At 60.5% G+C, this 55768-nt stretch carries 55 protein-coding genes, 1 tRNA gene, 1 pseudogene and 1 riboswitch (1 of these 58 cut by a window edge); of the genes and pseudogenes, 24 read left to right on the top strand and 33 right to left on the bottom strand.

Features of this window, described 5'->3' with window-relative positions:
* Positions 1-190, bottom strand: partial view of a methyl-accepting chemotaxis protein gene (locus M0814_RS26420; protein WP_103486160.1) — the start only. The gene continues 1868 nt to the left of window position 1, outside the view; 190 of the gene's 2058 nt are visible here — the first part of the coding sequence; the start codon lies at positions 188-190; its stop codon lies off the left edge, out of view.
* Between the two features lie 445 nt (positions 191-635).
* On the opposite strand from M0814_RS26420, the gene M0814_RS26415 reads away from it, so the two are divergent.
* Complete coding sequence (locus tag M0814_RS26415) at positions 636-1853, top strand: MFS transporter (protein ID WP_103486161.1); 1218 nt, start codon at positions 636-638, stop codon at positions 1851-1853.
* Positions 1854-2038: 185 nt separating this feature from the next.
* On the opposite strand, the gene ychF is transcribed toward M0814_RS26415, so the two are convergent.
* The 8 genes from ychF to M0814_RS26375 all read right to left on the bottom strand — a co-directional run bounded on the left by ychF (position 2039) and on the right by M0814_RS26375 (position 8960).
* A complete protein-coding gene (ychF, locus tag M0814_RS26410) occupies positions 2039-3139 on the bottom strand; it encodes a redox-regulated ATPase YchF (protein ID WP_003228166.1) in 1101 nt (366 codons plus the stop codon).
* A 22-nt stretch (positions 3140-3161) separates the two neighbouring features.
* Positions 3162-3746: an aminoacyl-tRNA hydrolase gene (gene pth / locus M0814_RS26405; protein WP_003228164.1), complete on the bottom strand. Its 585-nt coding sequence runs from the start codon at positions 3744-3746 to the stop codon at positions 3162-3164.
* 170 nt (positions 3747-3916) lie between these two features.
* Entirely contained in the window at positions 3917-4519 is a 603-nt protein-coding gene (locus M0814_RS26400; protein WP_003228162.1) for a 50S ribosomal protein L25/general stress protein Ctc, read from the bottom strand.
* 141 nt (positions 4520-4660) lie between these two features.
* Positions 4661-5602 (bottom strand): ribose-phosphate pyrophosphokinase, encoded by a 942-nt coding sequence (locus M0814_RS26395; RefSeq protein ID WP_003171603.1) that lies wholly within the window; start codon positions 5600-5602, stop codon positions 4661-4663.
* Positions 5603-5647: 45 nt separating this feature from the next.
* Positions 5648-5722, bottom strand: a tRNA-Gln gene (locus M0814_RS26390).
* A gap of 37 nt (positions 5723-5759) precedes the next feature.
* On the bottom strand, positions 5760-6611 hold the full coding sequence (gene ispE, locus M0814_RS26385; RefSeq protein WP_103485744.1) for a 4-(cytidine 5'-diphospho)-2-C-methyl-D-erythritol kinase: 852 nt from the start codon (positions 6609-6611) through the stop codon (positions 5760-5762).
* Positions 6612-6614: 3 nt separating this feature from the next.
* Positions 6615-7232 (bottom strand): lipoprotein insertase outer membrane protein LolB, encoded by a 618-nt coding sequence (gene lolB, locus M0814_RS26380; RefSeq protein WP_003228156.1) that lies wholly within the window; start codon positions 7230-7232, stop codon positions 6615-6617.
* Between the two features lie 3 nt (positions 7233-7235).
* Positions 7236-8960 (bottom strand): tetratricopeptide repeat protein, encoded by a 1725-nt coding sequence (locus M0814_RS26375; RefSeq protein ID WP_103485745.1) that lies wholly within the window; start codon positions 8958-8960, stop codon positions 7236-7238.
* A 182-nt stretch (positions 8961-9142) separates the two neighbouring features.
* Here M0814_RS26375 and hemA point away from each other — a divergent pair, with 182 nt between their 5' ends.
* From hemA to M0814_RS26345, 6 genes are all read left to right on the top strand, one after another.
* Complete coding sequence (gene hemA, locus M0814_RS26370; RefSeq protein ID WP_003228154.1) at positions 9143-10429, top strand: glutamyl-tRNA reductase; 1287 nt, start codon at positions 9143-9145, stop codon at positions 10427-10429.
* Positions 10426-11508, top strand: coding sequence for a peptide chain release factor 1 (prfA, locus tag M0814_RS26365; protein WP_003228153.1), 1083 nt, complete (start codon positions 10426-10428; stop codon positions 11506-11508). Before hemA ends, prfA begins: the two co-directional genes overlap by 4 nt.
* Positions 11509-12339, top strand: coding sequence for a peptide chain release factor N(5)-glutamine methyltransferase (gene prmC / locus M0814_RS26360; RefSeq protein ID WP_103485746.1), 831 nt, complete (start codon positions 11509-11511; stop codon positions 12337-12339).
* Positions 12333-13088 (top strand): molybdopterin-synthase adenylyltransferase MoeB, encoded by a 756-nt coding sequence (locus M0814_RS26355; RefSeq protein ID WP_003228150.1) that lies wholly within the window; start codon positions 12333-12335, stop codon positions 13086-13088. The genes prmC and M0814_RS26355 overlap by 7 nt, the downstream gene beginning before the upstream one ends.
* On the top strand, positions 13081-13872 hold the full coding sequence (gene murI, locus M0814_RS26350) for a glutamate racemase (protein ID WP_103485747.1): 792 nt from the start codon (positions 13081-13083) through the stop codon (positions 13870-13872). Before M0814_RS26355 ends, murI begins: the two co-directional genes overlap by 8 nt.
* A 114-nt stretch (positions 13873-13986) precedes the next feature.
* Positions 13987-14505, top strand: coding sequence for an acyloxyacyl hydrolase (locus M0814_RS26345; RefSeq protein WP_045122633.1), 519 nt, complete (start codon positions 13987-13989; stop codon positions 14503-14505).
* Positions 14506-14638: 133 nt separating this feature from the next.
* On the opposite strand, the gene M0814_RS26340 is transcribed toward M0814_RS26345, so the two are convergent.
* The 12 genes from M0814_RS26340 to M0814_RS26285 all read right to left on the bottom strand — a co-directional run bounded on the left by M0814_RS26340 (position 14639) and on the right by M0814_RS26285 (position 24756).
* A complete protein-coding gene (locus M0814_RS26340; RefSeq protein WP_007967664.1) occupies positions 14639-14944 on the bottom strand; it encodes a YkgJ family cysteine cluster protein in 306 nt (101 codons plus the stop codon).
* Between the two features lie 52 nt (positions 14945-14996).
* Positions 14997-15488 carry a DUF2878 domain-containing protein gene (locus M0814_RS26335; RefSeq protein ID WP_103485748.1) on the bottom strand — a complete coding sequence of 164 codons (492 nt, stop codon included), beginning with the start codon at positions 15486-15488 and terminating at the stop codon, positions 14997-14999.
* Positions 15481-16746, bottom strand: coding sequence for a cyclopropane-fatty-acyl-phospholipid synthase family protein (locus M0814_RS26330; RefSeq protein WP_003228144.1), 1266 nt, complete (start codon positions 16744-16746; stop codon positions 15481-15483). Before M0814_RS26330 ends, M0814_RS26335 begins: the two co-directional genes overlap by 8 nt.
* Complete coding sequence (locus tag M0814_RS26325; protein WP_103485749.1) at positions 16733-17548, bottom strand: DUF1365 domain-containing protein; 816 nt, start codon at positions 17546-17548, stop codon at positions 16733-16735. Before M0814_RS26325 ends, M0814_RS26330 begins: the two co-directional genes overlap by 14 nt.
* Positions 17545-18792 (bottom strand): FAD-dependent oxidoreductase, encoded by a 1248-nt coding sequence (locus M0814_RS26320; protein ID WP_103485750.1) that lies wholly within the window; start codon positions 18790-18792, stop codon positions 17545-17547. Before M0814_RS26320 ends, M0814_RS26325 begins: the two co-directional genes overlap by 4 nt.
* Positions 18789-19571 carry an SDR family NAD(P)-dependent oxidoreductase gene (locus M0814_RS26315; protein WP_003228137.1) on the bottom strand — a complete coding sequence of 261 codons (783 nt, stop codon included), beginning with the start codon at positions 19569-19571 and terminating at the stop codon, positions 18789-18791. The genes M0814_RS26320 and M0814_RS26315 overlap by 4 nt, the downstream gene beginning before the upstream one ends.
* Entirely contained in the window at positions 19568-19990 is a 423-nt protein-coding gene (locus tag M0814_RS26310; protein WP_003228136.1) for a nuclear transport factor 2 family protein, read from the bottom strand. Before M0814_RS26310 ends, M0814_RS26315 begins: the two co-directional genes overlap by 4 nt.
* On the bottom strand, positions 19983-21428 hold the full coding sequence (phrB, locus tag M0814_RS26305) for a deoxyribodipyrimidine photo-lyase (protein WP_103485751.1): 1446 nt from the start codon (positions 21426-21428) through the stop codon (positions 19983-19985). Before phrB ends, M0814_RS26310 begins: the two co-directional genes overlap by 8 nt.
* Before the next feature lie 11 nt (positions 21429-21439).
* On the bottom strand, positions 21440-22381 hold the full coding sequence (locus M0814_RS26300) for a MerR family transcriptional regulator (protein WP_103485752.1): 942 nt from the start codon (positions 22379-22381) through the stop codon (positions 21440-21442).
* The gene (locus M0814_RS26295; RefSeq protein ID WP_003228130.1) at positions 22381-23343 is read right to left on the bottom strand and encodes a DUF523 and DUF1722 domain-containing protein; all 963 of its coding nucleotides are present in this window, start codon (positions 23341-23343) and stop codon (positions 22381-22383) included. Before M0814_RS26295 ends, M0814_RS26300 begins: the two co-directional genes overlap by 1 nt.
* Positions 23344-23557: 214 nt before the next feature.
* Positions 23558-23773 (bottom strand): TIGR02450 family Trp-rich protein, encoded by a 216-nt coding sequence (locus M0814_RS26290; protein ID WP_103485753.1) that lies wholly within the window; start codon positions 23771-23773, stop codon positions 23558-23560.
* Complete coding sequence (locus M0814_RS26285; protein ID WP_003228126.1) at positions 23770-24756, bottom strand: NAD(P)/FAD-dependent oxidoreductase; 987 nt, start codon at positions 24754-24756, stop codon at positions 23770-23772. The genes M0814_RS26290 and M0814_RS26285 overlap by 4 nt, the downstream gene beginning before the upstream one ends.
* Positions 24757-24954: 198 nt before the next feature.
* On the opposite strand from M0814_RS26285, the gene M0814_RS26280 reads away from it, so the two are divergent.
* Together M0814_RS26280 and hemH are read left to right on the top strand one after the other, a co-directional pair.
* Positions 24955-25857 carry a TIGR01777 family oxidoreductase gene (locus M0814_RS26280; protein WP_003228123.1) on the top strand — a complete coding sequence of 301 codons (903 nt, stop codon included), beginning with the start codon at positions 24955-24957 and terminating at the stop codon, positions 25855-25857.
* 13 nt (positions 25858-25870) lie between these two features.
* Positions 25871-26896: a ferrochelatase gene (hemH, locus tag M0814_RS26275; RefSeq protein WP_103485754.1), complete on the top strand. Its 1026-nt coding sequence runs from the start codon at positions 25871-25873 to the stop codon at positions 26894-26896.
* A 118-nt stretch (positions 26897-27014) separates the two neighbouring features.
* Here hemH and M0814_RS26270 read toward each other — a convergent pair whose 3' ends face one another.
* On the bottom strand, positions 27015-28289 hold the full coding sequence (locus M0814_RS26270) for a uracil-xanthine permease family protein (protein WP_003228120.1): 1275 nt from the start codon (positions 28287-28289) through the stop codon (positions 27015-27017).
* Positions 28290-28291: 2 nt separating this feature from the next.
* A complete protein-coding gene (upp, locus tag M0814_RS26265; RefSeq protein WP_003228118.1) occupies positions 28292-28930 on the bottom strand; it encodes a uracil phosphoribosyltransferase in 639 nt (212 codons plus the stop codon).
* Positions 28931-29091: 161 nt separating this feature from the next.
* Between upp and M0814_RS26260 the strand changes: the two genes are divergently transcribed.
* The 3 genes from M0814_RS26260 to M0814_RS26250 all read left to right on the top strand — a co-directional run bounded on the left by M0814_RS26260 (position 29092) and on the right by M0814_RS26250 (position 30619).
* Positions 29092-29649 (top strand): hypoxanthine-guanine phosphoribosyltransferase, encoded by a 558-nt coding sequence (locus M0814_RS26260; RefSeq protein ID WP_003228116.1) that lies wholly within the window; start codon positions 29092-29094, stop codon positions 29647-29649.
* A gap of 133 nt (positions 29650-29782) precedes the next feature.
* The gene (locus M0814_RS26255; RefSeq protein WP_003228114.1) at positions 29783-30268 is read left to right on the top strand and encodes a hypothetical protein; all 486 of its coding nucleotides are present in this window, start codon (positions 29783-29785) and stop codon (positions 30266-30268) included.
* A gap of 63 nt (positions 30269-30331) precedes the next feature.
* Entirely contained in the window at positions 30332-30619 is a 288-nt protein-coding gene (locus M0814_RS26250) for a PA4642 family protein (protein WP_003228112.1), read from the top strand.
* Positions 30620-30804: 185 nt separating this feature from the next.
* On the opposite strand, the gene mqo is transcribed toward M0814_RS26250, so the two are convergent.
* Positions 30805-32313 carry a malate dehydrogenase (quinone) gene (gene mqo / locus M0814_RS26245; protein ID WP_003228110.1) on the bottom strand — a complete coding sequence of 503 codons (1509 nt, stop codon included), beginning with the start codon at positions 32311-32313 and terminating at the stop codon, positions 30805-30807.
* Positions 32314-33018: 705 nt separating this feature from the next.
* A complete protein-coding gene (locus M0814_RS26240; RefSeq protein WP_007912834.1) occupies positions 33019-33252 on the bottom strand; it encodes a hypothetical protein in 234 nt (77 codons plus the stop codon).
* Positions 33253-33457: 205 nt separating this feature from the next.
* Here M0814_RS26240 and M0814_RS26235 point away from each other — a divergent pair, with 205 nt between their 5' ends.
* Positions 33458-34042 (top strand): YajG family lipoprotein, encoded by a 585-nt coding sequence (locus M0814_RS26235; RefSeq protein WP_003228101.1) that lies wholly within the window; start codon positions 33458-33460, stop codon positions 34040-34042.
* A 105-nt stretch (positions 34043-34147) separates the two neighbouring features.
* On the opposite strand, the gene M0814_RS26230 is transcribed toward M0814_RS26235, so the two are convergent.
* Entirely contained in the window at positions 34148-34354 is a 207-nt protein-coding gene (locus M0814_RS26230; RefSeq protein ID WP_045122054.1) for a hypothetical protein, read from the bottom strand.
* Between the two features lie 194 nt (positions 34355-34548).
* Here M0814_RS26230 and M0814_RS26225 point away from each other — a divergent pair, with 194 nt between their 5' ends.
* The gene (locus tag M0814_RS26225; RefSeq protein ID WP_103485755.1) at positions 34549-34827 is read left to right on the top strand and encodes a hypothetical protein; all 279 of its coding nucleotides are present in this window, start codon (positions 34549-34551) and stop codon (positions 34825-34827) included.
* A gap of 217 nt (positions 34828-35044) precedes the next feature.
* Here M0814_RS26225 and M0814_RS26220 read toward each other — a convergent pair whose 3' ends face one another.
* Complete coding sequence (locus tag M0814_RS26220) at positions 35045-36208, bottom strand: 1-acyl-sn-glycerol-3-phosphate acyltransferase (protein WP_003228096.1); 1164 nt, start codon at positions 36206-36208, stop codon at positions 35045-35047.
* Between the two features lie 142 nt (positions 36209-36350).
* Here M0814_RS26220 and M0814_RS26215 point away from each other — a divergent pair, with 142 nt between their 5' ends.
* Genes M0814_RS26215 through M0814_RS26205 form a run of 3 tightly spaced genes read left to right on the top strand, consistent with a single transcriptional unit; the run spans position 36351 to position 37464 of the window.
* A complete protein-coding gene (locus tag M0814_RS26215) occupies positions 36351-36533 on the top strand; it encodes a CPXCG motif-containing cysteine-rich protein (protein WP_003228095.1) in 183 nt (60 codons plus the stop codon).
* A 10-nt stretch (positions 36534-36543) separates the two neighbouring features.
* A complete protein-coding gene (locus M0814_RS26210; RefSeq protein ID WP_003228093.1) occupies positions 36544-36804 on the top strand; it encodes a DUF2007 domain-containing protein in 261 nt (86 codons plus the stop codon).
* Between the two features lie 36 nt (positions 36805-36840).
* Positions 36841-37464 (top strand): SOS response-associated peptidase, encoded by a 624-nt coding sequence (locus M0814_RS26205; protein ID WP_045122631.1) that lies wholly within the window; start codon positions 36841-36843, stop codon positions 37462-37464.
* Positions 37465-37569: 105 nt separating this feature from the next.
* On the opposite strand, the gene M0814_RS26200 is transcribed toward M0814_RS26205, so the two are convergent.
* Positions 37570-39711, bottom strand: coding sequence for a methyl-accepting chemotaxis protein (locus M0814_RS26200; RefSeq protein WP_103485756.1), 2142 nt, complete (start codon positions 39709-39711; stop codon positions 37570-37572).
* A gap of 263 nt (positions 39712-39974) precedes the next feature.
* Here M0814_RS26200 and M0814_RS26195 point away from each other — a divergent pair, with 263 nt between their 5' ends.
* The gene (locus tag M0814_RS26195) at positions 39975-40793 is read left to right on the top strand and encodes a M48 family metallopeptidase (RefSeq protein WP_103485757.1); all 819 of its coding nucleotides are present in this window, start codon (positions 39975-39977) and stop codon (positions 40791-40793) included.
* Between the two features lie 182 nt (positions 40794-40975).
* On the opposite strand, the gene M0814_RS26190 is transcribed toward M0814_RS26195, so the two are convergent.
* The 3 genes from M0814_RS26190 to M0814_RS26180 all read right to left on the bottom strand — a co-directional run bounded on the left by M0814_RS26190 (position 40976) and on the right by M0814_RS26180 (position 43810).
* Positions 40976-41560 (bottom strand): TMEM165/GDT1 family protein, encoded by a 585-nt coding sequence (locus M0814_RS26190; RefSeq protein ID WP_003228090.1) that lies wholly within the window; start codon positions 41558-41560, stop codon positions 40976-40978.
* Between the two features lie 89 nt (positions 41561-41649).
* Positions 41650-41772, bottom strand: a riboswitch (yybP-ykoY riboswitch).
* Positions 41773-41812: 40 nt separating this feature from the next.
* Positions 41813-42811 (bottom strand): class I SAM-dependent methyltransferase, encoded by a 999-nt coding sequence (locus M0814_RS26185; RefSeq protein ID WP_103485759.1) that lies wholly within the window; start codon positions 42809-42811, stop codon positions 41813-41815.
* Between the two features lie 33 nt (positions 42812-42844).
* Positions 42845-43810 carry a 2-hydroxyacid dehydrogenase gene (locus tag M0814_RS26180; protein ID WP_103485760.1) on the bottom strand — a complete coding sequence of 322 codons (966 nt, stop codon included), beginning with the start codon at positions 43808-43810 and terminating at the stop codon, positions 42845-42847.
* A 271-nt stretch (positions 43811-44081) separates the two neighbouring features.
* On the opposite strand from M0814_RS26180, the gene M0814_RS26175 reads away from it, so the two are divergent.
* Positions 44082-44711, top strand: coding sequence for a LysE family transporter (locus tag M0814_RS26175; RefSeq protein WP_003228086.1), 630 nt, complete (start codon positions 44082-44084; stop codon positions 44709-44711).
* A gap of 127 nt (positions 44712-44838) precedes the next feature.
* Here the strand turns inward: M0814_RS26175 and M0814_RS26170 are convergent, their stop codons facing one another.
* The gene (locus tag M0814_RS26170) at positions 44839-45603 is read right to left on the bottom strand and encodes a helix-turn-helix transcriptional regulator (RefSeq protein ID WP_103485764.1); all 765 of its coding nucleotides are present in this window, start codon (positions 45601-45603) and stop codon (positions 44839-44841) included.
* A 99-nt stretch (positions 45604-45702) separates the two neighbouring features.
* Here M0814_RS26170 and M0814_RS26165 point away from each other — a divergent pair, with 99 nt between their 5' ends.
* The 5 genes from M0814_RS26165 (at position 45703) to M0814_RS26145 (ending at position 55252) form a co-directional block, all read left to right on the top strand.
* Complete coding sequence (locus tag M0814_RS26165; protein ID WP_103485761.1) at positions 45703-46887, top strand: MFS transporter; 1185 nt, start codon at positions 45703-45705, stop codon at positions 46885-46887.
* A 146-nt stretch (positions 46888-47033) separates the two neighbouring features.
* Positions 47034-48716 carry a fatty acid--CoA ligase gene (locus M0814_RS26160; RefSeq protein ID WP_103485762.1) on the top strand — a complete coding sequence of 561 codons (1683 nt, stop codon included), beginning with the start codon at positions 47034-47036 and terminating at the stop codon, positions 48714-48716.
* 336 nt (positions 48717-49052) lie between these two features.
* On the top strand, positions 49053-50942 hold the full coding sequence (locus M0814_RS26155; RefSeq protein ID WP_003228078.1) for a DUF1302 domain-containing protein: 1890 nt from the start codon (positions 49053-49055) through the stop codon (positions 50940-50942).
* 28 nt (positions 50943-50970) lie between these two features.
* Positions 50971-52335, top strand: coding sequence for a DUF1329 domain-containing protein (locus M0814_RS26150; RefSeq protein ID WP_003228077.1), 1365 nt, complete (start codon positions 50971-50973; stop codon positions 52333-52335).
* Positions 52336-52519: 184 nt separating this feature from the next.
* The gene (locus tag M0814_RS26145) at positions 52520-55252 is read left to right on the top strand and encodes a LuxR C-terminal-related transcriptional regulator (RefSeq protein WP_103485763.1); all 2733 of its coding nucleotides are present in this window, start codon (positions 52520-52522) and stop codon (positions 55250-55252) included.
* A gap of 95 nt (positions 55253-55347) precedes the next feature.
* Here the strand turns inward: M0814_RS26145 and M0814_RS26140 are convergent.
* A pseudogene (locus tag M0814_RS26140) lies at positions 55348-55768 on the bottom strand (metalloprotease); the annotation flags it as partial.

The raw sequence follows: 55768 nt of genomic DNA, 5'->3' as shown, positions 1-55768 counted from the left end.
CGAGGCTGAGCAACTGGCGCACCCCGGCACGTTCGCCGGAAATCAGGTTGAGCTTGTCGCGATAGTCCTGGCCGATCATCAACAGACTGCCGGCCAACGGCAGAATAAACAGCAGAAACAACAGCTGGAATTTACGTGCGAATCCAAACCGCCCCAGCAATTTGATCCCCGGTGACAAGAAAGCCTGCATGCCTCATGACTCCTCTGGACACCACGCACCAATGGCGTGCATCGCGGTCGTGCGACCTCGATGTCGTGCCCTGCTAAAAGGCCTCGAAAGTTCACTCTCGCCCGCTCTGTAGGCCGGCTCTGTAGCGAAACTTCCCATTCTCGGCTGCCTTTGTAAGGCGGCCGCGTTCGAGGAGAGAAGCAAGGCAAGATTCAGACCATGGCGTTGCGCTATCACCTATCCCATGTAGGAGCTGCCGAAGGCTCGGGCCGCGATCGGACGATCTTTTGATCTTTGTTTTTAAGATCAAGATCAAAAGATCGCAGCCTGCGGCAGCTCCTACAGGGGTTGATGAGTTATGGAGTTGGACGTTAGTTAGCTGGCTAAGGGGATGGCGCTGGCGCACCGAAAAATGGCACATTGGCGCACCTGCCTGCGTGCACCCATCTGCTGTACGGAAACTTTCATGGCTATCAGCAACGCTCAGACCGCCGCTGCCTCGGCGTCCGCTCCTCCCCAAAGCAGCCCGTTGGTGATGCGTATCATCGGCGCGGTGGCGCTGGCGCATTTGATCAACGACCTGATCCAGTCGGTGCTGCCGTCGATCTATCCGATGCTCAAGGCCAACTATGGTTTGAGCTTCACCCAAGTCGGTTTGATTACCCTGACCTTTCAACTGACAGCATCGTTGCTGCAGCCGTGGGTCGGTTATCACACTGACCGCCATCCGAAACCGTGGCTGTTGCCGGCAGGTTCGGTTTGCACGCTGATCGGCATCGTGATGATGTCGATGGTCGGCAGTTTCCCGTTGATTCTGCTGGCGGCGGCGCTGATCGGTATCGGCTCCTCGACTTTCCACCCCGAGGCTTCGCGGATCGCGCGGTTGGCCTCGGGCGGGCGCTTCGGTCTGGCGCAGTCGACCTTCCAGGTCGGTGGTAACGCCGGTTCTGCGTTCGGCCCGTTGCTGGCAGCGGCGATCATCATTCCGTTCGGTCAGGGCAACGTGGCGTGGTTCGGTCTGTTCGCGGTGTTTGCGCTGTTCGTGCTGTACCGCATCAGCCGCTGGTACGCCCATCATCTGAACCTGTTCAAACTAAAGGCCGGGCAGGCGGCGACTCACGGGCTGTCGAAGGGCAGGGTGACGAGTGCGCTGGTGGTGCTCGGCTTGCTGGTGTTCTCCAAGTATTTCTACATGGCCAGCCTCACCAGCTATTTCACCTTTTACCTGATCGAGAAGTTCGACCTGTCGGTGGCCAGTTCGCAGCTCCACCTGTTCCTGTTTCTCGGCGCGGTGGCGGCGGGGACGTTCTTTGGCGGGCCGATTGGCGACAAGATCGGGCGTAAGGCGGTGATCTGGTTTTCGATTCTCGGCGTGGCGCCGTTCACCTTGCTGATGCCGCACGTCGATCTGTTCTGGACCACTGTCCTCAGTGTGGTGATCGGCTTCATTCTCGCTTCGGCGTTCTCGGCGATTGTGGTTTACGCGCAGGAACTGGTGCCGGGCAATGTCGGGATGATTGCCGGGGTGTTCTTCGGCTTGATGTTCGGGTTTGGCGGGATTGGCGCGGCGCTGCTTGGGCATCTGGCGGATGTGCATGGCATCGAGTACGTGTATTTCCTGTGCTCGTTTTTGCCGTTGTTTGGCGTGCTGGCGATTTTCCTGCCGCGAACCAAGAAGGCCTGACTACACAGTTCAAACTGTGGGAGCGGGCTTGCTCGCGAATGCGGTGTATCAGTCGATATTAATGTGGCTGACACACCGCTTTCGCGAGCAAGCCCGCTCCCACAGGGTATTGCTGGTGTTGCATACAAATCTGTCAGGCACAAAAAAGCCGCGTATCAAACGCGGCTTTTTCTTGGGCGTGTTGCTTACACGTTGAAGCGGAAGTGCATCACGTCGCCGTCTTTGACGATGTAGTCCTTGCCTTCCAGGCGCCATTTACCGGCTTCCTTGGTACCGGCTTCGCCTTTGTACTGGATGAAGTCGTTGTAGGCGATAACTTCGGCGCGGATGAAGCCTTTTTCGAAGTCGGTGTGGATCACGCCAGCGGCTTGTGGTGCGGTGGCACCGACGCGGACGGTCCAGGCGCGGACTTCTTCGACACCGGCGGTGAAGTAGGTCTGCAGGTGCAGCATTTCGTAGCCGGCGCGGATCACGCGGTTCAGGCCAGGCTCTTCCAGGCCCAGAGCCTCGAGGAACATGTCTTTCTCTTCGCCGTCGTCGAGCTCGGCGATTTCCGCTTCGATCTTGTTGCACACCGGAACGACCATGGCGCCTTCTTCTTCGGCGATGGCCTTGACCACGTCCAGGTGCGGGTTGTTCTCGAAACCGTCTTCAGCGACGTTGGCGATGTACATGACCGGTTTGGTGGTCAGCAGGTGGAAGCCCTTGATCACGGCCTTTTCGTCAGCGCTCATGTTCTTCATCAGGCTGCGCGCAGGCTTGCCTTCGGTGAAGTGCGCGATCAGTTGCTCCAGCAGAGCCTTCTGAACCACGGCGTCCTTGTCACCACCCTTGGCGTTGCGCGCGACTTTCTGCAGTTGCTTCTCGCAGCTGTCGAGGTCGGCGAAGATCAGTTCCAGGTCGATGATCTCGATGTCGCGCTTCGGGTCGACGCTGTTGGACACGTGGATCACGTTGTCGTCTTCGAAGCAGCGCACGACGTGAGCGATGGCGTCGGTTTCGCGAATGTTGGCCAGGAACTTGTTGCCCAGACCTTCACCTTTCGACGCGCCGGCCACCAGGCCTGCGATGTCGACGAATTCCATGGTGGTCGGCAGGATGCGCTTCGGATTGACGATCGCCGCCAGAGCCTCCAGACGTGGATCCGGCATCGGCACGATGCCGCTGTTCGGCTCGATGGTGCAGAAGGGGAAGTTCTCGGCCGCGATACCGGATTTGGTCAGGGCGTTGAACAGGGTGGACTTGCCGACGTTAGGCAGGCCGACGATGCCGCAATTGAATCCCATGGTGTTTCCCCTCGGATTAGAGTCAGGCCTTCTGGCTGTGCAGGTTTTTCATCGCGCGGTTCCATTCACCGGCGAGGATATCCGGCAGCACGCCGAGGGCAAAGTCGATGCTGGCATCGAGTTTTTCCTGTTCGGCGCGTGGCGCACGACCCAGGACGAAATTTGAAACCATACTGGCGACGCCCGGGTGGCCGATGCCAAGCCGCAGGCGGTAGAAAGTATTCTGATTGCCCAGTTGCGCGATGATGTCGCGCAACCCGTTGTGACCGCCATGACCGCCGCCCTGCTTGAGCTTGGCGACGCCCGGAGGCAGGTCGAGTTCGTCGTGCGCCACCAGGATTTCTTCAGGCTTGATGCGGAAGAAACCGGCGAGTGCCGCCACGGCCTGGCCGCTGCGGTTCATGTAGGTGGTGGGAATCAGCAGACGAACATCCTGACCCTGATGCGAGTAGCGCCCGGTCAGGCCGAAATATTTGCGATCGGCCACAAGGTTCACACCTTGCGCGGCAGCGATGCGCTCAACAAAAAGGGCCCCTGCGTTATGCCGGGTCTGTTCGTATTCAGCGCCTGGATTTCCCAGGCCAACGATCAGTTTGATGGCAGTCACGATAGGGGCCCTTCCTTGGAGTGGTGGATAACATCGCCGCAAGCAGTGAAGGCGGCGAAAGTGGACGAAAATTGCTCATTTACCATGAATGTAAACTCCGCGTTCTCGCCCGCTTTCTCGCTACGTTCCAGTCCGCGATGTTTCACTCACTCCGACGAAACAGAGTGAAATTACTCTGCTGCGCCTTCTTCGGTAGCTTCTGGAGCAACACGTGGAGCGTGGACGTTGGCTACTGCCTTGTCATCGCCGTGTGCCAGAGCAACGAACTCGACACCTTTAGGAGCTTTGAGGTCCGACAGGTGAACGATGGTGCCGATTTCAGCGTCAGCCAGGTCGACTTCGATGAACTCAGGCAGATCTTTTGGCAGGCAGGAAACTTCGATCTCGGCAACAACGTGCGAGATTTCGCCGCCTTTCTTCACTGGAGCAGCTTCGTTGATGAAGTGCACAGGAACGATAGCGGTCAGTTTCTGGCCAGCTACAACGCGTACGAAGTCAGCGTGCATCACGTGGCCTTTGGCCGGGTGACGTTGCAGAGCTTTGATCACGACGTTCTGCTTCTTGCCACCAACGTTCAGCTCGATGATGTGGCTGTAAGCCGCTTCGTTTTCGAGCAGTTTGGCAACTTCTTTGGCCAGCATGCTGATGGATTCAGGGGCTTTGTCGCCACCGTAAACTACAGCTGGAACCAGGCTTGCGAGACGACGCAGGCGGCGGCTCGCACCTTTCCCCAGGTCGGAACGCACTTCAGCATTCAGAGTAAAATCGTTCATTTTGTATCTCCAAAATAGCCATGACCGAGTGGCGTTTGCGACCAGCGCCGAACACGGTATGGGCAAAAAAGCCCCGCCCCGACAGGAATGCCGGGGCGGGGCGCTTTTCGTCAACGAGACATTTCGAGAAGGGCAGGGCCCTTAACGGAACATCGCGCTGATCGATTCTTCATTGCTGATGCGGCGAACCGCTTCGGCAACAACCGGTGCGATATCCAGTTGACGGATACGTGCACAGGCTTGTGCTGCAGCGGACAGCGGGATGGTGTTAGTCACCACCAGCTCGTCCAGCACGGAATTTTCGATATTCTCGATGGCCCGACCCGACAGCACAGGGTGTGTGCAGTAGGCAAAGACCTTGGCTGCGCCATGCTCTTTCAGGGCCTTGGCCGCGTGGCACAGAGTGCCGGCGGTATCGACCATGTCATCGACCAGAATGCAGGTACGCCCTTCGACATCACCGATGATATGCATCACTTCAGAGTGATTGGCTTTCTCACGGCGTTTGTCGATGATCCCGAGATCCACGCCCAGGGATTTGGCAACAGCCCGTGCACGCACGACGCCACCAATGTCCGGGGACACGATCATCAGGTTTTCGAAGCGCTGATCTTCAATGTCATCCACCAGAACCGGGGAGCCGTAGATGTTATCTACCGGAATATCGAAGAAACCCTGAATCTGGTCAGCATGCAGATCAACCGTGAGAACACGGTCGATGCCGACTACGGTAAGCATGTCAGCAACGACTTTCGCGCTGATAGCCACACGTGCGGAACGCGGACGGCGATCCTGACGGGCATAACCAAAATAAGGAATAACAGCAGTAATACGAGTAGCCGAGGAGCGGCGGAAGGCATCAGCCATCACTACCAGTTCCATCAGGTTATCGTTGGTCGGAGCGCAAGTCGGCTGAATAATGAAAACGTCTTTACCGCGAACGTTTTCATTGATCTCGGCAGTAATTTCGCCGTCGGAAAATTTGCCGACAGAGATGTCACCGAGAGGGATATGCAGCTGACGTACAACACGCCGAGCCAGATCGGGGTTAGCGTTCCCCGTAAAGACCATCATCTTGGACACGCGCAGTACCTAGAGGCTGAGGGTAACCTGGATGAGTATAGAAAATGGCAGGGGCGGCTGGATTCGAACCAACGCATGGCAGGATCAAAACCTGCTGCCTTACCGCTTGGCGACGCCCCTGTATCTGTTGCTTCAAGTGCCTGGCACTTGATTCCTTTTAGAGCAGACTTTGCAGCTTGCGATGCAACATCGAAACGTTGCTTCCTTTCGCTACAAACCCTGTAAGGGTCTCTGTCAGAAGGGCCGAGACTTTATCAGCTTCAGCTTTGCTTGGGAAGCCCCCAAACACACAACTTCCAGTTCCGGTGAGTTTTGCTTCGGTAAATTTACCTAACAAATCCAATGCGTTACGTACCTCTGGATAACGCCTTGCAACCACCGGCAAGCAGTCATTTCGACTGTTTCCCTCGGGAACGGGGCGCACTTTAATGGGCGGCGTGTTACGTGTCAACAAAGGATCGGAAAAAATTTCTGCCGTACTTACAGAGACTTGCGGCACGAGTACCAGATACCACGGTTCTTCGGGGTCGACCGGGGTCAGTTTCTCGCCCACGCCTTCGGCAAATGCTGCATGGCCACGGACGAAAACCGGCACGTCTGCACCGAGCGAAAGGCCCAGTGCCGCGAGGCGATCTTCATCCCAGCCCAGTTGCCACAAGTGATTGAGGCCGAGCAGGGTGGTCGCCGCGTTGGAGCTGCCGCCACCGATGCCGCCGCCCATGGGCAGCACCTTGTCGATCCAGATGTCGATGCCGAGTGTGCAGCCGGACTGTTGCTGAAGCATTTTTGCCGCGCGCACGATGAGATTGCTGTCGTGGGGCACGCCCGCGAATTCGGTGTGCAGCCGAATCACGCCGTCATCGCGTACGGCGAAGGTGATTTCGTCGCCGTAATCGACAAACTGAAACAGCGTCTGCAGTTCGTGGTAGCCGTCTGCACGGCGCCCGAGAATGTGCAGCATCAGGTTGAGCTTGGCCGGCGACGGCAGCGTCAGACGTGGAGCGGTCATGCTTTATTGCCCCAATTTACGCGGTTGCCAGGTCTTGATCACCAGCGTCACGTCCAGATCGGTGCCGTGCAGCTTGATCCGCTCGGGCAGCCAGTAACCGTTTTGCTCGGCATAGCTGAGGTATTCGACCTTCCAGCCGTCCTGTTCCAGGTTGGCCAGGCGACTGTCGTTATCGAGGGACACACGGCTTTTGCTGCTTGGCGCCGGCAGGCCACGAACCCACCAGGCCAGATTGGACACCGGCAGTTTCCAGCCGAGTTGTTCTTCAAGCAGCGCTTCCGGCGACTCGGAGTCATAGCGGCCCTGGTTGGCGACTTCCAGCGAGACCTTGCCCGGGCGCCCGGTCAGGCGCGCCGCGCCGCGACCCAGCGGGCCGGACAGGCGAATGTCGTAGTAGTCCTGGCGTTGCAGCCAGAACAGCGTGCCGCTACCGGAATCTTTCGGTGCGCGGATGCCGATCTTGCCGTCGATCTGCCAGCCGTCGAGGGCGGTCAGCTGTTGTTTGTTCGCGGCCCACTGAGCCGGACTGCCGTGGCCCTCGACCGATTCGCGAGCGCCGAAGCCCGCGCAACCGGCGAGCAGGGCGATGAAGCTGAAAACAATAACGTGGCGCAAAAACATGAGTTAAAGAGTCTCGGATCCGGTCAGGCGCTTGATGGTGCTGCGCAGAATGGTGCTGTCGGGCTGATCTTTGAGGTACTTGCCCCAGATCTGCTTCGCCTCGCGCTGATTGCCCTTGACCCACAGGACTTCGCCCAGGTGCGCGGCGACTTCGTGGTCAGGGAAACGCTCGAGGGCCTGACGCAGATATTTCTCGGCGTCGTCCAGATTGCCCAGGCGGAAATTCACCCAGCCGAGGCTGTCGAGTACCGCCGGGTCTTCCGGATTGATCTGGTGCGCCTGTTCGATCAGCGCCTTGGCTTCAGCGTAACGGGTGGTGCGATCGGACAGGGTGTAGCCCAGCGCATTGAGCGCCATGGCGTTGTCCGGATCGCGCTTGATGATCAGGCGCAGGTCTTTTTCCATCTGCGCCAGGTCATTGCGTTTTTCCGCGAGCATGGCGCGGGTGTAGAGCAGATTCAGGTCGTCCGGGTATTGCAGCAAGGCTTGCTGCAATACTTTCCAGGCCTTGTCGTCCTGTTTGTTGGCCGACAGGGTTTCGGATTCGATCAGATACAACTGGATCGCGTAATCCGGCTGGGCGTCACGCTCGGCGGCCAGTTTGCTCTGGGCTTCGGCGGTCTTGCCGTTGTTCATCAGGATATCGGCCTGACGCAGTTGCGCCGGCAGATAGTCGTTGCCCGGGCCGACTTGGGCGTACTCGATCAGCGCGCCCTGCGGATCGTTGCGCTCTTCAGCGATGCGACCGAGGTTCAGGTGCGCCGAGTCGACGTGACTTTCGCGGGCGATCAGGTCTTCCAGATAACTCTTGGCCTCGTCCCAGGCCTTGGCTTCCAGGCAGACCAGCGCCAGCGAGTAACGCAGTTCGTCGTCTTCCGGGTATTGCTGAACGAGCGTGGAGAACTCGACCTTGGCGTCGTCCATCCGGTCCTGTTCAACCAATGTACGTGCGTAGGTCAGGCGCAGACGCTTGTCGTCCGGGTACTTCTTGATGCTTTTGCGCAGCAGCGGCAGTGCCTCGTCGCCACGATTCATGGTTTGCAGCAGGCGGGCGCGCAGCAGGATCGGGGCGATTTCGCCGTCTTCCGGCGGATGGTCTTCAAGCAGGCGCAGCGCCGCTTTATTGTCGCCGTCCTGCTGCAGCAGCAGGGCCTTGCCGAAAATCAGCTGATTGTTGTTCGGATGACGCTGCAGCAGGCGGTCGAAACTCTTCATCAGGCCGTTGCGGGTTTCCTGATCGGTATCGGCCGCGGACAGCGCGAGAAAATCGAAATGGGTGTCGCCCTTGCCCTGCAGGACTTTTTCCATGTAGACCATGGAGTCGTCATAACGCCCGGCGCGGGCCAGTTGCACGGCGGCGGCGCGTTGCGCTTCCAGATCGTCCGGGGCGTTTCTCGCCCAGATCAACGCGGTATCCAGCGCAGGCTGGTCGGCACCGAGGTATTCGGCGATGCGGAACGCGCGCTCGGAAACCCCCGGATCCTGGGTGTTGATGGCCTGGGTCACGTAGTTGTCCAGGGCAATGTCGAAACGATTGCGCTGGCCGGCGAGTTCGGCGGTCAACAGGCTGTATACGGTTTCCTCGCTGAACGAGCTGTAAACCTTGGGCTTTTCAGGCGTGGGCGTGGTGTCTTCAACCGGCGGGGTACCGTCCGGCGAAACGGGGGCCAAGGCCTGGCAGCCGCTGAGGAAGACAAAAGCTAGGAGCAACGCGGAAGATCTATTCATATAGGAAGAGGACGACTAACCTGCGGTCGGATCATCATGACACAAGCCTTCGGCCAAACATAACCGAGTCTCAGTTGTGAGCATTATAGGCACCAACCATTGGGACAATAGTCAGCGGTAGTTGTTCTGAATCTGACGAAGTAGGACAATTGCCGGCTTCACGTCACTATCAGCGACCTTGAATGGCCTTCCTCGCACTCGGTATTAACCACAAGACTGCTTCAGTAGACGTCCGCGAGCGCGTGGCCTTTACCCCTGAGCAACTGGTTGAGGCCTTGCAGCAGCTCTGCAGAATGACCGACAGCCGCGAAGCCGCGATCCTCTCCACCTGCAATCGCAGTGAGCTTTATATAGAACAGGATCAGGTTTCAGCTGATCTGGTCCTGCGCTGGCTGGCCGATTATCACCATTTAAGCCTCGATGAGCTGCGCGCGAGTGCTTATGTGCATGAAGATGATGCGGCAGTTCGTCACATGATGCGCGTCGCCTCCGGGCTCGACTCGCTGGTGCTGGGCGAACCGCAGATTCTCGGCCAGATGAAATCGGCCTACGCCGTGGCCCGCGAGGCCGGGACCATCGGCCCGCTGCTGGGGCGGCTGTTTCAAGCGACGTTCAATGCCGCCAAGCAAGTGCGCACCGACACTGCCATCGGCGAAAACCCGGTGTCCGTGGCGTTTGCCGCCGTCAGCCTGGCCAAACAGATTTTCAGCGACCTGCAGCGCAGCCAGGCCCTGCTGATCGGTGCCGGCGAGACCATCACCCTGGTCGCCCGCCATCTGCATGAGTTGGGGGTCAAGCGCATCGTGGTCGCCAACCGCACGCTGGAGCGCGCCAGCCTGCTGGCCGAGCAGTTCGGCGCTCATGCGGTGCTGCTCTCGGACATTCCGGCGGAGCTGGTGCGCAGCGATATCGTGATCAGTTCGACCGCCAGCCAGTTGCCGATCCTCGGCAAGGGCGCGGTGGAAAGTGCGCTGAAGCAGCGCAAGCACAAGCCGATCTTCATGGTCGACATCGCCGTACCCCGTGACATCGAGCCGGAAGTCGGCGAACTCGACGACGTTTACCTGTATAGCGTTGACGATCTGCACGAAGTGGTCGCCGAAAACCTCAAGAGTCGTCAGGGCGCAGCCCAGGCCGCGGAAGAGATGGTCTCGGTCGGCGCCGACGATTTCATGGTGCGCCTGCGCGAGCTGGCCGCGGTCGATGTGCTCAAGGCCTATCGGCAACAGAGCGAGCGCCTGCGCGACGAGGAGCTGCAAAAAGCCTTACGTCTGCTGGCCAACGGCGGCAACGCCGAAGATGTGCTCGGGCAACTGGCTCGCGGCCTGACCAATAAACTGCTGCATGCTCCAAGCGTGCAACTGAAAAAGCTTTCTGCCGAAGGCCGCCTCGATGCGCTGGCCATGGCCCAGGAACTCTTTGCCCTTGAGGGCTCACCGGATAGTTTTTCGGATAAAAAACCGCAATGAAAGCGTCACTGCTCAACAAGCTGGACATCCTCCAGGACCGATTCGAGGAACTGACTGCGCTGCTTGGCGACGCTGAAGTCATTTCCGATCAGGCCAGATTTCGCGCTTATTCCAAGGAATACGCCGAAGTCGAGCCGGTCGTCGCCGCTTATAAAAAGCTGCTCGGCGTACAAAATGATCTGGAGAGTGCCCAGGCACTGCTCAAGGACAGCGACCCGGACATGCGTGAAATGGCCGTGGAAGAAGTCCGCGAAGCCAAAGAGCTGTTGATCACCCTGGAATCCGATCTGCAACGCATGCTGCTGCCCAAGGACCCGAACGACGGTCGCAACGTGTTTCTCGAAATCCGCGCCGGCACCGGTGGCGACGAGGCGGCGATCTTCTCCGGCGACCTGTTCCGCATGTACTCGCGTTACGCCGAGCGACGTGGCTGGCGCGTGGAAATCCTCTCGGAAAACGAGGGCGAACACGGCGGCTATAAAGAAGTCATTGCCCGGGTCGAAGGCGACAATGTCTACGGCAAGCTGAAGTTCGAGTCTGGCGCGCACCGTGTGCAGCGCGTGCCGGCCACCGAATCCCAGGGCCGCATCCACACTTCGGCCTGTACCGTGGCGGTATTGCCGGAGCCGGACGAGCAGGAAGCGATCGAGATCAACCCGGCGGATCTGCGCGTCGACACCTACCGTTCCTCCGGGGCCGGTGGTCAGCACGTGAACAAGACCGACTCGGCGATCCGCATTACCCACTTGCCGACCGGCATCGTGGTCGAATGCCAGGAAGAACGTTCCCAGCACAAGAACCGTGCCCGGGCGATGGCCTGGTTGTCGGCCAAGCTCAACGACCAGCAGACTGCCGCAGCGGCCAACGCGATTGCCAGCGAACGTAAATTGCTCGTGGGTTCCGGCGACCGCTCCGAGCGCATTCGCACGTACAACTTTGCCCAGGGCCGGGTCACCGACCATCGCGTCAACCTGACCCTGTACTCCCTTGATGAAATCCTCGCCGGTGGCGTTGAAGCGGTGATCGAGCCTTTGCTGGCCGAATACCAGGCCGACCAACTTGCAGCGATAGGTGAATAAATGACCATCATTGCCAGTCTGTTGCGCGCCGCCGAACTGCCGGACTCGCCCACCGCGCGTCTGGATGCCGAACTGCTCCTGGCAGCGGCACTGGGCAAACCGCGCAGTTTCCTGCACACCTGGCCCGAGCGCATCGTGCCCAGTGAGGCGGTGCTGATTTTTACCGAGTACCTGCAACGGCGTCGTGGCGGTGAGCCGGTGGCCTACATTCTTGGTCAGCAGGGGTTCTGGAAGCTCGATCTGGAAGTCGCTCCGCACACACTGATCCCGCGTCCGGATACCGAATTGCTGGTCGAGGCCGCGCTGGAACTGCTGGCGGCAACGCCGGCGAACGTTCTCGATCTGGGCACCGGCAGCGGCGCGATTGCCTTGGCCCTCGCCAGTGAGCGCCCGGCGTGGAAGGTCACGGCGGTGGATCGTGTACTGGAAGCCGTGGCCCTTGCCGAACGCAATCGCCAGCGCTTGAACCTGAACAACGCCACGGTGCTGAGCAGTCACTGGTTCAGCGCCCTCGAAGGCCAGCGTTTCAATCTGATCATCAGCAACCCGCCGTACATCGCCGCCGCCGACCCGCATCTGGTCGATGGCGATGTGCGCTTCGAACCGGCCAGTGCGCTGGTGGCGGGTGTCGACGGGCTCGACGATCTGCGCCTGATCGTGGCCCAGGCCCCGGAGCATCTCGAAGCCGGCGGCTGGCTGATGCTCGAACACGGCTATGATCAAGCCGAAGCCGTGCGTGATCTGTTGCTGACCCGCGGTTTCGAAGAAGTTCACAGCCGCACCGATCTGGGCGGCCATCAACGGATCAGCCTGGGGCGCCTACCGTGCTGAATGATCAGGAATTGCTGCGCTACAGCCGGCAGATTCTGCTGCAACACATCGATATCGATGGGCAACTGAAGCTTAAAGACAGTCGTGTATTGATCGTCGGCCTCGGCGGGCTCGGTGCGCCGGTCGCGCTGTACCTGGCGGCGGCCGGTGTCGGTGAGTTGCATCTGGCGGATTTCGACACGGTCGACCTGACCAACCTGCAACGCCAGATCATTCATGACACCGACAGCGTCGGCATGAGCAAGGTCGACTCGGCGCTCAAGCGCCTGAGCGCGATCAATCCGGAGATTCAACTGGTGGCCCTTCGTCAGGCGCTGGATGAGGATTCCCTGGCCGCCGCCGTGGCCGCGGTGGATCTGGTGCTCGACTGTTCCGACAATTTCTCCACCCGCGAAGCGGTCAACGCCGCGTGCGTGGCGGCGCGCAAACCCTTGGTCAGCGGCGCGGCGATCCGTCTGGAAGGGCAGTTGTCGGTGTTCGACCCGCGCCGCCCGGAAAGTCCGTGCTACCACTGCCTGTACGGACACGGCAGCGAAGCCGAACTGACCTGCAGCGAGGCCGGTGTAGTCGGGCCGCTGGTGGGGCTGGTTGGCAGTCTGCAGGCGCTTGAAGCCTTGAAAGTGCTGGTCGGTTTTGGCGAACCACTGGTAGGTCGTTTGCTGTTGATCGATGCCCTGGGTTCGCGCTTCCGTGAACTGCGGGTCAAGCGCGATCCGGGGTGCAGCGTCTGTGGTTCGCAGCATGCGTGAGGCACCGATCGCGGTGTTCGATTCCGGTGTCGGCGGCTTGTCGGTACTGGCCGAGATCCAGCGTTTGCTGCCCCATGAATCACTGCTGTATTTCGCCGATTGCGGGCACATCCCCTACGGTGAGAAAACCCCGGAGTTCATCCGCCAGCGCTGCAATGTGATGGCCGGCTTTTTCCGCGAGCAGGGCGCCAAGGCCCTGGTGATCGCCTGTAACACGGCGACCGTGGCCGCTGTTGCCGATCTGCGCCGGGATTTCCCCCAGTGGCCGATTGTCGGCATGGAACCCGCGGTCAAACCTGCTGCCGCCGCCACCCGCAGCGGTGTGGTCGGCGTGCTCGCCACCACCGGCACCTTGCAGAGTGCCAAGTTCGCCGCGTTGCTCGATCGCTTTGCCACAGACGTTCGCGTCGTCACCCAGCCGTGTCCCGGTCTGGTGGAACTGATTGAAAGCGGTGATCTGCACAGCGCCGAGTTGCGCAACCTGCTTCAGCATTACGTCGAGCCGCTGCTGGCCAACGGTTGCGACACGATCATTCTCGGCTGCACCCACTATCCGTTTCTCAAACCGCTGCTCAAGTCGATGATCCCGGACCACATCAGTCTGATCGACACCGGTGCCGCCGTCGCCCGTCAATTGCAGCGACTGCTGGCCGAGCGTGAACTGCTCGCCGAAGGCCCGAACCAACCGGTCAGATTCTGGACCAGCGCCGATCCCGAGTCCTTTCGCAAAACCTTGCCCCTGCTGGGCCAAGTTGCCGGTGACGTTGAAAAATTCACCTTGTAAAAAAAGTGTGAAATATCTAAAAAGTCAGCTGAACTTCTGCTCAAGCGCCGATTTCTATACCGCTGGGTTTACTAGAAAACCAAAACGATCGTTCCGGAAAAGGAAGTTTTCAACGTGAAGCGACTATTCTGCTTGGCCGCGATTGCGGCTGCACTGATGGGGCAAAGTTTTACTGCACAAGCGGCAAACGTTGAGTTTGCAGTGGGGGCAACCAGCGATTCGACGATGACTTATCGCTTGGGCATGAATTTCGATTGGGACAAGAGCTGGCTGCAAAGCGACGTCGGTCGCCTGACCGGTTACTGGAGCGGCGCTTACACTTACTGGGAAGGTGACAAGACTTCCAGCAACAACAGCCTGTCGTTCTCGCCGGTATTTGTTTACGAGTTTGCCGGTCAGTCGGTCAAACCGTATGTCGAGGCCGGTATTGGTGTCGCGGCCTTTTCCAACACCAAATATGAAAGCAACAACATCGGTCAGTCCTTCCAGTTCGAAGACCGTATTGGTTTCGGCCTGCGTTTCAACGGCGGACATGAAGTGGGGATCCGTGCGACGCATTACTCCAACGCCGGTCTGAACAGCAACAACGACGGTGTAGAAAGTTACGCGCTGCATTACTCGATGCCGTTGTAACTGCAGCTTGCACAAATCTTTGTGGGAGCGGGCTTGCTCGCGAATGCGGTGTGTCAGTCGACAACACTATTGACTGACACACCGCATTCGCGAGCAAGCCCGCTCCCACATTGGTTTTGAGCTGCTGTTGAAATCAGCGGTAGGCAGTGGCAATGCCTTTGCGTTCTTCAATGCATTCCGGCGCGCCCATCTCGAACTCGCGACAGATCAGCGGACGTTTCTCGTAGATCGTGCACATCATGCTGTCGCGATCCAGCGCCGCGCACCAGCCGTCGTCCAGACGCAGCATCACCTCACCACCCCATTCATCGGTATCGATAAAGCGTTCGGGCACGCCAGTGTCGGTGATCAGCATCACTTCAAGCTGGCAACAGCACGCCGCACAGGTCGAACACGTGACCGCTGGCTCGGTGATTTGCTGGTGGGGAATGGTTTTCATGGCGCCAGTGTAAGCCAGTCGCCTGTGGCTGTGTGAAAGGCCTGACAGACGCTCAGTGGCTGAGCCGCCGTGCCATCGCGTGCAGCACCGGAAACAGTACCGCCCACAGCAGGCCGATGCCGATCAGGGTCGGAATTTCCCCGTAGGGAAATTGCACCCCGGCGAGGCGCCCGCCACCGTAATAGGAAACAGCGCCGCCGACCGCGCCCAGCGCGCTTGCCAGCCACCACGGACGAGCCGTCCATTGCAGACAGTGGCGCAACGTGGTGGCAAGCAGTGCCCAGAGCAGCATCAGCCAGAGCGGAATCAGCGGCGACGGATCCTGGAATTCGAACACGCCCGTCGCGCGCAACAGGCTGTCCACCGCTGTGCCGACAATCACCACGCTGAGAATCAAGCGACCCTCCGCAGACCAACTGCTGATCCAGCCCAGGTGAATCACCAGCACCGCCAGCGCCACCAGCAACCACAGACTGTTGCCGCCGATCACGCAGGCCAGCCAGCCGACCTGGAACAACACGGCATTGATCAGCCGCTCAAGCATCGAAGCGGCCGAGCAACGGCGCTGGCATTGCCGCCGGTTTGGCCAACAGCAATTGCGCGGTGCCGATGGTGCGCTCGAGGAACCCGCCTTCGCAGTAGCACAGGTAAAACTCCCACAGCCGCAGGAAGTAATCGTCGTAACCCAACTCGCTCAACCGGCCATGGGCGCGGCGAAAGTTCTCGTGCCACAGGCGCAGGGTGCGGGCGTAGTGCAGGCCGAAGTCTTCCATGTGCAGCAGGTTCATGTCGGTCTCGCGGCTGACCACTTCGAGCATCTTCTGCACGCAGGGCAGGGCGCCGCCGGGGAAGATGTAGCGCTGGATGAAGTCGACGCCGCGCTTGGCCTGCTCGTAGCGCTGCTCGCGGATGGTGATTGCCTGCAACAGCATCAGGCCGTTGCTCTTGAGCAGGTGCGCGCACTGTTTGAAGTAGGTCGGCAGGAAGCGATGGCCGACCGCTTCGATCATCTCGATCGACACCAGTTTGTCGTATTCGCCGGTGAGGTCGCGGTAGTCCTTGAGCAGCAGCGTCACCCGATCCTGCAACCCCAGTGCTTCAATGCGCTTGGCGGTGAACGCGTACTGCTCTTTCGACAGTGTCGTGGTGGTGACGCGGCAACCGTAATGCTGCGCGGCGTAGAGCGCCATGCTGCCCCAGCCGGTGCCGATCTCCAGCAGATGATCCTCGGGTTTGAGCGCGAGCTTCTGGCAGATCCGTTCCAGTTTGTTCAACTGCGCCTGTTCCAGGCTGTCCTCGGGGCTGAGGAACTGCGCGGCCGAGTACATCATGGTTGGGTCGAGAAACTGTTCGAACAGATCGTTGCCGAGGTCATAGTGCGCCGCGATGTTTTTCTGCGAGCCCTTGCGCGTGTTGCGGTTGAGCCAGTGCAGGCCTTGCACCAGCGGCCGGCTGAGGCGGGCCAGACCGCGCTCCATGGCGTCGAGCACGTCGAGGTTGCTGACGAACACGCGCACGACCGCCGTCAGATCTGGCGAGCTCCAGTAACCGTGGATAAACGCTTCGCCAGCGCCAATCGATCCGTTGCCGGCGACCATGCCCCAGACCGCGGCATCCTGGACATGGATTTCGCCGAGCAGGTGGCTGCCCGGCGTACCGAACATCAGGCGTTCGCCGTCCTCGACCACCAGCAATTGCCCGTGTTTGAGTTGACTCAGTTGCCGCAAAACGCCACGACGCAGCAGCGAACCGGTCAAACCGTTGGTGCTGAAGCGACTGGCCGACAGGCTAGAGGATTTCATGGCGGTGCTCCTTGGGAGGCACGGTGGCGATTTGAAAGCTGCCGTCGGCAGCCTGATGAGCAAAAATCGGGGCACGCTTGAGCAACAGGCGCACGGCTTGCCAGTAAATCGCCAGACAGGTTTTCGCGGTCATCCACGGAAAACGTCGCAAGTAGCGGTGCAGGCTGTGGCGGTCGAGGGGTTCGCGCTGCAGATTGAGCGTGGCGTCGAACAGCTTGTGCTCACCCTGCCAGTCGGCCATGTGCACGCCGAGCTTTTGCGCCGCCGGGCTGAAGCTCATGCGGTACTCGAGATCGCGTGGCAAAAACGGCGAGACATGAAAGGCCTTGGCCACGGCAAAGTGCTGGTGAAAGTCTTGCAGGTCGGTCGGTGTGCGGGCCGGCAGCACGTAGTGATAACGCTCGCGCCACGGCGTGTTGGTGACTTCGCAGAGAATCGCCGCCAGTTGCCCGTCGGCCTCGTGGCAATAAAAGAAACTCACCGGGTTGAACGCCAGACCCCAACTGCGTGGTTGGGTCAGCAGGCAGATCGATCCCTGCGGTTGATGGCCGATGGCGGCACCGACTTGCTGGCGTACCGCATCGATCAGGCGCATGCCATTGCCGGTGAAGGTTTTCAGGTAGTCGGTTTCGCGAAACGAAAACGGCGCAAAGCGGCTACGACTGGCGAGCGGCGACAGACCGAGCACGGCGTCCTGTTCCGCCAGATCGAGGTACAGCAGACCGATCCGGTAACGGAATTCGTGGCGTCTGGGCGAAAAGCGTCGATGGCCGATCCAGCCGCTGTACAGGGCGCTGTTCATAAGCTTTCCCCGAAGGCGGCAGCCACGCGCAAGGCGCTGACGACACCGTCCTCATGAAAGCCGTTGGCCCAGTAGGCGCCGCAGTAGTGGGTGTGCTGCTGACCGTCGAGTTCGGCCCAACGGTTCTGCGCCGCCACGGCCGCAAGGCTGAACTGCGGATGGGCGTAGGTGTATCGGGCAAGCACCTTGGACGGGCTGATGCCGGCGCTCTGGTTGAGGCTGACGCAGAACGTGGTGTCGCTCTGAATGCCCTGCAGGATGTTCATGTCGTAGGTGACGGCCGCGTGCGTATGGCCGGCGCCGCTCAAGCGATAGTTCCAGCTGGCCCACGCCAGTTTGCGGGTCGGCAGCAGACGGGTATCGGTATGCAGCACCACTTCGTTATCGGCGTAGGGCAGGGCACCGAGGATCGATCGTTCCGCCTGGCTTGGCGTCGCCAGCAATTGCAGGGCCTGGTCGCTGTGGCAGGCGAGCACAACCTTGTCGAAACGCTCGATGCCGGCCGGGCTGTGGATAACCACGCCGTGTTCGTCGCGATCGATGCGCGTCACCGGGCAACTGAGGCGGATCTTGTCCTTGAACGCAGCGGTCAGCGGTGCGACATAGGCACTTGAGCCACCCTCGATCACCTGCCATTGCGGGCGATCACTGACTGACAAGAGTCCATGATTCTTGAAGAAGCGCACAAAGAATTGCAGCGGGAAATTGAGCATCTCGGCCATGGGCATCGACCAGATCGCCGAGCCCATCGGCACGATGTAATGCAGGATGAAACGTTCGCCATAACCGCCGGCCTTGAGGTAATCGTCGAGCGTGGTGTCGGCGGCGATCCGCTGTTCGGCGAGGTCGCGCTGGGCTTCTTTGTTGAAGCGCAGGATGTCGCGCAACATGCCCCAGAACCCCGGCGACAACAGGTTGCTGCGCTGGGCGAACAAACTGTTGAGGTTGTTGCCGTTGTATTCCAGGCCAGTGTCCGGATCGGTGACCGAGAAGCTCATTTCCGTCGGTTTGAACGACACGCCGAGCTGGCCGAGCAAACGGATGAAGTTCGGGTAGGTCCAGTCGTTGAACACGATGAAACCAGTGTCCACGGCGTATTCGCGGCCTTCGACGGTCACCTCCACGGTGTGCGTGTGGCCGCCGACCCAGTCGCTGGCTTCGAACACCGTGACATCGTGTTGGCGATTGAGCAGATAGGCGCAGGTCAGGCCTGCGATTCCGCTGCCGATGATGGCGATTTTCACGAGGGTTCCTGCAGCGGTGGCGGTTTACGCACCATGCGTTTGCCGATCGCCAGTTGCACCCGCGACGGCAGTTTCGACAGCGGCCACAACGCCGCCATGAACAGCGCCGGGAAAGCGATCTCCAGTGGTCGATCCTTGAGTTTGGCGAAGATGTGCCGCGCGGCTTTATCCACAGGCCAGCTCAGCGGCATCGGGAAATCGTTTTTCGCCGTCAGTGGGGTATCGACGAACCCCGGGCTGATGATGGTGACCTCGATCCCTTCATCCGCCAGATCAATGCGCAGCGATTCGAACAGGTAACGCAGGCCTGCCTTGGAGGCACCGTAAGCTTCGGCCCGGGGCAGCGGCAGGTAGGTCACCGAGCTGGCCATGCCGATCAGATGCGGCGCGGTGCCCTTGCGCAGCAACGGCAGGGCGGCTTCGATGCAATAGCTGCTGGCCAGCAGATTGGTACGCACCACGTGCTCGATGATCGACGCGTCGAATTGCCGGGCGTCGACATATTCACAGGTCCCGGCATTGAGAATCACCGAGTCCAGCGAGCCCCAGGTCTCGCTGATCTGCTGACCGATCTCACGCACGGTCTGACTATTGGTCAAGTCTCCGGGCACCACCAGCACTTGGCCCGGGTAGCGCTGGGACAAGACTTTCAAGGGCGCCACCTGGCGTGAACTGACGGCCAGATGCGCGCCGCTTTTCAGAATCTCTTCGGCCAGCGCTGCGCCGATGCCACTGCTGGCTCCGGTCAGCCAATAACGCCGTGGAGGTGTACGACTCATCCCATTCTCCTTTTCAGCCAGGCGATCACCCGGCCCAATACGGGTAAATGTTCATACAGCATGGCCCCGGCATCGAAGTAATCCCGGTGGCGATAAACCTTGTCGCGCCAGAGCAGGTGCGAACACCCGGCGACGCGAATCAAACGACCACCGGCCAGACGCGGGTGGCGGTAACTCATGACCCAGCGCAGGTAACCTTCACAGTCGCCTATCTGGTCGAAGCCGTGGAAATCGAAACGCAGCTCGCTGACGTTGGCGTACAGCTCGCTGAAGTAATGACGCAGTTGCGCCAGCCCCTGCACTTCATGCAGCGGATCGGTGAAGTGAATGTCATCGCTGTACAGCTCGCCCAGACGCTGCAAGTTATCTTTGTCCAGCTCGGCGAACTGGCGGGCGAAGCGGCGCAGGAATTCACTCATGGACTTCTCCCGTGGACGAACGCGACGGCAGGCTCTTGAAGGCCGCCAGCGCCCGTTCGCGCGAAGCCCCGAGATTGACGATCGGCGACGGATAGTTGGCGACGCCGAACAGTCCACCGACACTGGCCGGGTTGTGTACTTCTTTCTTGTTCAGGCCGGCGAGTTCGGGCAACCAGTGCTTGATGAACAGGCCTTCGCTGTCGAATTTTTCCGATTGGCTGATCGGGTTGAAAATGCGGAAGTACGGCGCCGAATCGGTGCCGGTCGATGAGCTCCATTGCCAGCCGCCGTTGTTCGCCGCCAGATCGCCGTCGATCAAGTGACGCATGAAAAAGCGCTCGCCTTCACGCCAGTCGATCAGCAGATTCTTGGTCAGGAACATCGCCACCACCATGCGCAGACGGTTATGCATCCAGCCGGTTTCCAGCAGTTGGCGCATGGCTGCATCGATGATCGGCAAACCGGTGCGTGCTTCTTGCCAGGCCGCCAGATCGCCCGGCGCATCACGCCAGGCCAGCGCCTCGGTTTCCGGGCGAAACGCGCGGTGGCGCGAAACCCGTGGGTAGCCGACCAGAATGTGTTTATAGAACTCGCGCCACAGCAGCTCGTTGATCCAGGTCACCGCGCCGACCTTGCCGCTGTCGAACTCGCCTTGATTGCTTTGCAGGGCTGCCTGCAGGCATTGGCGTGGCGAGATCACCCCGGCGGCGAGATACGGCGAAAGTTGGCTGGTGCCGGGCTTGGCCGGAAAATCGCGCTCGCTCTGGTAGTAGTCGATCTGCGCGTCGGCGAAGGTATCGAGGCGGCGCCGGGCTTCCTGCTCGCCGGCCGGCCACAGCGCACGCAAGGACTCGCTCGGCGTTGCAAAACCGGCGATGGCTGCCGGTACCGGATCGCTGTCGATATTCAGCTTTGCCTGTTTGCCGGGCGTCTTCACCAGCGCCGGCATAGAGCGGTGCAGGCGTTCGTAGCAGACCTTGCGGAACTGGCTGAACACCTGAAAGTAGGTGTCGGTTTTGGTCAGCACCGTGCCGGGCTTGAACAGCAGTTGGTCAAGGTAGCTGTGGAAAACGATGCCTTTGGTCTTCAGGGCCACGGCCACGGCGGCGTCGCGCTGGCTTTCGTGGATGCCATATTCCTCATTGACGTGCACGGCCTGGACATTCAATTGCACGCAAAGCTCAAGCAGCACCGCCGGGGCCTGATCCCAATGATCAGCGGTGCGCAGCAGCAACGGAATGTTCAGCTCGCCGAGGCGGCTGCTCAGCTCACGCAGGTTGCGCAGCCAGAAGTCGACCTTGCATGCGGCGTCGTCGTGTTCCAGCCACTGCTGCGGGCTCAACAGATACACGGCAACCGTCGGCCCGCGCGCTGCGGCGGCCGCGAGAGCGGTGTTGTCATGTTGGCGCAAGTCGCTGCGCAGCCAGATCATTTGCATAGCGGATTCCATTAAATCAGCCCACGCTGGACGAGTGCCTGATGCGCCGAGAGCGGGTCTTCGGCCAGGATCAGATCAGCGATCTCAGGGGTTCTTACGGACAACTCGGTCTGGTGGATGCATACCGTTGGTCCGACCAGCAATGTGGGGGCACTGACGCCATTCAGCAGTTTTGGCAACTGCGCCAGGTTCATCGCCTTGCTGGAATACAGCAGCACGCCGCGCGCTTGCAGATGATCGACCGCCAGCGCCAGTTCTCCGGCCGATAGCGGCCAGTCGAACACTTGCACCGGGCAATCGGCGCTGCTGATCAGCCACGCGCAGAGCCACAGGTGCGGTTCCAGCGGCAGGTCCGAGTGATTGATCAACAGCAGCGGCGCGGTGTGTAACTGTCGATTGTTATGGTAGATGCGCGCGCCGAATTTGCTGCGTAACCAGGAATAAAAGAACACCCGCTCCATCTGCGCACCGAACTGGCCTTGCCAGCGCTGCTCGAGTTCGGTCAGCAGCGGCAGCAGCAACTGCTCACACAGGGTGCGCGGCGGATACAGGGCCATGGCCTGGTTGATGCTGTCGTCGAGGTTGCGCTCGTTGAGGTGGGTGACGGCGTCGAGCAATACGTTGCGCTGGCGCTGCCAGTCGTTTTCCACCGTTTCGGTAAAGGCTTGCGGGGTGTCGAGCAACGGCTTGACCTGACTGACCGCCACGCCCCGGTTGAGCCAGGTCAGGATGGTCAGAATTTGCTGCACATGTTCGCTGGAGTACAGGCGATGGCCCTTGGGCGTGCGTTGCGGCACGATCAGCCCGTAACGGCGCTCCCAGGCGCGCAGGGTGATGGCGTTGACGCCGGTCTGCCGCGCCACTTCGCGGATCGGCAGCCAGCCCTCGTCGAGGGCTTTCTTGAAGTCTGCACCCAGGTCTTCCTGGGCGCTGGTGTCGAGTGTGTCGTTCATCAAATGGCGTTTCGCAGGCTGAGGTTTTCCGGATGCGGCTGCAGGTAAACCTGCTGCGCAATGTAGGGATCCGGGTGTAGGCGAAAGTGGTGCTTGAGCAAGGTCAACGGCACCACCAGCGGCACGATGCCGTGGCGGTACTGGCCGATCACATGCTGCATTTCCTGTTTGTCTTCAGGGCTGATCGCCTGTTTCAGGTAGCCACTGATGTGCTGCAGGACATTGCTGTGGGTGCGGCGGGTGGCGCATTTCTTCAACGCGCTCATCAACTCGCTGAAATAGCGCGGGCCGAGTTCGACCGGATTGGTCTTGCCCATGTTGCCCAGCAGTTTGCCCAGGGCTTTGTATTGCTCCGGGTTGTGCGCCATCAGCAGGTATTTGTAGCGCGAGTGGAATTCGGTCAGTGCGCGGCGGCTCAAGCCTTGTTCGAGCACCTGCTGCCAGGCGCTGTAGGCGAGCACGCGGGTAATGAAGTTTTCCCGCAGCACTGGATCGTTCAGGCGTCCGGCTTCTTCCACCGGCAGATCAGGGTGCTGCGCGCAGAACGCCTGGGCATAGATGCCACGGCCGCCGCCATTCACCGGGGCGCCGTTGGCGTGATAGACCTTGACCCGCTCCAGACCGCACGAAGGCGACTGCTGCATGAAGATGTAGCCGCAGATGTCATCGAGTTCACCGGCCATTTTCTGCCCGTAGGCGGCCAGCGGTTCAGTCACATTGATTTGCGGATTGACTGTGCCGACGGCTTCGGGAGCCTCCGGATCGCCGACCAGACGGATCGGTTCACGAGGGATGCCCAGGCCAATGGCAACTTCGGGGCACACCGGGACGAATTCGAAATGTTCGGCCAGGGTACGGCTGCACAGCCGCGATTCTTTGTGCCCACCGTTGTAGCGCACTTCAGCGCCCATCAGGCAGGCGCTGATGGCGATTTTGGGCCGGGATGCAGAAAGGTCGGACATGCACACCTCGAATCTATTCCTGTACAGGGAGTTAGCTCTGTACAACTTTTCCTCAGCATAGATTCATACGTGTACAAGTCAAATCATTTGTATAAGTTTTTCCAGGTTTACACGATCGACTGTGGGAGCGGGCTTGCTCGCGAAGGCGTCAGCTCAGCTGGATCAATGTGACTGACACAGCGCTTTCGCGAGCAAGCCCGCTCCCACAGGGAAATCATTTCCAGCCCAGTAACCAGTGATCGTTGTTCTTCAACGTCTGCCAATCGAGGCGTTCTGCGCGCTTGGTCAACACCGCCTGCAACTCAATCTCCAGCACCGTACCTTCCTCATCGCGGAACAGCTCGGTGACCAGAAAATGTTTTTCGCGGTTTTGCGGGTGGGCTGCTGTCCACTTCGACAGCAGCAGTTTTTGCGGATTGATACGGTTCACTGCAGGTTCTCGTGCAAGCGGCGCGCGGCTTCCTGACCGCTGAGCCAGGCGCCTTCGACACGGCCGGACAGGCACCAGTCGCCGCAGGCGTACAGGCCCAAGTCGGCATCGGCCAGCGTGCCCCATTCGTGGCCGGTCGCAGGTCGGGCGTAGAGCCAGCGGTGGGCGAGGCTGAAGGTCGGAGCGGGCATTGCACTGTGCAGCAGTTCGGCGAAAGCGCCATGCAGTTGCTCGATGACCGCTTCCTTGGGCAGATCAATGTGTTGTCGGCTCCAGGCGCTGCTGGCGTGCAGTACCCAAGTGTCGCAAGTGGTGTCGCGCCCCGGTTTACTGCGGTTGCGCGCCAGCCAGTCGATGGGGCTGTCCTGCACGAAGCAACCTTCGATCGGCGTATCCAGTGGCGTATCGAAGGCGAGGGCGACGGCCCAGGTCGGGTCCATTTTCACCCCGGCGGCCGCACCGGCCAGTTTCGGCGCCGCGGCCAGCAATGCAGTGGCTTGCGGTGCCGGTGTGGCAATCACCACGTGGCTGAAGGGGCCGTGGGTGAAGCCTTCGGCGTCCTGCAGGTGCCAGTGTTCTTCCCCGCGAAAGACTTCGGTGATGCGGCAGGCGAAGTGGACTTCCAGATCACCGAGCAAGCCTCGGGTGATAGCGCTCATGCGCGGTGTGCCGACCCAGCGGATCTGCTCGTCCGGCGACAGGTTCAGTTTTCCACCCTGAAAGGTATAGAGCTGCGGCGTCCACTCGGCAACCCAACCTTCGGATTGCCAGCGTTGCACCTCGGTGACGAAACGCCGGTCGCGGGCGGTGAAGTATTGCGCGCCCATGTCCAGAGAACCGGCGTCGCTGCGTTTGCTCGACATGCGCCCGCCACTGCCGCGGCTTTTGTCGAAGAGCTGGACAGTGTGTCCGGCGTCTGTCAGGGCCTGGGCGGCGGAGAGTCCGGCGATGCCGGTGCCGATGATTGCGATAGGTACAGTCATAGGGGCCTCGTTTTACCTTTCTGTACAGACTACGCCGTCAATGAAACCTGTACAATTTTGTTTTTTGGTATAACTTCTAGCGTTCTCGTTCTGACAGCTTGGCCTATGGTTAAACAATAGAGCCTGCCCGATAGAAAAGATCCCTGCTTATAAAAATAGACTAGTGATCCGGGTAAAACGCCACGCGAGGAAGATGTCATGCGCATATTGCTGACCGGCGGTACTGGTTTGATAGGCCGTCAGCTCTGCCGACACTGGTCGGGACAGGGCCATCAGCTGACGGTGTGGAGTCGGCGTCCGGAAAAAGTCGCGAAAATCTGTGGCGCACAGGTGCGCGCGATTGCGCGTCTCGAAGACTTCGGCGACGAGCCGCTGGACGCGGTGGTCAACCTGGCCGGTGCGCCGATTGCTGATCGGCCATGGACCCATCGGCGCAAGGCGTTGTTGTGGAGCAGCCGCATCACCCTCACCGAAACCCTGCTGGCCTGGCTGGAAACGCGTCAGCAGAAACCGGGGTTGTTGATCTCCGGCTCTGCTGTCGGCTGGTACGGCGACGGCGGTGAACGTGAGCTGACCGAAGATTCGCCGCCAGTCATAGACGACTTTGCCAGTCAGTTGTGCATTGCCTGGGAAGAGACCGCCCAGCGTGCCGAAGGCCAGGGCATCCGTGTGGTGCTGGTGCGTACCGGGCTGGTGCTGTCGGCCGAGGGCGGCTTTTTGTCGCGGCTGTTGCTGATGTTCAAACTCGGTCTGGGCGGGCCTTTGGGCAATGGCCGGCAGTGGATGCCGTGGATTCACATCGATGATCAAATCGCCCTGATTGATTTTCTTCTGCACCGCGATCAGGCGAGCGGTCCTTATAATGCCTGCGCGCCCAAACCGGTGCGCAATCGCGAGTTTGCCAAAACGCTGGGCAGCGTGCTGCACCGCCCGGCGTTCATGCCGATGCCGGCCCTGGCCTTGAAGGTCGGGCTTGGCGAAATGTCATCGCTGTTGCTGGGTGGCCAACGCGCCATGCCGGCACGCTTGCTGGAAGCGGGTTTCACTTTCCAGTTCACGGATTTGCGCGCGGCTCTGGATGATCTCTCCGGCCGCCTTTGAAATAGGACGATGCATGACCGATCACGCCTTGCTTCTGGTCAACCTGGGTTCCCCGGCCTCCACCTCGGTGGCCGATGTACGCCGCTACCTCAATCAATTTCTGATGGACCCGTATGTGATCGACCTGCCGTGGCCGGTGCGGCGGTTGTTGGTGTCGCTGATCCTGATCAAGCGCCCCGAGCAATCGGCCCATGCCTACGCTTCGATCTGGTGGGAGGAGGGCTCGCCGCTGGTGGTGCTCAGCCGTCGTCTGCAACAGCAGATGACCACACAGTGGAGCCACGGTCCGGTAGAGCTGGCCATGCGTTACGGCGAGCCGTCGATTGAAACCAGGTTGCTGCAGCTGGTCGCAGCAGGGCACAAGCGCATCACGCTGGCGCCGCTCTATCCACAGTTCGCCGACAGCACCACGACCACGGTGATCGAAGAAGCCAGGCGGGTGATTCGCGAGAAGAAACTCGATGTGCAGCTTTCAGTGTTGCAACCGTTTTACGATCAGCCGGAATACATCGACGCACTGGTCGCCAGCGCCACGCCGCATTTGCAGCAGGACTACGATCACTTGCTGCTGAGCTTCCATGGCTTGCCGGAACGGCACCTGACCAAGCTCGATCCGACCGGTAGCCACTGCTTGAAAAACGCGGATTGCTGCCAGAATGCTTCGCCGGCCGTGCTTGCCACCTGTTACCGCGCCCAGTGCATGCGCACCGCCTCTGAATTCGCCAAGCGCGCGGGCATTGCCGATGGCAAATGGTCGGTGTCGTTTCAGTCGCGTCTGGGGCGGGCGAAGTGGATCGAACCCTACACCGAAGCGCGGCTGGATGAGCTGGCGAAAAGCGGCGTGAAAAAGATTCTGGTGATGTGCCCGGCATTTGTTGCCGACTGCATCGAGACGCTGGAAGAGATCGGTGATCGCGGCAAGGAACAGTTCCGCGAAGCGGGGGGCGAGGAGTTGGTGCTGGTGCCGTGCCTGAATGATGAGCCGCAATGGGCGAAGGCGTTGGCGACCCTGTGTGAACGAGCGCCGCTGGCGCTTTAAAGCCAAAAGCTTCGCGAGCAAGCCCGCTCCCACATTTGATCTACGGTGCGCTGAAGATCAAATGTGGGAGCGGGCTTGCTCGCGAAAGCTATCTGTCAGACAACAAGGATCTAAAGCCTTAGATCAGCGGCTCATCCGCCTTCTTGTTCTTCCAGCCATCATTGCCCGGCAGGATCAGGTTCAGCGCAATCGCCACCACCGCGCACAGCGCAATGCCTTTGAGGCCGAAGTCATCCGGGCCAGTACCGGTGCCGACCAGCACACCGCCGATACCGAACACCAGGGTCACCGACACGATCACCAGATTGCGCGCCTCGCCGAGGTCGATCTTGTGGCGGATCAGGGTGTTCATCCCCACCGCCGCGATCGAACCGAACAGCAGGCACAGAATCCCGCCCATCACCGGCACCGGAATGCTTTGCAGCAGCGCGCCGAACTTGCCGATGAACGCCAGGGTGATGGCGAAGATCGCCGCCCAGGTCATGATTTTCGGGTTGTAGTTCTTGGTCAGCATCACCGCGCCGGTCACTTCGGCGTAGGTGGTGTTCGGCGGGCCGCCAAACAGACCGGCCGCCGTGGTGGCGATGCCGTCACCGAGCAGGGTACGGTGCAGGCCAGGCTTCTTCAGATAGTCGCGACCGGTCACGCTACCCACGGCAATCACGCCGCCGATGTGCTCGATGGCCGGAGCCAGGGCTACCGGAACGATGAACAGGATCGCCTGCCAGTTGAACTCCGGCGCGGTGAAGTGCGGTAGCGCAAACCATGGCGCCGCCGCAATCTTCGCGGTATCGACCACGCCGAAATAGAACGACATGGCGAAACCCACCAGCACCCCGGAAATGATCGGCACCAGACGGAAGATGCCTTTACCGAACACCGCCACGATCAACGTGGTCAGCAGCGCTGGCATCGAGATCATCATCGCGGTCTGGTAGTGGATCAGCTCGGAACCGTCGCCCGCCTTGCCCATCGCCATGTTCGCGGCAATCGGCGCCATGGCCAGGCCGATGGAAATGATCACCGGACCAATCACCACCGGCGGCAGCAAGCGATCGATGAAACCGGTGCCCTTGATCTTCACGGCGAGGCCGAGGAAGGTGTAGACGAAACCGGCTGCCATCACGCCGCCCATGGTCGCGGCGAGGCCGAACTGGCCCTTGGCGAGAATGATCGGGGTGATGAAGGCAAAGCTCGATGCAAGGAATACCGGCACCTGACGCCCGGTGACGATCTGGAACAGAATCGTCCCCAGACCCGCGGTGAACAGTGCCACGTTCGGGTCAAGGCCGGTGATCAGCGGCATCAGCACCAGGGCGCCGAACGCTACGAACAGCATCTGGGCGCCGGACAGCACCGTGCGCCAGAGCGGATCGTTGAACTCTTGCTGCATGCTCACGCGTCCTTCTGCTTGGTACCGAAGATCTTGTCACCGGCATCGCCAAGCCCTGGGATGATGTAACCGTGTTCGTTAAGACGCTCATCGATGGACGCGGTGTAGATGGTCACATCCGGGTGAGCCTGTTCCACCGCGGCAATGCCTTCCGGCGCGGCCACCAGCACCATTGCGCGGATGTCCTTGCAACCGGCTTTCTTCAGCAGGTCGATGGTCGCGACCATGGAGCTGCCGGTGGCGAGCATCGGGTCGATGATCATCGCCAACCGTTCGTCGATTTCCGGAACCAGTTTTTCCAGATAAGTGTGCGCTTGCAGGGTTTCTTCGTTGCGGGCAACGCCCACAGCGGAAACCTTGGCACCCGGGATCAGGCTCAGCACGCCTTCGAGCATGCCGATGCCGGCGCGCAGGATCGGCACGACAGTGATTTTCTTGCCGGCGATTTTCTCCACCGACACAGTGCCGCACCAACCGGCGATATCGTAGGATTCGAGCGGCAAATCTTTTGTAGCTTCATAGGTCAACAGAGCGCCGACTTCCTGAGCAAGCTCACGGAAATTCTTGGTGCTGATATCGGCGCGGCGCATCAGGCCGAGTTTATGGCGGATCAGCGGATGGCGGATCTCGAGGATGGGCATGGAAAAACTCCGGCGGCGGGCAAAAAAACCGGCCTAGATTAATCTATCCGAGGGTGATGTCCTATAGGACATTGAGTACGTTAGTCCATTAAGGCTTGATTCGACCTCACGGGATGCGTACCTTTGCCCGCTTTTCCGAAAACATCCCCCTGGAGAGCGCCATGTCCGCTGATCTCGAGCATATCCGTCAAATCATGCGAGAGGCTGACTGCCTGTACACCGAATCTGAAGTCGAGGCCGCCATCGCCCGCGTCGGTGCACAAATCAACGAACAACTGGCCGATAGCAACCCGGTGGTGTTCTGCGTGATGAACGGCGGCCTGATCTTCTCCGGCAAACTGCTGACCCACCTGCAATTTCCGCTGGAAGCGTCCTACCTGCACGCGACCCGTTATCGCAACGAAACCAGCGGCGGCGACCTGTTCTGGAAAGCCAAGCCGGAAGTCTCGTTCATCGACCGCGACGTGCTGATCATCGACGACATCCTCGACGAAGGTCACACCCTGGGCGCGATCATCGACTTCTGCAAACACGCCGGCGCGCGCAAAGTGCACACCGCCGTGCTGATCGACAAGGATCACGACCGCAAGGCGCGTCCTGACCTGAAAGCAGACTTCGTCGGCCTGCCATGCGTTGACCGCTACATCTTCGGTTACGGCATGGACTACAAAGGCTACTGGCGCAACGCCAACGGGATCTTTGCCGTTAAAGGCATGTAAGCAAGATCAAAAGATCGCAGCGTGCCGCAGCTCCTACATGGGATTGATGTACACCCTGTAGGAGCTGCGGAACGCTGCGATCTTTTGCTTTTAAAAGACTGCTAAAGTGCTCGGCCCGCCCCCGGAGCCTGTCATGAGCCTTTTGATCCGCAGCCTTGCCGCCCTGTTGCTGACCCTCAGCCTGCCCCTGGCCGCCGCCCCGGCGCCGATGCACAGTCAATTTCTGCCGCCAGACGACCTGACCCTGCGCGATGCCGAGCCCGAGCAGCAACAACTGCTGCAAGTCACCGATTATTCGGTGGTGGTCGGTGCGCAACGCCAGTCCAATCAGCAGCCAATCCCCGTCACGTCGCCGCTGATGATCCGTCTCAAGGGCAAGTCGTTGAACAAGGGCGCGACCATCACCCAGGTGCTGGTCAATTTCGATGGCGAAAGCAAGAGCCTGAAAAAACCGGTTTATGACGACAAGAGCAAGACCCTGACCCTGTATTACCCGCTGGCCCAGTACCGGGTAGTGATCGATCTGCTGCGCAACGACACCGTCTATGTGCAATTCCTCAGTTACGCCAACGGCCACATCTGGGCCGATCTGCACACCGGGGCCGTTCGTTCGCGTTGAGCCTTGTGGCGGGGCAGGGGTAAACTGCCCGCCCCGTGTAATGTCTGCGAGCTGGAGTCGGCAATGCGTAAAGATAAGAAACAGGTGATTGGTGACGAGATCGGCGATGAGCAGATCAAGCTGTTCCTCGATTTTGAGCCGGTCGACGCCACTTCGCCGTCGCTGCACAAACTGGTCAAGGCCTATCGCGGCCTGCGCATCGATGACTTCGAACGCTTTCTGACCTTCTTCGTTGCCGCTGGCTACGACGTCGATGGCAAGGATGAGCACGGCAAGACCTTCGTTGAGCTGATCGCCGATCAGCGCAACGCCCCGGACTACATCGAACTGATCGAAAAAGCCCGCGCCTAACACCATCCCTGTGGCGAGGGAGCTTGCTCCCGCTGGGCTGCGCAGCGGCCCCAAGATCTTGTGAGCGCTGCGCACTCAAGCGGGAGCAAGCTCCCTCGCCACAGTGGTCGGTGGTTCAGCTAAGTCCTGGCCATAAAAAAACGCCCCGCACTCACTGAGTACGGGGCGTTTTTTATGGCGCAAGATCAAGCGAAGCTTGGGGTCTCGCTGCTTTCTTCAACCAGTTCCAGGGCGATGTTGTTCTGCGTGTTGATCTTGCGATACAGCGCAGCATCGGTTTCCAGAACCTTCTCGCGGGCTGGGAAGATCTCCGCCAGTTTGGCCGCCCACTCACCCTTGGCCTTGGCCGGGAAGCATTTCTCGATCAGCTCGAGCATGATCGAAACGGTCACCGAAGCCCCTGGCGAAGCGCCGAGCAGGGCGGCGAGGGAGCCGTCTTTCGCCGCAACCAGTTCGGTACCGAATTGCAGGATCCCGCCCTTTTTCGGGTCTTTCTTGATTATCTGTACCCGTTGGCCGGCCACTTCCAGGCGCCAGTCTTCGGCTTTCGCCTCCGGGTAGAAGCGGCGCAGGGAGTCCAGGCGCTGCTCCATCGACTGCATCACTTCGCTGACCAGGTACTTGGTCAGGTCCATGTTGTTTTTCGCCACTGCCAGCATCGGGCCGATGTTGCTGGCGCGAACCGACAGCGGCAGGTCCATGAAGGAGCCGTGCTTGAGGAACTTGGTGGTGAAACCGGCGTATGGCCCGAACAGCAGGGATTTCTTACCGTCGACCACGCGGGTGTCCAGGTGCGGCACCGACATCGGTGGCGAACCGACTGCAGCCTGGCTGTAGACCTTGGCCTGGTGGTGCTTGACCACTTCCGGGTTATCGCAACGCAGCCACTGGCCGCTGATCGGGAAGCCGCCGAAGCCTTTGCTTTCTTCGATGCCCGAAGCCTGCAGCAGCGGCAGGGCCGCGCCACCGGCGCCGAGGAAGACGAATTTGGCGTCGACTTCACGGCTGCTGCCGCTGTTGACGTCCTTGATGCTCACGGTCCAGCCGGCGCCGTTGCGCTTGAGGCCGGTCACGCGCTTGCAGTATTTGACCTGGGTGTCCGGTGCGCTGGTCAGGTGCTTGAGCAACTGATTGGTCAGGGCGCCGAAGTTGACGTCGGTGCCATTCATCACGCGGGTGGCGGCCAGCACCTCATCCGGCGAGCGGCCCGGCATCATCAGCGGCATCCACTCGGCCATCTTGGCCTTATCTTCGGTGTATTCCATGTCGGCGAAGGCATGGTGCTTGTGCAGCACGTTGAAGCGTTCCTTGAGGAACGACACGCCTTTGTCACCCTGAACGAAGCTCAGGTGCGGCACCGGGCTGATGAAGGATTTGCACGAGCCGAAGGTGCCTTTCTTGGTCAGGTACGACCAGAACTGCTTGGACACTTCGAACTGGGTGTTGATGTGCACGGCTTTCTTGATGTCGACGCTGCCGTCGGCTGCCTGCGGCGTGTAGTTCAGCTCGCACAGGCCGGCGTGGCCGGTACCGGCGTTGTTCCACGGGTTGGAACTCTCCGCAGCACCGGAATCCATCAACTCGACGACTTCCAGCTTGATCGCCGGGTCGAGCTCTTTGAGCAGTACTGCCAGGGTGGCACTCATGATGCCGGCCCCAACCAGAACTACGTCGACTGCTTCGTTATGCGCCATTTAACGCGTCTCCAAAATCTGCAGCACCAAATTGTCGGCATGGCTGCCAGGGAGTGACGGGGCAGGTCAGTTGCGCCCCGGATACCCATGGTCAGGTTCGTCATGTCCGAATCTTCGCAATTTTTCGCAACTTCGACGGATGCATGCGGCCTGGCTTCAAGAGTTGCATGAACTCATTTCAGCACGCGGCTGGCAATTCGACTTATGGTCGAGACATCCGTTTTGTGCAACCAAATCCGTAGCGGACAGGCTTCAGGCTCCGATGTTCGAGGTATCCCCGGTCCTGTGTCGTTGGGCTGTTTCAGACGCTAATGGTGCATGTTCAGACGCAAAACTATTCATTTGCTCGCCACACTCTTGTGAAGTTGTGAAAACCCGTTTTTTTCACGCTCTTTTGAAGACGTGAACCTCAAAAAGGGCTGTCCAGGCCTGGCACCGTGCCCGCAAAGGCAAAACAACGCGGTGGCCGAGCGTATGACAGCTCTGCAGATTCGCGAAAAGCGGGGTTTTGCCGGAAGAACAGGCAAGCGCGCCAACTTCACTCGATCTGTGTGGGCGGCTCTCTGTGGGCGATTTTGATGGCTAATGCTGGGCATTGCCGGTGTTGCGGGGCCCGATCAGGAGACGTCCTTATAATCGGGGGGAGATTGTATCGAAGAAATGCGCGCAGTTGCTCGTGTTTAATGACTTTTATTAGGCATCCGGTCAGATGCTCAACATCGCTTGCACGCGTGCGCGGGGCTGCGACGCTATGACGCGGGCGCTGGCGGGCAGTGGCTGGTGCAACCAGTTGAGACGGATTTCTTCGATTTCCACCCAGCCATCGCCCATCGGTTGCAGGCTGCACTGCTTGAATGCCTGGCAGTGACCGTTGCGGTCGAGCAGGGCAAAGCTGCGGTGCAGCGGACGTGGAGCGAACAACGAGATCAGATAACGCATGGCCAGGTACCTTGTTGGAGGACTGGTTTGAAGCTTGCCAAGTGGCCGTGACGCCAAGGTGTATGGGCGGTGAATAATCTGTGACAGGAACCGCATTCCCACGGGTGGGTCAGACATTCGAGTATTCACTGTCGAGTGCTGGTTACCCGCAGTGGCCCACCGCTATACTGCCGGCCTGTTTGTGCCTGATTCTGGAGAAAAGAGCATGTTGCAACGCCTGTTGTTCGGTTTGATCACTGTGACCAGTTTGACTCTGGTTGGCTGCGCCCACAGCCCGCAACAACTGAGCCCGGAACCCAAGCTGACCACGCAGTTGGCCCCGGTCGGCCATGGCCAGCAAGTGGTGGTGCGCGTGGTTGACGGTCGTCCGTCGCCAACCCTCGGCACCCGTGGCGGCCTGTACCCGGAAACCAGCGCCATCACCGTGCAGCGTGAGCAGATCCTGCCGAAGCTGCAGGCGCAGGCTGAAGCGGCGGTGCGTCTGCTCGGCTTCACCCCGACCAGCAACGGGATGAACGCGCCGCAACTGACCGTGACCCTGACCGAGCTGAAGTACCAGTCACCGAAAGAAGGCATGTACGTGACCGAAGCCACCATCGGCGCGACCTTCCGCTCCGATGTGCAGAGCGGCAACCGTCGCTACAGCGGGCGCTACGGTGCTTCGCTGGACCAGCGCTTCGGCATGGCGCCGAACCAGGAAACCAACACCAAGCTGGTCAGCGACGTGTTGAGCGATGCCTTGACCCGTCTGTTCAAGGACCCGACCGTAGGTCAGATCCTCGCCGAGTAAGCTGTTCGGCAGATGTGAAAAAGCCCGGCGCCAGTGATGGCGCCGGGCTTTTTTGTGGCCACACAATTTATCTGAATACTCATACAACTGTGGGAGAGGCGTGTGTCAGGCAGCCTGGGAGTAGAAGTCGAGCATGCTCACGCCGGTCAGCAGATCAGTCTCCGGCAAATCCGCGTGCTGATGCCCGCCGAGGGCGCAATACACCAGCCAGTGGCGATCCTGAACATTGAAGGCAAGACTGCCGACGAGGCTCTGTTGTTCGTCGGTCGGGGTGATGAGGTACAGGCGATCCTGGTTTTCGGCGTGAAGCATGTCGCGTTCCATGTGTGTTTCGAGGCGCGCATGGTGGCCGATGTAAATGACGATGCCGTGACACAGGGCAGCCATCGGTCGATTGTCAGGTTATTTGTCGCAAAGGGTAGGGTAGTGGAGGCGTGTTTCGGTAGAATCCGCGCCGCGGTCGTCGATCTGGCGCCTGCCACACCGATTCAGTTCCGAGGTCTGTGATGTCGCTGCACTTGATGACGCTGTTTACCGCCCATCCCGCCAAATTGATCAACCTGCTGGCGCTGGCTCTGGCCTTTCCAGGCAGTTGGCTGCTGCACGCGACCCGCCGTCGTGAACAACGCGCACTGGCCAGTATCGCCGCTCAACGCCAGGCTCAACCGAATGCCGAACCGATTCTGGATTGGGCAACGTTGCGCATGAACCGCTTTTTCTACCGCTTCGGTTTTGCCTGCCTCGGCCTGGCGCTGATCGTCTCGTGGGTCAGCACGCGCTTCTAAGGACAGCACAAACCCTTGTGGCGAGGGAGCTTGCTCCCGCTGGGCTGCGAAGCGGCCCCGATTCAGGTAAACGCGGTTTTTCAGGTATACCGCGTGATCTGGTTTTGCGACTGCTGCGCAGCCGAGCGGGAGCAAGCTCCCTCGCCACAAGGTTTGATTGAATCAGATAAAAAAACGGCGCCCCGAGGGCGCCGTTTTTGCGTCGAGTGGAAAGCGCTTACAACGGCAACCCAGCCTTCACCCGGTACTGATTACGCACCGGCGTCGCATATTGCAGCACCAGATACGGACGGTGCTCCTCAGGGCAGGCGTCCAGCCGGCGCTGCCATTCTTCCTGTGCCTTGGCCAGCTCATCGGCCGGGAACACCTCGGCGGCCTTCGGCACGTTCAGTTGCGGATCGGCATCGGCCCACATCGCATACGCCAGGTAATGCACCGGGAACAGGCGATAACCGCCGAGAATCTGCTTGTCCATCTCGACCGCCAATTGCTTGGTGTCTTCGAACAGCTCGGTGATCGGCGCGGCGAAGTTCACGTGCACCCGGCCCTTGTAGCCGGTGATGCCCTTGGCGATGCTCACGTCATCCTCGCCCGGTGCCTTGGTGTAGGTGCCGGTGGTGGCGCGGATGTACAACTCGCGGGCCTTGGCCTGATCGCACGGGTCGTATTCGTAGCTGATCGACACCGGGGTCAGGTTCAGCGACTGAATCACTTCGCCGAACGGCTCGTCCTTGCGGCTCATGTGGAACATCTTGAGGATCGCCGACTCGGTGCGGTCGTCACCATCCTTCGCCCGGCCCTCGGCCTGAGCGATCCAGATCGACGCGCAGTCGTTGCGGATCGAGTGGTTGATGTACGCCGACAGCAACTGATACGCCGCCATCTTCTCGCGGCGCCCGGTGATCGAGCGGTGCACGATAAAGCTCTTGTTCAGACGCATCAGGTCGCTGACAAAAGGCTTTTGCAGCAGGTTGTCACCGATCGCGATGCGCGGGGTCGGCAGGCCGGCGTGGTACACGGCATAGTTGACGAAGGCCGGGTCCATCACGATGTCGCGGTGGTTGGCGATAAACAGGTAGGCGCTGCCGGACTTGAATTGCTCGACACCGGTGTAGGTCACGCCATCAGTGGCGCGCTCGATGGTGTGGTCGACGTAAAACTCGACTTTGTCCTGCAAAGTGGCCACGGAGGTCACGTCGGCAAACTCACGACGCAGCCGATGGGCTATAAGTGGTTTGAGCATCCAGCCGAAGGCACCGGCAAAACGCGGGAAGCGGAAGTGGGTGAGGATATCTAGAAACGCCTTGTCGCCGAGCAGTCTTGCCAGTACCGCAGGTACTTCGCTGTCGTCGTAAGGTCGGATGGCATCGAATTCGCCCATCATGCTCTCTTGTTGGAAACGGCTAGGGTAAGTAAAGGTTTTGATCGAAAACCAGCGGGGCACGGTCTGAAAAGGTAGCCAGACAAAAATAGCCCTGCAAATAGACCGGCGATTATACGCACAAGTCACCTGGGAGACCGCGATGCTGGAAAGCGCACTGTATGAATGTCCGTATTGTGGTGAAGAGGTCGAGACGACGGTGGACTTGTCCGGCGGCGATCAGACCTACATCGAGGACTGTCAGGTGTGTTGTCGACCGATCACGTTTGTCTTGCAGGTGCATGGCGAAGATTGGTTTCTGGAAGTTTTCAGAGAAGACGAGTGAGGGGGCGCCCATGCAGCGAATCTACGAGCCGGAAAACCTGATGGAAGGCGAGATGCTCAAGGGCATGCTCGCCAGTGAGGGCATCGAGGCGCACCTGGTGGGCCGGGATCTGCTGGGCGGCACCGGGGAATTGCCGATTTTCGGCCTGCTCGGCCTGTCGGTCGAAAACGACCAGGCCGAATACGCCCGCGAACTGATCACCGCGTACAATGCCGCGCTGCCGCTGCCCGGCGATGAACCGGAGAGCTTCCCCGGGACGCTGGTCTGTTAGGCTGACGTTCGTTTTATTTTTGAGTCGTGTTGCGCCATGTGTGGACGTTATGCCCTGTTTCGCTGGAACCGCGACTTCGCGGCCCTGCCCGGATTTCCCGCCGATCAGCAGGCGCAGTGGAACATTTCCCCCAATGATTCGGTGTTGATGCTGCGTGCCGAGGCCGACGGCCAACGCACCCTGGCCCGCGCCCGTTGGGGCCTGACGCCGCCGTGGCTGACCGATCTGTCGCGTACCCCGGCGCATGCCCGGGCCGAAACCGTCGCCGAGCAACCGATGTTCCGCGAGGCGCTGCGCCTGCGTCGTTGTCTGTTGCCGGCCAACGGTTTCTACGAATGGCGCGGCAACCTGCGCAAGCGCCCGTACTGGCTGACGCCGGGGGAGGGCTCGTCGCTGTTTTTCGCAGCGATCTGGGAGGCGTATCCGGTGCAGGAGCAGGTGTGGCTGAGCACCGCGGTCATCACTCAGCCGGCGGCCAGTCAGCGCCGACCGTTGATTCTCGATGAGGCGGGGCAGGCGGCATGGCTCGATCCTGCGACGCCGCTGCATGTGCTGCAGGGCCTGCTCGCCAGTGAGCCCGCAGCGTTGCGCGAGCGGGTGTTGGCGAATCTGATCAATGATCCGAAGCTCAATGGGCCGGAGTGCCTGACTCCGGGTTGATTTGATGCTGTGCCGCCCTCTTCGCGAGCAAGCCCGCTCCCACAGGTTTTGTGAACGCCGCAAAATTACTGTGGGAGCGGGCTTGCTCGCGAAGGGGCCTTTGGATCAGACCTTGAACTGATTGATCAACCGCCGCTGCTGCTCCGCCAATTTCGTCAGGCCGGCACTCGCCGAACTCGACTCATCCGCACCGCCCGCGACTTCATTCGCCACCTGACCGATATTGATCACGTTGCGGTTGATGTCATCGGCCACTGCGCTCTGCTCTTCAGCAGCACTGGCAATCTGCGTGTTCATGTCATTGATCACCGACACCGCCTGAGTAATCGTCTCCAGCGCCTCGGCCGCTTTCGCCGCGTGCTGCACGCTTTCGTCGGTGCGGTTCTGGCTGTCCTCCATGACCCGCACCACATCGCGGGTGCCCTGTTGCAGTTGCTGAATCATGCTCTGGATTTCTTCGGTGGCCTTCTGGGTCTTCTGCGCCAGATTGCGCACCTCGTCCGCCACCACGGCAAAGCCGCGACCCTGCTCGCCGGCCCGCGCCGCTTCGATCGCCGCGTTCAGCGCCAGCAGGTTGGTCTGCTCGGCGATCCCGCGAATCGCGGTGAGAATCGCGTTGATGTTTTCGCTGTCCTTGGCCAGCGTCCGCACCACGTCCACCGCTTTGCCGATTTCCAGCGCCAGCGCACCAATCGAGTTCGACGTATCACGGACGATCTGCATGCCCTGACCGGCGGCCTGATCCGCATGGCTCGCTGCCTGAGCCGCTTGGGTAGCGTTGCGCGCCACGTCCTGCGCAGTGGCGGTCATTTCCTGCACCGCGGTGGCGACCTGATCGATCTCGGCCATTTGTTTCTGAATGCCGATGTTGGTGCGGATCGCGATGTCGGCAGTGTGCTCGGAGGAATCGCTGACACTCTGCACCGACGTCACCACCTGCGTGATCATCGCCTGCAATTTGGCGAGGAAGGTGTTGAAGCCCTTGGCAATCGAGCCCAGTTCATCACTGCGATCACTGCTCAAACGACGGGTCAGATCGCCTTCACCTTTGGCAATGTCATCCAGCATGGCGACCATTTGCTTCAGTGGTCGGGCGATGCCGTGACCCACCAGCCAGATCACCAGCAGACCGATGGCGGCAATGATCAGGCCGACCATGGCCATGCCAAAGGTGTCGGATTTGCGCTGGGCGTCGAGATCGGCCTGGAGTTTTTGCAGATCGGCCATCACCGCGTTCAACGGCAGTTGCAGCATCAGCGTCCAGCGCGCGTCGGTCTGGCCGATGCCGAACGGCAGGTACAGTTCGATGCGGCCCTTGTCTTTGTTCACCGAGTAGGTGACTTCGCCGCGCTTGAGGTTGGCCATGTTGGCGATCTGCTCGGCGTCGAGGATGTCGCTGACTTTCTCGCCAAATTTGCTCGGGTCCTTGGTGTAGGCGACGATCCGGCCGTTGCCGCCGATCAGGGCCATTTGTCCGGCGCCGCTGTACAGTTTCTGGTTGGCACCGAGGAGCATTTCCTGGATGAAGTTCACCGACAGGTCGGCGCCGACGATGCCCTGGAATGCGCCGTTGAGCATGATCGGTTCAATAAAGGAGGCGAGCATGACGATCTTGTCGCCGACCTTGTACGGCGCCGGATCGATCACGCAGGATTTCTTGCTCTCTTTCGAGCACAGGTAGTACTCGCTGGCCCGTACGCCAGTGGACAGGACTTTCTGGTCGTCGACGTCCGCCAGTTTGTCCAGGCCCAGGGTGCCGTCGTCATTGCGGAACCACCAGGGCAGGAAGCGTCCGTTGGCCGCGTCGATACCGACCACGCGGGTGCCGACGTAGGCCGCGTCATTGTGGTCCAGTGCGTTTTTTTCCCAGCCGATGTAGGTGCCGAGAATTTTCGGGTTCTGCTCGACGTTCTCCTTGATCAGGCTGATCAGTTGCTCGCGGCTGATGGTCAGTCGCGGCTGGCCGTCGGCGCCCGGCGTGCCGAGTAGCGCGTTGACCCGCACCAGTCCGCCGGCAATCAGCAGCGGCGCTTCGAGTTCGCGCTGGATCTGGCTGACCTGAGTCTGCGCCAGCGAGGTCAGGCGTTGTTCGATGACTTGTTCGAACTGCGCCTGGGTGCGCTGTTGCACCATGTCTTGCGTGCGGGCACCGGAAAACAGCGCGTACAGCACCAGCGCGGCGACCACACTGAGCACGATGGCGCCGGCCAGGGCGGCGACGGAAAACTGGATAGACTTGAACTTCATGGGAGCTCCGCACGCAAGAGGACGTCTGCGCTGTTGTATCGGCAGCAGGCATTGCGCCATGAGGGCGGTGCGAAGCAATGCGCGGCAGATGTCGCAAATGGATCAGTGTGCGGCGCAGCTGTGCAGGACTTGCGCAGGCGTGTGAATTTTTTCCTACAGGGGCAGCGGCCAATTTCTGAAAGTGCATGCAACGCGTCTGTTGTATCTGGCGTCGATACAATTGACCCCCTACGATACGCGGCATGTTTTCAGGGAGCTTTTGAATGAACAAGACATTGGTTGTAAGTGCACTGAGCGCAGCGCTGTTGCTGGCAGGTTGTCAGTCGGTCAACACCACCAGCGGCGGCGCGGTGGGCGTCGAGCGCAAGCAGTACATGTCCAGCCTGCTGTCCTCGCAAGAGGTCGACCAGATGTATGCCCAGTCCTATCAGAAGACCGTTGGCGAAGCGTCGAGCAAAGGTGTTTTGGACAAGACCAGCCCGGAGGCCAAGCGGGTTCAGGCGATTGCCAACCGGCTGATTGCCCAGGCGCCGACCTTCCGCCCCGACGCCGCGCAATGGCAGTGGGAGGTCAACCTGATCAAGAGTGATGAGCTCAACGCCAACTGCGGCCCTGGCGGCAAGATCATTGTCTACACCGGGCTGATCGACAGCCTGAAGCTGACCGACGATGAAATCGCCGCAGTCATGGGCCATGAAATCGCCCACGCCCTGCGCGAGCACGGACGTGAAGCGATGTCCAAGGCCTACGCGATTCAGATGGCCAAGCAGGGTGCCGGTGCGTTGTTCGGTCTGGGTCAGGACAGCCTGGCGCTGGCCGACGCCGTGGCCAAATACGGCATGACCTTGCCCAACAGCCGCGGCAACGAAAACGAAGCCGACCTGATCGGTCTGGAGCTGGCCGCTCGCGCCGGCTACAACCCGAACGCGGCGATCACCCTGTGGGACAAGATGAGCAAGGCCTCGGAAGGCGCACCGCCGGAATTCATGAGCACCCACCCGGCCTCGGCCAGCCGGATCGCCTCGCTGCAGGCGGCGATTCCGAAGGTGATGCCGCTGTACGAAAAAGCCCCGAAATCCTGATCAGCACCAAGGCAAGGCGAACTTGATTTTGTGGCGAGGGAGCTTGCTCCCGCTCGGCGGCGCAGCCGTCGCAAACCCTGCCAATGCGGTGTTCATGTTTGATCGCATTGGCAGTATCAGGGCTGCTTCGCAGCCCAGCGGGAGCAAGCTCCCTCGCCACAATGATGTGAAAGGCTCAGGGGTTAAATCCAGCCACTGCTCTGCATCGCCTTGTACACCGCAACGATCGCCAGAATGAAGAACGCCGAAGCCGCCAGGCGACGGATCAGGGTCAGCGGCAATTTCTCCGCAGCAAAATTACCCGCCAATACCACCGGAACGTTGGCAATCAGCATGCCTGCCGTGGTGCCGATGATCACCAGCCACAGCTCCGGATATTGCGCCGCCAGCATCACGGTGGCGATCTGCGTCTTGTCACCGATTTCCGCAAGGAAGAACGCGATCAGCGTGGTCAGGAAGGGGCCGAACTTGCGTGCGGTGCTGGCTTCATCGTCGTCCATCTTGTCCGGGACCAACGTCCACAGCGCAGTGGCGGTGAAGCTCGCGGCGAGAATCCAGTGCAGGACCGAGTCTGAGAAGAAGCTGCCGAACCAGGCGCCTACCGCACCGGCTGCTGCGTGGTTGGCCAGGGTCGCAGCGACAATACCGGCAATGATCGGCCAGGGTTTGCGAAAGCGAGCGGCGAGAATCAGCGCGAGCAGTTGCGTCTTGTCGCCGATTTCGGCCAAGGCAACGATTGCGGTGGGAACGAGTAACGAGTCCAGCATCAGGATTTTCCTAAGGGGCGGGTCGACACGGCTATGACACGTACAGCCTTCCCGCCCCGGGTAAGGTGTGCGTGTCATAGGTCTTGTCAAACCCTGCGATCCGTCTGGTGCGGACGCTTGGGTCGCATACGCCATGATCTGAGGATCAAGTATGTTGACGTATGCCGGACGAGCTTGGCGCTCGTGGGAGACTACTCCCCTAGGACGGAGCGGATTCTGCCTTCGCAAAACCGATAGAGCAAGAACAAATTTTCAGCCGCGCTTGGCCCGGTAAATCCGGAAACCATTGCCTTCGGCCTTGATCGCACACACGCCCAGATGCTCTTCGATCAGTGGCTGATACTTCAGAAAGCTGTTCGCAACCAGGCGCAGTTCGCCGCCGTTTTTCAGATGTTTGGCCGCTTTTCGCAGCAAGTTCTCGGTAGCGAAATAATCCGTATGCACCCCGACATGGAACGGCGGATTGCTCAGTATCGCGTTCAAACCCATCGGTGCAGCGTCGATGCCGTCACCGGTCAGCACCTCGGCTTCCAGACCGTTGGCCGCCAATGTCAGGCGACTGCTGGCGGCGGCGAAGGCATCGACGTCGAGCAGGGTCACCTGATTGTGCGGGTAACGCCGTTTGACCGCCGCGCCCAACACCCCGGCGCCGCAACCGAAGTCCAGCAGGTGACCGCTCGGCAATTTGTCCAGATGCTCCAGCAGCAGAGCGCTGCCGCGGTCCAGGCGACCATGGCTGAACACGCCCGGCAGACTGATGACTTTCAACGGGCCTTCGGCCAGTGGCAGCTCATAAGTCTGCGCCAGGCTTTCCAGCGATTTGGCTTCGGGTGCATTGGCCACGGTGACTTGCCACAGTTGGCAGTGACGGGCGCTGTCGAGTTTGCGCGGCTTGCCGAACGGGTTGAGCTGCTTGGACGCACCCTCGATACCGCTGCGTTTTTCCCCGACCAGAAACACCTCGCGCCCGGACAGACGTGCGGCCACGGCATTGAGGATGTAATCGGTCAGATCCTTGGACTTGGGCAGAAACACCACGGCACTGTCGAATTCGCGCTCCGGCACATTCACACCGAAATGGCTGCGACCTTCGAAGCGCGCATCGAGGGCGGCTTGATCGCCGGCATGCCAGCACCAGCCGAACGCATTGGGCAGGCGCCCGAGCAAATCATCGGCAGGCAAGCCGGCCAGCAACAGCGAACCCTGGAATAACTCGGCCTGACGAAGCAGTACTTCACTGCGCGGATCCATAACTGCTCCTTGAAAAAAAAGTGCCGCAGTTTATCAACTGACGACCCGCAGCGCTGTACCGCTGAAGAACGCCTGAGCGTTTTCGGTCAATTGGCCGACGATACGCTGCCGCGCTTCGCGACTGCCCCAGGCGTTGTGCGGGGTGACGATCAGCCGCGGAATATCCGCCGCAAGTAGCGGATTGCCGTTGACCGGCGGTTCGACACTCAACACATCGGTAGCCGCGCCGCCGAGGTGACCGTTGCGCAGGGCATCGGCCAAGGCTTGCTCGTCGATCAAACCACCGCGAGCGGTGTTGACCACAAACGCGCCGGGTTTCATCGATGCCAGCTCGCGGGCGCCGATGAAGTGCCGGGTGTGTTCGTTGAGCGGGCAGTGCAGGGTCAGGGCATCGATCTGCGGCAGCAGTTCGGCCAGTGGCAGACGATCCGGGCGCGCCGGGCGGCCGGGTATCTGCCCGAGCAACACACGCATGCCAAACGCTTCGGCCAGGCGCGCGACCGCGCCGCCGAGTTCACCGTGACCGAGCAGACCGAGGGTTTTGCCTTCCAGTTCGACAATCGGGTAGTCGAGCAGGCAGAACTGTTTGGCCTGCTGCCAGCGACCCTCGCCGACGGCTTTCTGATAATCCGCCAGGCGGGTGGCGAGGTTGAGCAGCAACATGATTGTGTGCTGCGCCACCGACGGCGTGCCGTAACCCTGACAGTTGCACACGGTGATGCCATGGGCGCGGGCCGCGTCCAGGTCGACGTTGTTGGTGCCGGTGGCGGTGATCAGGATCAGTTGCAGATCCGGGTTGGCGGCCATCGCGGCGGCGTCGATGCGGATCTTGTTGGTGATCGCCACGCTGGCACCGTGCAGGCGCTCGCTGACCTGTTCGGGCGCAGTCTGGGCGAACAGTTGCAGGTCGCTGAAGCAGGCGCGCAACGGACTGAGGTCAAGATCGCCAAGATCCAGTGACGGGTGATCGAGGAATACGGCGCGGCGCGGGTTCGTCATCAACTGTACCTTTTGTGCTTGGAACGGAAGGCGTAATCTGCCGAGCCTACCAGATGAAACAAATCGTTACGCACAGCGCCCGCAATACCCTGTGGCGAGGGAGCTTGCTCCCGCTGGGCTGCGAAGCAGACCCAAACCCATTCACCGTACTGTGTCAGGCACACCGGTGTTTCAGGTTACGACTGCTGCGCAGCCGAGCGGGAGCAAGCTCCCTCGCCACAGGGTTTGAGCCAGTTGATGAATTGTATTTACTCATTAAAGAGGAGCCCCCATGTACTGGACCGAGTTCTTGACCGTTGCACTGATCCACCTGTTGGCCGTGGCCAGCCCCGGCCCGGACTTTGCCGTGGTGGTGCGCGAGAGCGTGACCCATGGTCGTCGCGCCGGCACCTGGACCGCGCTGGGTGTGGGCACGGCGATTTTCCTGCACGTGGGCTATTCGCTGCTGGGCATCGGCCTGATCGTGTCGCAGTCGATCGTGCTGTTCAACGCCTTGAAATGGGCTGCGGCGGCGTACCTGCTGTACATCGGCTTCAAGGCTTTGCGCGCGCAGCCGGCGAAAACCGTCACCGATGACTTGCACAAGGAAGCCGGCGTGCGCACCGCTCGCGGCGCCTTCACTTCGGGCTTCGTCACCAACGGCCTGAACCCGAAAGCCACGCTGTTCTTCCTCTCCCTGTTCACCGTGGTGATCAACCCGCACACGCCGCTGGCGGTGCAGGCCGGTTACGGGGTTTATCTGGCGGTCGCGACGGCTGTCTGGTTTTGCCTGGTGGCGATGCTGTTCAGTCAGCAGCGCGTGCGCGCCGGTTTTGCCCGCATGGGCCACTGGTTCGACCGCACCATGGGCGCAGTGCTGATCGCGATCGGCGTGAAACTCGCCTTCACCGAGATGCACTAAGAGCTGAAACCCGATCAAACTGTGGGAGCGAGCTTGCTCGCGAAGGCGTCGGATCAGTCGATATCACAGGTGACTGGAAGATTGCTTTCGCGAGCAAGCTCGCTCCCACAGGGGAGATGGGGAATTCCTACACGAGTTGGCTGAGCTTGCTCAGGGTGTTCAGGTACTCCCGGGGATTTTCTCCAAGCAAACGGCGAAACATCGCGCTGAACGCCCGCGCGCTGCCGTAGCCCAAGTCCCGTGCCACGCTTTGCACGCTGTCCCCGGCGAGCAGGCGCGGCAGGGCTTCCATCAGGCGCAGTTGCTGGCGCCAGGCGTTGAAACTCATCTTCAGTTGTCGCTGGAACAGCCGCGCCAGAGTGCGTGAGCTGGCGCCGACCTGCTGCGCCCAGTCTTCCAGGGTGTTGGGGTGATCGGGGGTGTGCAGCAACGCCAGGCAGATGTTTTGCAGGCGCCGGTCAGTGGGCATCGGAATGTGCAGCGGCAGGTTTTCCAGGCCGGCCAGTTCTTCCAGCATCAACTGCTGGATCAACGGATTGTCCGCATGCGGCGGGCCCTGCACGGCGCGCAGGATCAACTCGCGCAACAGCGGCGTCACCGCCAGCACACAGCACTGTTGCAGGCTGGCCGGTGACAGTTCGGGGGCGATGAACAGCGAGCGCATCTGCACATCGCCGGACATGAAAATCTCGTGCGCGACCTGCGGCGGAATCCACACCGCGCGGCTCGGCGGAATCACCCAGGCACCAAGATCGGTGACCACCCGCATGATCCCTCTGACGGCATACAGCAACTGCGCCTCGCGGTGCAGGTGCAGCGGCTGGTGGGCACCGTCCAGATAATCCCGGGGATAGGCACTCACCGGGCCGTGTTCGAAATGGCTGATCAACATGTCGGGTTTGATGACCTGAATGGCAGATATGCGCTTTTTCGCCAACTTAGCATAGGCCGCTCATATCAATTCGCCCACAACACACTCAAGCGTGCTGCCATGAATCAATCCCGAAACGTCATACGCTACGTCAACGCTGCCCATGTGATTGATCACATGTTCATGCTGATTTTTCCCGCCGCCGTGCTCGGCATGACCCAGGCCTTCGGCCTCGACTACGCCGCGCTGATCGGTCTGTCACTGGGTGGCTTCATTGCCTTCGGTGCCTGTTCGCTGCCGGCCGGCTGGCTGGGTGATCACTGGAGTCGGCGGCAGATGATGCTGGTGTTTTTCTTCGGCATCGGCGCCTCGGCGATCTTCACCGGGTTGAGCAGCAGCCCGACGATGCTGGTGATCGGGCTGACCCTGATCGGCATTTTCGCGGCGATCTACCACCCGGTGGGTACCGCGATGCTGGTGGCCTACGCGCAGAACCGTGGCCGGGAAATCGGCATCAACGGCATGTGGGGCAACCTCGGCGTGGCGTTTTCGGCGCTGATCACCGGGTTGCTGGTGGCGCAATTCGGCTGGCGCTCGGCCTTTGTGTTACCGGGTGTGGTGGCGATTGTGCTGGGTATCGGTTTTGCCCTGCAGGTGCGTGAAGAGCCGATCCCGCAGCGTCCGCACACCGTGCTGAAAGGCGCTGCCGGTCAGAAGATTTCGATGCTCATGGTGTTCGGTGTGCTGGCGCTGGCGACGGCCACCGGCGGTGTGGTGTTCAACGCCACCACCATGACCTATCCGAAGCTGTTTCAGGAGCGTTTGCATGACCTGTTCGCCTCGCCGCAAACCCTTGGCGTGGTGGTCAGCCTGGCGTATGCCTTCGGCGCGGTGGCGCAGTTGAGCATCGGGCAGGTGCTGCATCGGGTCAGCCTGAAATGGCCGTTTCTGGTGCTCACGCTGTTTCAGGCACCGCTGTTATACGGCATGGCCCATGTCGATGGCTGGGCGGTGATCGTGCTTGGAGCGGCGTTCATGTTCGTGGTGTTCGGCCAGGTCACGGTGAACGACTCGATGGTCGCCAATTTCGTTGCACCGCAGTGGCAATCCCGGGTGTTCGCCCTGCGTTACTGCCTGTCGTTCGGCGCCAGTGCAACGGCGATCCCGCTGATTTCCTACGTCGAGCCGCGCCATGGTTTCGTCGGGCTTTACCTGATTCTGGCGGGTTTTGGCGCGTTGACCTTCCTCGCTGCCGTAGCTTTCCCACGCACACCTTCCGAAGCGGCTGTAGGACAAGCCGCCTGAGTGGGGCTGAATACCGGCAAATGCTGGCTCAAAGCTAGCATTTGTACGGCTGTGCAAATCATTCCTTCGGCTGATTTGACTGGGGTATAACGGCTCTAGAGTAACGCTCTCTACGCCAACACCGTGCAGCCAGAAAAGGGATTCATATGTTGCAGACTCGCGTCATTCCCCCGGCCGATGGGGCCTACCAGTATCCATTGCTGATCAAACGGCTGCTGATGTCCGGCGCCCGTTACGAGAAAACCCGCGAGATCATTTACCGAGACCAGTTGCGTTACAGCTATCCGACTCTGATCGAGCGGGTTGCGCGGCTGGCGAATGTGTTGACGGCGGCGGGGGTGAAGGCGGGTGACACCGTGGCGGTGATGGACTGGGACAGCCATCGCTACCTCGAGTGCATGTTTGCCATTCCAATGATCGGCGCGGTGATCCATACGATCAACGTGCGCCTGTCGCCGGAACAGATCCTCTACACCATGAACCACGCCGAGGATCGCTTCGTGCTGGTCAACAGCGAGTTCGTCGGGCTGTATCAGGCCATCGCGCCGCACCTGACCACGGTAAAGAAAACCCTGCTGCTGACCGATCTGCCGGAAAAGACCGCCGAGCTGCCGAATCTGGTCGGCGAGTACGAGCAACTGCTGGCCGCTGCGAGCCCGCATTACGACTTCCAGGACTTCGACGAGAACTCGGTCGCCACCACCTTCTACACCACTGGCACCACCGGTAACCCGAAAGGTGTGTACTTCACCCATCGGCAACTGGTGCTGCACACCATGGGCGTGTCGACGATCATGGGCGCGATCGACAGCGTGCGCCTGCTCGGTACCAACGATGTGTACATGCCGATCACTCCGATGTTCCATGTGCATGCCTGGGGCCTGCCGTACGTGGCGACCATGCTCGGGCTCAAACAGGTTTACCCGGGGCGTTACGATCCGGAGTTTCTCGTCGAGCTTTGGCGCAAGGAGAAGGTCACGCTCTCCCACTGCGTGCCGACCATCCTGCAAATGCTGCTCAACGCCAAAGGCGCGCAAGGCACCGATTTCGGTGGCTGGAAGATTGTCATCGGTGGCAGTGCGCTCAATCGCACGCTGTACGAGACCGCCAAGGCCCGGGGCATTCAGCTCACGGCGGCGTACGGCATGTCCGAGACCGGGCCATTGGTCTCGTGTGCGCATCTGAACGACGAACTCATGGCCGGCACCGAAGACGAGCGCACCACTTACCGGATCAAGGCCGGTGTGCCGGGGCCGCTGGTGGAAGCGGCGATTGTCGATGGTGACGGCAACTTCCTCCCCGCCGACGGCGAGACTCAGGGCGAACTGGTGCTGCGCGCGCCGTGGCTGACCGAAGGCTATTTCAACGAACCACAGAAGGGCGCCGAACTCTGGGCCGGTGGCTGGCTGCACACCGGGGATGTGGCAACGCTCGACAGCATGGGCGTGATCGACATCCGCGACCGCATCAAGGACGTGATCAAGACCGGCGGCGAGTGGATCTCTTCGCTGGACCTCGAAGACCTGATCAGCCGTCATGTGGCGGTGCGTGAAGTAGCCGTGGTGGGGATTGCCGATCCGCAGTGGGGCGAGCGGCCGTTTGCCCTGCTGGTGATCCGCGAAGGGCACGAGATCGGCGCGCGCGAACTCAAGGAACACCTCAAGCCATTCGTGGAGCTGGGGCACCTGAGCAAGTGGGCGATTCCGAGCCAGATCGCCCTTGTTACGGAAATTCCCAAGACCAGTGTCGGCAAACTCGACAAGAAGCGCATCCGCCTCGACATCACCGAATGGCAGGCCAACAACAGCACCTTCCTCTCGACGCTCTGAGCGTCTGCTGGCGCGCCGAAAACGGCGCGCCAGACCCACCAAGCAAGCGCTTGGCTTGTGAAATCGAAAAAATCAGCCATCCTTGCCGGGCCGACATCTGTCGGACTGGCGAAAGGACTGTTCCAGAGTGGCCGGCAGCTGCAAATCACACTTTAGAGGGATCAAGCAGTACCACCTGCTGGCTATAGTCCGCTCAAGGATTTTTAAGAACGGGGCACACGCACAAACGGGGCGATGCAATTTTGGAGTGACGTCGGGTGGCTACTGGCTCCCGGTCTTCCAGGCGTTTTTAAAAGTACTCACTGCCATAACAATAATGCACATGGAGTAGCGTCGATGACATCAGTAAACCAGTTCTGGCGCCGGGCTAAACTGCCTCTGGCCGTCAGTCTTGCCTCTACGCTCGCCGGGCCCGCATTCGGCGTCAGTTTCAACGTCGGTGAAATCGAAGGCCAGTTCGATTCCTCGCTCTCCCTGGGCATGAGTGTTTCGACCCAGCAGCCGAACAAGGATCTTATTGGTGTCAACAACGGCGGCAAGGGCTTGTCCCAGACCTCCGACGACGGTCACTTGAACTTCAAGAGCGGGCAAGCCTTCTCGAAGATCTTCAAGGGTATCCATGATCTCGAATTGAAATACGGTGACACCGGGGTCTTCGTCCGGGGCAAATACTGGTACGACTTCGCGCTGCAGAATCAGGACCTGGAATACAAGGACGTCAGCAACCACAACCGCGACGTCGCAGCGCGTTCTTCCGGCGGGCAGATCCTCGACGCCTTCGTCTACCACAACTACTCGATTGCCGATGAGCCGGGTTCGGTGCGTCTGGGCAAGCAGGTGGTGAACTGGGGTGAAAGTACCTTCATCGGCGGCGGCATCAACTCGATCAACCCGATCGACGTGTCCGCGTTCCGCCGTCCGGGTGCCGAGATCAAGGAAGGTTTGATTCCGGTCAACATGTTCTACGTGTCGCAGAGTCTCACCGAGAACCTGTCGGCCGAAGGTTTCTACCAGATCGACTGGCAGAAGACCGTGACCGACAACTGCGGCACGTTCTTCTCGCAGCCGGACATCGTCACCACCGGTTGCGACGACAACCTGCGGGTACTGAACAAGCGTTCGACCATTCCGGGTATTGCGCTCGGGCCATTGGCCGCTGCCAACGTGGACGTCAACGAAGAGGGCGTTCTGGTGCGTCGTTCGCCCAACCGCAATGCGCGTGACAGCGGGCAGTGGGGTGTGTCCGCCAAGTACATGTTCGACCCGCTGGCCACCGAGTTCGGCGCCTACTTCATGAACTACCACAGCCGTGCGCCGATCTTCAGCGCCACCGGTGCGCCACAGTCGATCTATAACGGCGTCAAGGCATTGCCAGGGCCGTTCCAGGCACTGGGTCCGCTGGTGGTGGCAGGCAATTCGGAATACTTCATCGAATACCCTGAAGACATCCGCCTCTACGGTCTGAGCTTCTCCACTACCCTGCCTACCGGCACGGCGTGGAGCGGCGAGGTCAGCTACCGGCCGAATGCGCCGGTGCAGTTGAACTCCACCGACATTCTGTTCGCCGGCGTACGTCCGCTGGGTGGCGCGTTGACCAATGCGTCGATCCTCAACGGCGTGCCGGGCCAGGATCTGCACGGTTACAACCGCAAGGAAATCACCCAACTGCAAACCACCCTGACGCACTTCTTCGATCAGGTGATGGGCGCCAACCGTCTGACCCTGGTAGGTGAAGTCGGCGTGACCCACGTCGGTGGTCTGGAAAGCAAATCCGAAGCCCGTTACGGCCGCGATCCGGTGTTCGGTCCGGGTGAACTGCCGTCGACCGGCGGCCTCAACACCTGCTCGCAAATCCTCAACACCTCGACCATCAATGGCGCAGGGGCCGGGGCTTCGAACAGCAACGTGGCCAGCAACTGCAACAACGACGGTTTCACCACCGCGACCTCGTGGGGCTATCGCGGTCGGGCAATCTGGGATTACAGCGACGTGTTCGCCGGCGTGAACCTCAAGCCGAACGTGGCCTGGTCCCATGACGTCAAAGGTTACTCGCCTGGCCCTGGCGGCAACTTCGAGGAAGGTCGCAAGGCCGTCAGCCTCGGGCTGGATGCCGAATATCAGAACACCTACACCGCGAGTCTGAACTACACCAACTTCTTTGGTGGTCGCTACAGCACGGTTGATGATCGCGACTTCGTTGCACTCAGCGTTGGCGTGAACTTCTAAGCACAGTTTTTTCAGGACGAACAAACATATGAAAATAACAAAGAGTCTGTTCCACGCGGGTGTTCTGGGGCTTTCGCTGCTGGCGACCGGCGTCATGGCGGCAGTGCCTGCTGCCGAAGCCGACAAGCTCGGCAAAAGCCTGACACCCATGGGCGCCGAAATGGCCGGCAACGCCGACGGTTCGATCCCGGCCTGGAAACCGCTGCCGAAGAATGCCGGCACGGTCGACAGCAAGGGCTTCCTGTCAGACCCGTACGCCGGTGAAAAACCACTGTTTACCATCACCGCGCAGAACGTCGAGCAGTACAAGGCCAAGCTTGCTCCGGGCCAGTACGCGATGTTCAAACGTTACCCGGACACCTTCAAGATGCCGGTTTACCCGTCCCATCGCGGTTCGACCGTGCCGGATAGCGTATTCGCCGCGATCAAGAAGAACGCCACCACCACCAATCTGGTCGCCGGCGGCAACGGTCTGGAAAACTTCGATACCGCCGTGCCGTTCCCGATTCCGAAAAGCGGTCTGGAGGTGATCTGGAACCACATCACCCGTTATCGCGGTGGCAGCGTGACCCGTCTGGTAACCCAGGCGACGCCGCAAACCAACGGCTCGTTCAGCCTGGTGTACTTCCAGGACCAGTTCGTGTTCCGCGACAAGATGAAGGACTACGATCCGGCCAACCCTGGCAACATCCTGTTCTACTTCAAGCAGAAAGTGACTGCGCCGGCACGTCTGGCCGGTACCGTGCTGCTGGTGCACGAAACCCTCGATCAGGTGAAAGAACCGCGCAAGGCCTGGGTCTATGCCACTGGCCAGCGCCGTGTCCGTCAGGCGCCACAAGTGTCCTATGACGGCCCGGGTACTGCGGCGGACGGTCTGCGTACTTCCGACAACCTCGACATGTACAACGGTGCACCGGATCGCTACGACTGGGCGCTGGATGGCAAGAAAGAGATCTATATTGCCTCCAACAGCTACAAGATCGATTCGCCAAACCTGAAGTACACCGACATCATCAAGGCCGGTCACATCAACCAGGACCTGACCCGTTACGAGTTGCGTCGTGTCTGGCACGTGGTCGCCACCCTGAAACCGGGTCAGCGCCATATCTATGCCAAACGTGACTTCTACATCGACGAAGACACCTGGCAGGCAGCGGTCATCGACCACTACGACGGTCGCGGTCAGCTGTGGCGTGTGGCCGAGGCGCATGCCGAGGACTACTACGACAAGCAAGTGCCGTGGTACGCGCTGGAAGCCCTGTACGACCTGCAATCGGGTCGCTACCTGGCACTGGGCATGAAGAACGAAGAGAAGCAGGCGTATGACTTCGGCTTCTCTGCCACCAAGAGCGAATTCCAGCCGGGCAACCTGGGCCAGGACGGTATCCGCTAAGCTTTGACCCGAGGCCGCATCCTCGAAAAAACGCCCCGACTGGTTCGGGGCGTTTTTTTGCCCGGCGTAATTGGCTGAACCTTTTTGTAGCCATTTGTAGCAGCAACCTTCATAACCGCTACGTTTAAGGCTAGGCTGCGGACATCTGCTACGCCGCCAACAGCCATTCAAACAAGAGCCGGCCATGACTGATCTGTCCCCGCTTCCGGGTCCTGCAAACGTTGCCGTCGCGACACTGGACGGACGTTTTTTTCGTCCGCCACTGCCCGACGGCTATGTGTTGCGACCGCGTCTGTGTGAACGCCTGAGCGCCGGGCTCGGTGGACGTCTGTTGCTGGTTTGCGCCCCCGCCGGCTTCGGCAAGAGCTCGCTGGCGGTGGAGTTCTGTCAAAGCCTGCCGGCGCACTGGCAAAGCCTGTGGCTGGGATTGAGCCCGCGGGATAACGATCCGGGGCGCTTTCTCGAGCGGTTGCTGGAAGGGCTGCAGGATTACTTTCCGGATCTGGGCAGTCGCGCGCTCGGCCTGTTGAAGATGCGTCAGCGCCATCAGCCCTTTGCCTTCGAAGAATGGCTCGACGGCTTGCTCGACGAGTTGGCGCTGCAACTGCAACCCACCGCGCCGTTGCTGCTGGTGCTCGATGATTACCATCTCGCCCAAGGCCCGGTGCTCGATCGTTGCCTGCAGTTTTTTCTCAATCATTTGCCTGACGGCTTGCTGGTCATGGTCACCAGTCGCCAGCGCCCTGACTGGCATCTGGCGCGCCTGCGCCTGTCGCGGCAACTGCTGGAACTGCATGAACAGGATCTGCGCCTGACCCATGACGAAGCCCTGACCCTGCTTGATCGGCACAGCAGTTCCCTGCGCGGCGAGGCTCTGGAAAACCTGATCCAGCGCAGCGAGGGTTGGGTGGCCGGGCTGCGTTTCTGGTTGCTGGCGGCATCCGAAGCCGGTAGCGAGGCCGCGTTGCCGCAAGCGCTGAACGGCGGGGAAGGGCTGATTCGCGACTACCTGCTGGAAGAAGTCATCGACTGCCTGCCCGCCGAAGTGCAGGCGTTTCTCTACGACACCGCCCCTCAAGAGCGCTTTTGCAGCGAGCTGTGCGACGCGGTGCGCGAAGCCCACGACAGCGCCGAAATCCTGCGGTTTCTGTTGGCGCATCAGGTGTTTCTGGTGCCGCTGGACGAGCACGGCCACTGGTATCGCTATCACCATTTGTTTTCCGATCTGCTGCGCAGCCGGCCCATCGCTCGGGCGATGGTGCCCGCCGCCACGCTGCACTTGCGTGCCTGCCGCTGGTTCAATGCGCAGGGCCTGCTCGATGAGGCGGTCGAACAGGCGTTACGCGCCGGGCATCTGGATGTGGCGGCCAATCTGGTGCAGAACCTGTCCGAGGAACAACTGCTCGCCGAGCAGAACGTCGGCATGCTGCTGCGCTGGAAAATGGACTTGCCCGACAGCCTGCTGATCAGCACGCCACGCTTGATCGTGCTGTACAGCTGGGCGCTGGGGCTGGCCTGTCAGCTCGACGCTGCCGAAGAGCTTTCCAGTCACCTGAGCCGGTTTCTGCCGGCACCGTCGGCCTCCGCACAGAAGTCGATGCTTGCACAGTGGCTGGCGCTCAGCGGGATCATCGCCCGTGGACGCGGACATCGCGAACTGACCCAGCGCTATTGCAGCGAGGCGCTGGAAAGCCTGCCGGTGAAGCGTTACGGGCAGCGTCTGATGTGCCTGTCGACCCTGTCCAACCTGGCGATTGCCGACGGTGACCTGTGGCGTGCGCGGGGCCTGAATCGCGAGTCGCTTGAGCTGGCGCAGCGGGTCGGCAACCCGTTGTTTGAAGCGCTGGCGCATTACGATCGTGCGCGGGTGTTGCAGTCGCGCGGAGAAATCCTGCGTGCGCTCGATGAGGTGCATCAGGGCCTTGATCGTCTGCGCGGGCTGTCGGCGCAACGTCTGTACGCGGTGCGTGCGCGGCTGACGCTGTATGAAGGTTTTCTGCTGTCGATGCGCCTGCAACCGCAGCAGGCCCGAGCCCGATTGCTGAGCGGTCTGGCCGAAGCGCGGGCCTGCCGCGATATCAGCGTATTGATCGGTCACTGCGTGATCGCCCGTCTGGACGGCAGCGCCGGCGAGTTTGCCAAGGCCTTCGCCGAACTCGCTGAAGCCGAGCGCCTGATGCACATCTGGGATGTGCCGCCGATCTACTATCTGGCGATGATCACCCTGGTCAAATGCGAACTGTGGCTGGCGCAGGGCCGTACCGATCTGGCTGAAGCCTGGCTGGCACGTCTGGGGCAGACCTACACCGGCGAGCGCGCAGCGGCGCCACCGGAGTTTCATCCACAGTTGCCGCTGCACGTCGAACTGCAGCAGGCGTTGCTTGATGTGATCAAGGGCCAGCCGATGCTCGCCGAAGGGCGACTGAATGTGCTGCTGGAAAACGGCCAGAAAACCGGTCGCCAGTTGCTATGTGTCATGGCGCTGGCGCAGAAGGTCGCCTTGTTGCTGGGCACCGGCCGCGAACCGGAGGCGCGTAAGGCATTGAGTCAGGCGCTGGAAGCAGCGGCGGGCGGCGTGATACAGCCGTTTGACGCGCTGATCAGAGAATATCCGGACTGGTTACGCAGCCAATTGCACGCCTCACCGGCGTTGGCAGGACAGCCGTTATTGGCGCATTTTCCGCTGGTGGCGACTCGGCCAGTGGTTGAGTCCGCCGCTGCTGAACAACTCAGCAGCCGGGAGCTGGCGGTGCTGCGTTTGATTGCCCAAGGCTGTTCCAATCAGGAAATCAGCGAACAGCTGTTCATTTCGCTGCACACGGTGAAAACCCATGCGAGCCATATCAACAGCAAGTTGGGGGTCGAGCGGCGTACGCAGGCGGTGGCGCGGGCCAAGGAACTCGGGGTTTTGACCTAGGCCTGCGGGTTTGATCGACGCAAATAAAAACGCCCCGAATCAATCGGGGCGTTTTTGTTGCCCGACCTGCAAGCAGGCCGGGTGAGGGCGTTGAATCAGGCCACCAGATCGCTGGCGCTGAAGTTGTTTACGCCTACCAGTTGGATTTCAAAGTCCGCACCGGTGTTGCCACTGACGTTGCCCGACAGTACGTGATCGACGAAGCGCAGTTGGCCTGCGCCGGTGAAGTCAGCAGCACCAATGAAGCTGAAGCCGTTAAAACCGGCACTCAGCAAGTTGGCGTCAAACTTCGTAAGATCAATTTTATCGCCTTGCAGACTGTTGAAGTCCGTAATGGTGTCACGGTTGGCGCCTATACCCATTTCATTGACTGCTGCAAACACAAACGTGTCGGCTCCTGCGCCTCCGGTGAGGATGTCTGCCCCGGCACCACCGTCGAGGATATTGTTGCCCGAGTTACCGTTGATCTGGTTGTTGAGTGCGTTACCGGTACCGTTGAGGTTGGCGCTGCCCTGT

This window comes from Pseudomonas sp. MWU12-2020 (assembly GCF_023100605.1).
Taxonomy (GTDB): domain Bacteria; phylum Pseudomonadota; class Gammaproteobacteria; order Pseudomonadales; family Pseudomonadaceae; genus Aquipseudomonas; species Aquipseudomonas fluorescens_H.
Note: the sequence above shows the minus strand (reverse complement) of the source record. Positions and strands in the feature narration are given on the sequence as shown.

Excerpts from the sequence above, each read along its gene's own strand:
- ispE (WP_103485744.1), bottom strand. The coding sequence starts at position 6,611 with ATGACCGCTCCACGTCTGACGCTGCCGTCGCCGGCCAAGCTCAACCTG.
- M0814_RS26250 (WP_003228112.1), top strand. The coding sequence starts at position 30,332 with ATGCGTAAAGATAAGAAACAGGTGATTGGTGACGAGATCGGCGATGAG.
- M0814_RS26230 (WP_045122054.1), bottom strand. The coding sequence starts at position 34,354 with ATGCTTCACGCCGAAAACCAGGATCGCCTGTACCTCATCACCCCGACC.
- M0814_RS26210 (WP_003228093.1), top strand. The coding sequence starts at position 36,544 with ATGCAGCGAATCTACGAGCCGGAAAACCTGATGGAAGGCGAGATGCTC.
- M0814_RS26205 (WP_045122631.1), top strand. The coding sequence starts at position 36,841 with ATGTGTGGACGTTATGCCCTGTTTCGCTGGAACCGCGACTTCGCGGCC.
- prfA (WP_003228153.1), top strand. The coding sequence starts at position 10,426 with ATGAAAGCGTCACTGCTCAACAAGCTGGACATCCTCCAGGACCGATTC.
- M0814_RS26270 (WP_003228120.1), bottom strand. The coding sequence starts at position 28,289 with ATGCAGCAAGAGTTCAACGATCCGCTCTGGCGCACGGTGCTGTCCGGC.
- M0814_RS26180 (WP_103485760.1), bottom strand. The coding sequence starts at position 43,810 with ATGACGAACCCGCGCCGCGCCGTATTCCTCGATCACCCGTCACTGGAT.
- M0814_RS26215 (WP_003228095.1), top strand. The coding sequence starts at position 36,351 with ATGCTGGAAAGCGCACTGTATGAATGTCCGTATTGTGGTGAAGAGGTC.
- M0814_RS26375 (WP_103485745.1), bottom strand. The coding sequence starts at position 8,960 with ATGAATAGATCTTCCGCGTTGCTCCTAGCTTTTGTCTTCCTCAGCGGC.
- M0814_RS26280 (WP_003228123.1), top strand. The coding sequence starts at position 24,955 with ATGCGCATATTGCTGACCGGCGGTACTGGTTTGATAGGCCGTCAGCTC.
- murI (WP_103485747.1), top strand. The coding sequence starts at position 13,081 with ATGCGTGAGGCACCGATCGCGGTGTTCGATTCCGGTGTCGGCGGCTTG.
- mqo (WP_003228110.1), bottom strand. The coding sequence starts at position 32,313 with ATGGCGCATAACGAAGCAGTCGACGTAGTTCTGGTTGGGGCCGGCATC.
- M0814_RS26150 (WP_003228077.1), top strand. The coding sequence starts at position 50,971 with ATGAAAATAACAAAGAGTCTGTTCCACGCGGGTGTTCTGGGGCTTTCG.
- M0814_RS26240 (WP_007912834.1), bottom strand. The coding sequence starts at position 33,252 with ATGCGTTATCTGATCTCGTTGTTCGCTCCACGTCCGCTGCACCGCAGC.
- M0814_RS26200 (WP_103485756.1), bottom strand. The coding sequence starts at position 39,711 with ATGAAGTTCAAGTCTATCCAGTTTTCCGTCGCCGCCCTGGCCGGCGCC.
- hemA (WP_003228154.1), top strand. The coding sequence starts at position 9,143 with ATGGCCTTCCTCGCACTCGGTATTAACCACAAGACTGCTTCAGTAGAC.
- prmC (WP_103485746.1), top strand. The coding sequence starts at position 11,509 with ATGACCATCATTGCCAGTCTGTTGCGCGCCGCCGAACTGCCGGACTCG.
- M0814_RS26145 (WP_103485763.1), top strand. The coding sequence starts at position 52,520 with ATGACTGATCTGTCCCCGCTTCCGGGTCCTGCAAACGTTGCCGTCGCG.
- M0814_RS26295 (WP_003228130.1), bottom strand. The coding sequence starts at position 23,343 with ATGTCCGACCTTTCTGCATCCCGGCCCAAAATCGCCATCAGCGCCTGC.
- M0814_RS26330 (WP_003228144.1), bottom strand. The coding sequence starts at position 16,746 with ATGAAATCCTCTAGCCTGTCGGCCAGTCGCTTCAGCACCAACGGTTTG.
- M0814_RS26170 (WP_103485764.1), bottom strand. The coding sequence starts at position 45,603 with ATGTTGATCAGCCATTTCGAACACGGCCCGGTGAGTGCCTATCCCCGG.
- M0814_RS26335 (WP_103485748.1), bottom strand. The coding sequence starts at position 15,488 with ATGCTTGAGCGGCTGATCAATGCCGTGTTGTTCCAGGTCGGCTGGCTG.
- M0814_RS26225 (WP_103485755.1), top strand. The coding sequence starts at position 34,549 with ATGTCGCTGCACTTGATGACGCTGTTTACCGCCCATCCCGCCAAATTG.
- M0814_RS26235 (WP_003228101.1), top strand. The coding sequence starts at position 33,458 with ATGTTGCAACGCCTGTTGTTCGGTTTGATCACTGTGACCAGTTTGACT.
- M0814_RS26190 (WP_003228090.1), bottom strand. The coding sequence starts at position 41,560 with ATGCTGGACTCGTTACTCGTTCCCACCGCAATCGTTGCCTTGGCCGAA.
- M0814_RS26300 (WP_103485752.1), bottom strand. The coding sequence starts at position 22,381 with ATGAACGACACACTCGACACCAGCGCCCAGGAAGACCTGGGTGCAGAC.
- M0814_RS26285 (WP_003228126.1), bottom strand. The coding sequence starts at position 24,756 with ATGACTGTACCTATCGCAATCATCGGCACCGGCATCGCCGGACTCTCC.
- M0814_RS26220 (WP_003228096.1), bottom strand. The coding sequence starts at position 36,208 with ATGGGCGAATTCGATGCCATCCGACCTTACGACGACAGCGAAGTACCT.
- M0814_RS26175 (WP_003228086.1), top strand. The coding sequence starts at position 44,082 with ATGTACTGGACCGAGTTCTTGACCGTTGCACTGATCCACCTGTTGGCC.
- ychF (WP_003228166.1), bottom strand. The coding sequence starts at position 3,139 with ATGGGATTCAATTGCGGCATCGTCGGCCTGCCTAACGTCGGCAAGTCC.
- M0814_RS26340 (WP_007967664.1), bottom strand. The coding sequence starts at position 14,944 with ATGAAAACCATTCCCCACCAGCAAATCACCGAGCCAGCGGTCACGTGT.
- M0814_RS26195 (WP_103485757.1), top strand. The coding sequence starts at position 39,975 with ATGAACAAGACATTGGTTGTAAGTGCACTGAGCGCAGCGCTGTTGCTG.
- M0814_RS26185 (WP_103485759.1), bottom strand. The coding sequence starts at position 42,811 with ATGGATCCGCGCAGTGAAGTACTGCTTCGTCAGGCCGAGTTATTCCAG.
- lolB (WP_003228156.1), bottom strand. The coding sequence starts at position 7,232 with ATGTTTTTGCGCCACGTTATTGTTTTCAGCTTCATCGCCCTGCTCGCC.
- M0814_RS26165 (WP_103485761.1), top strand. The coding sequence starts at position 45,703 with ATGAATCAATCCCGAAACGTCATACGCTACGTCAACGCTGCCCATGTG.
- M0814_RS26155 (WP_003228078.1), top strand. The coding sequence starts at position 49,053 with ATGACATCAGTAAACCAGTTCTGGCGCCGGGCTAAACTGCCTCTGGCC.
- M0814_RS26400 (WP_003228162.1), bottom strand. The coding sequence starts at position 4,519 with ATGAACGATTTTACTCTGAATGCTGAAGTGCGTTCCGACCTGGGGAAA.
- M0814_RS26255 (WP_003228114.1), top strand. The coding sequence starts at position 29,783 with ATGAGCCTTTTGATCCGCAGCCTTGCCGCCCTGTTGCTGACCCTCAGC.
- phrB (WP_103485751.1), bottom strand. The coding sequence starts at position 21,428 with ATGCAAATGATCTGGCTGCGCAGCGACTTGCGCCAACATGACAACACC.
- M0814_RS26325 (WP_103485749.1), bottom strand. The coding sequence starts at position 17,548 with ATGAACAGCGCCCTGTACAGCGGCTGGATCGGCCATCGACGCTTTTCG.
- M0814_RS26260 (WP_003228116.1), top strand. The coding sequence starts at position 29,092 with ATGTCCGCTGATCTCGAGCATATCCGTCAAATCATGCGAGAGGCTGAC.
- M0814_RS26310 (WP_003228136.1), bottom strand. The coding sequence starts at position 19,990 with ATGAGTGAATTCCTGCGCCGCTTCGCCCGCCAGTTCGCCGAGCTGGAC.
- M0814_RS26315 (WP_003228137.1), bottom strand. The coding sequence starts at position 19,571 with ATGAGTCGTACACCTCCACGGCGTTATTGGCTGACCGGAGCCAGCAGT.
- M0814_RS26415 (WP_103486161.1), top strand. The coding sequence starts at position 636 with ATGGCTATCAGCAACGCTCAGACCGCCGCTGCCTCGGCGTCCGCTCCT.
- M0814_RS26160 (WP_103485762.1), top strand. The coding sequence starts at position 47,034 with ATGTTGCAGACTCGCGTCATTCCCCCGGCCGATGGGGCCTACCAGTAT.
- hemH (WP_103485754.1), top strand. The coding sequence starts at position 25,871 with ATGACCGATCACGCCTTGCTTCTGGTCAACCTGGGTTCCCCGGCCTCC.
- upp (WP_003228118.1), bottom strand. The coding sequence starts at position 28,930 with ATGCCCATCCTCGAGATCCGCCATCCGCTGATCCGCCATAAACTCGGC.